Origin of the sequence: Micromonospora sp. NBC_00860, assembly GCF_045207375.1 — a bacterium.
Lineage (GTDB): Bacteria > Actinomycetota > Actinomycetes > Mycobacteriales > Micromonosporaceae > Micromonospora > Micromonospora vinacea.
On sequence record NZ_CP108825.1, the window covers coordinates 7,367,726 to 7,421,607 of the forward strand.

Here is a 53,882-nt window from a genome sequence, read left to right on the forward strand (position 1 = left end):
CGTGTCGTTGGCCGATGCAACTGAGAATCAGCGGAAGTTGCTCCGCACGGCGGTGCTTCCGCTCCTGGTCGGCCTGGGGCTGCTTGGCGGCTCGCTCGGCTATCGGTGGTGGGACTCCTCCGAGGCGGATCGGCTGCGCGTCGAGGGCGTGCAGGTTCCGGCCACCCTCACCGACCGAGAGGGAGGCAACGCCCGAGGCAGCGGCATCGACCGGATCGAGGTCTACTACATGTACGAGGGGGAGCAGCATCACGACTGGATCCCCTGCGCCAAACTCGCGGTCTGCAGCAGCCCGCCGCCCCAGGCGTTGACCATCTGGGTGGATCCGAGTGACCCGGAGCATTTTGTGGCGGAGAACGATCGTACCGATGGGTCGCTGTTCCCCCTGATGTCCTGGTCCCTCGTTCCGATCGGCGCAGTCGCCACCATCTTTGGTGTCCTGATACTCCTCTTGGCGAGGGCCGACAGGAAAAAGCTGACCTAGTGGTCCAGGGGTGACGCTGACCGGATGGCTAATCGCCCGCCGCAGGGCGTGAAGGTCGGCGCAACCAATCTTCACGCCCGCTCACGTCACCGTGGGAGCACGGGCTCCGGAGCCCGTTCCGCCTGCGGTGCGGCCACCCAGGCGCTGACCCGGCGCTCGGCGTAGAACGAGACGAACGGCACGGTGCCGGCCAGCATCACCAACAGCATCCGCTTCAGCGGCCAGTCGGCTCGGCGGCTCAGGTCGAACGCGGCCACCAGGTAGATCATGTAGAGGAAGCCGTGCGCCGGCCCGATCGTCTCCACGACGACCGGGTTGTCGAACGCGTACTTCAGCGGCATGCCGATCACGACCAGCAGGATCAGCACCACGCCCACGATCCAGGCGATCACGCGGTACCGGGTAAGGGCAGCGCCCACCGTCGTCCGTCCTTCCGAGCCCGGCTCAGCCGGGATAGTCACCGGGCCGGGCGCCCGGATTGGCGTTCAACCATGACAGGTAGTGGTTGTAGGCGGCCAGGTCGGTGTCCTCGACGACATCGCCGGTGGCCGGCACCCGGGACACCCGCACCGGTCGGCGTACCGCCGGTCGGGACCCGGTGGTGACCGCCGGCGCCGGCTCGACGGCCGGATCCGCAGGCGGCGCGTCGGCCTCCTCCGCCCTGCGACGGGCCAGCTTCACCTCACGCCACCACACGTAGACCACGAAGCCGGCGAAGATCGGCCACTCGACCGCGTACCCCCAGCTCAGGCTGTTGCCGGCGGTGGCCCGGCTGATCTGCCACCAGCCCAGCCCGAGGAAGCCCACGACCAGCACGACCATGGCCACGTGGCGCGCGATCCACGCCGGGGTCCAGAGCCGCCTCATGGCATCGAGGGTACCGGGGCCGCTGCCGCTCTCCGACACCGTGTCGTAGTTGTGGCCTCGCCGGTGTGGTTTGGCATCACGACGCCTGGGCAATCGTCTAGACGCCAGCCCAAACGAGATCAAGGGGGGCGATCATGACCGGATCGGTACGAGAAGACGGCTTTGCGTCCAGCGGCGACGCGGAAATGAGCCCGGAGCAGCGGGTGCCCGAGTGGGGTGGCGACCAGCTCGCCGACCCGGCCGGCGCTCCCGGTCTCGACGGCGATCTGCTCGGCATCGACCCGACGGAGCTGACCGACGAGGACCTGATCCGCGAGATGCACAGCCTGCACCGCACCCGCCTGGACACCCTGCGGCACGCGGCGGACTCCGCACTCGCCAACCACCTGCGGCGCACCGCGGAGCTGGAGACCGAGTACCTGGCTCGCCACCCGGGCCGCGAGGTCGATCCCAGCCGCCTGCGGGACGCCTGATGCCGGCGCGCGCCGTGCGCGGCATGTCCGCGCCACCCGAGGTGGTCTTCAACACCGCCACCGACCCCGACCGGGCCTCGGCCTGGCTGCCCGAGCCGCTGCGTGGCGACGGCAGCCCCGCCGCGGAGATCAGTGGTGAGGAGTTACGCGCCCGCTGGGGCGACGCCGACGACTGGTCCGCGGAGATCCGGGTCGAGCCGGCGGATTCGGGCGGCGCCCGGATCCAGCTCGACCTGGCCGACGGGTCGGACGGACCCGGTCCGGACCAGCTGGCCGACGAGGCGCTCACCAACCTGGTACGCGAGGTCGCCGACAACCTCCAGGCTGGCTGAGCCGGCCTCGCGGGACACCGGTCCCGCACCACCACGACATGTGAGGAGATCGGGTGAGCGACACTGGCCTGCGACAGAAGGCGGCCCGGCTACGCCGGGCGTACGCGCCGCACGAGCACCGGCCGCTCGGCGGCTACCTGGTGGCAATGGGCGCCTACGCGGGGGTGACCGGGGCTCTCGCCGGCCTGGTCAAGGCGACCGGTCGGCCGGTGCCGGAGCGTCCCGCCCCGTCCGACGTGGTGCTGCTCTCCATTGCCACCCACAAGCTGAGCCGGTTGCTGTCCAAGGACGCGGTGACGAGCCCGCTGCGGGCCCCGTTCACCCGCTACGACCGCCCGATCGGCAGCGGTGAGGTGATGGAGCAGGTCCGCGACTCGGGCAGCCCGACCCGGCACGCCATCGGCGAGTTGCTGAGCTGCCCGTTCTGTCTGGCGGTCTGGGTGGCCACCGGGCTGACCGGGGGCCTGGTGCTCGCACCCAGGCTCACCCGCCTCGTGGCCACCGCGCTGACAGCGGTCGCCGCGTCCGACTTCCTCCAGATGGCGTACGCGACGGCGCAGCAGGCCGCCGAGGGCGGGCACCACGACGAAGACTGACGAGCAGGACACGAAAAGGGGGGCCGGCAGACGCCGGCCCCCCTTTTCTCGTACCCCTCAGCGCTGCATGCCGGACCAACCGTGCGGCGACTCCGGCTCCCGTTCGTCCTCGTCCGCCCCGGTGATGATGTCCCGATCCACCGCCGTACGGTCGTGCTCGTTGGCGAAGTCCGGCTCGGGCGTGGTGTCCCTGCCCTTCGGCGGCTGACCCAGCGCCGGCACCTTCTCGTCGTGGTTCTCGTGGTGCGTCATGTCGGTGTCCCTCCTACGGTCATTCACGCGATGGAACCGCCCAGCAGGTCACTGGCCTCGTCCACCGCGTACTCACCCTCGGGAAGCGCGTCGATGCGGGCGAGCAGGTCCGGCGGTAGCTCGGCGGCCACCGCCCGGCGATAGATCTCCGCCTGGGTGACCCGCTCCTGCGCCCGGAAGATGTCGTCGAGCAGGTCGTCGAGGGCCTGGGTGTCTGGCTCGCCGGCCACGGATGCGTCGTCGGTCACGTCGATCAGCTACCCGGGGCGGAATCGGTCAAACGTCACGCCTGTCGGCCCACGTACCGACGATGCCGCCTGCTCACCAGGGCAGTTCCCCTGCCTCGTCCTGGAAGGTCCCCGTTGGTCCGCTCGGGCCCAGGGTCGCCAGGCGCACGACCTGGCGGGCGCTCTCCTCCACCGGCCGCCCGATGTTGAAGGCGGCGGTCATGTCGGTGGCGGTGGGGCCCGGTTCGAGGGCGTTGAACCTGATGCCCGGCTGGGACTTCGCGTACTGCACGGTCAGCATGGTGGCTGCGGACTTGGACGCCGAATACAGCGCGAGCGGCAAACCGAACTCCGGCCGCTCGGGATTGGTCACCGCCCAGAACGATCCGGCGCTGCTCGAAACGGTGACGACTGTGGGATTGGACGACCTGCGGAGCAGGGGCAGCGCCGCCTCCGTGACACGCACGATCCCTACCGCGTTCGTGTCGAAGGAGCGCAGGGCCGCAGGCCCGTCGAGGTCGGTCTCCAGAATGCCCGCGTTGTGCACCAGGACGTCGAGGCGGCCCTCGGCCGAGTCGATCGTCGCCAACGCGCTGCGCACAGAGGCGTCGTCGGTCACGTCGAGCTGGACGAACCGCGACCCGAGCGCGACCGCGGCTTTCTCACCCCGCTCGACATCCCGCGCGCCGATGTAGACCTCGTGCCCCAACGCCAGAAGCTGTCTGGCGGTCTCGAAGCCAATGCCCTTGTTGGCTCCGGTGATCAATGTGATGGTCATGTCCCGACGCTAACCACGGCAGGTCGGCGTACCCGGAGCCCTCTTCAGACCGGGGTCTGACAGGACCCCCTCTGATCGCCGGAACTGTCAGCGGCGCGTTTCAGGTCCGGGCGGGCTGGACCGCTCGTGGCTCGCGGCTGGCGGGTAGGTCGGCGGAGGCAAGGAGACTCAACTTCTCGGCGTCACTGGACCCGGTGTCGGCGTGATAGACGACGAGCATCAGGCCGTCCGCTCCGCCGATGCTCAGCCGTTCACGATTGAGGGTCAGCTCCCCGACCTGCGGGTGATCGAACCGGATCGGCGTACCCTGCTGTCCGCGTACCTCGTGGCGTGCCCAGAGCTGGCGGAACCGGGCACTCGCCAAGGAGAGCTCTCCGGTGAGTTCGATGAACCGGGGGTCGTCGATGTCGGTGCCCACTGCCTGTCGCAGGTTCGCCACGAAGCACTCCGTGATGTTTTCCCATTCCGGATGCAGCGCCTGCTCGGCGGGGTTCAGGAACAGGTCCCTGAGCTGGTTGCCCCCTTTGACAAGGCCTGGCGAGAGCGCCTGGGCGAGCCTGTTCGAGGCCAGGATGTCGAAGTACCGGCCCTCGATGAAGGCGGGCTGAACGAGGGAGCCCAGGAGCTTGAGCGCACCCGGCGGAACGGTTTCCCTGCGAGGTCGACGTCTGCGCTTTCGGGCGGAATCCGCGACCAGCATCAGCAGATAGGCCAGGTGCTCCTCGTCGAGCTGCAGGACGCGTGCGATGGACTCGAGCACCTGCACGGACGGGTTACGGTCACGACCCCGTTCCAAGCGCAGGTAGTAGTCCGCGCTCAGGCCGGCGAGCATGGCGACCTCCTCGCGCCGCAGGCCCGGCACGCGTCGCACGCCACCGTGCGGGATGCCGGCCTGCTGCGGTGTCACCAGCGCCCGGCGAGCACTCAGAAAAGCGCCAAGCTCGTTCGACATCTCACCCACAAATCGATCGTATGACCGGGCAGGACGGATAGCAGGGGTCCTGTCGCACCCCCGGCTCCCGCCGGTTGCCGCCTACAGACAGCGCCGCCCCCGACCTCGTGAGTCGGGGGCGGCGCTGGTGTCGGTGTGCAGGTCGCCTCTCGGCGAGTGGCACTACGCGGCTCCAGCCGGACGGTATTCCGCGAAGGCTATTTAGGTGAGGCCCGGGGACACTGGACACACCGACACCCCTGTCAACGAGTCGACCCCCGCTCGTGTTCCGTGCGGCGTGGTGTCGACTGTCACACCGTCGTCGGCACTGTGGCCCGGCGGGCCCGCACCGCCGAGGCGAGGTGGTCGAGCACCTCGGCGGTGTCGTCCCAGCCGAGGCAGGCGTCGGTGACCGACCGGCCGTACTCCAGCTCCCGGGTCGGGTCGAGCTCCTGCCGGCCGGGCAGCAGGAACGACTCCAGCATCACGCCGGTGATGCCCCGCTGGCCGGCGGCCAGTTGGGCGGCCACGTCCGCGGCGACCAGCGGCTGGTTGCGGTGGTCCTTGCCGCTGTTGGCGTGACTGGCGTCGATCACCAGCCGCTCCGGCAGGTCGGCCGCGCGGAGCAGGTCGAGCGCACCGGCGACCGACTCGGCGTCGTAGTTGGGCCGGCCGCCCCCGCCGCGCAGCACCAGGTGCCCGTCGGTGTTGCCCCGCGTGTGCATGATCGCCGGGGTGCCGGAGAAGTCGATGCCAGGGAAGACGTGCGGCACCCCGGCGGCGCGGATCGCGTCCACCGCAGTGCCGATGCTGCCGTCCGGGCGGTTCTTCATGCCGATCGGCATGGACAGGCCGGAGGCGAGCTGGCGATGGACCTGACTCTCCACGGTGCGGGCGCCGATCGCGCCCCAGGCCACCGTGTCCGCGATGTACTGCGGGGTGATCGGGTCGAGGAACTCGCAACCCACCGGCAGACCGAGGCGGAGCACGTCGAGCAGCAGCGCCCGAGCCAGCCGTAGACCGGTGTTGACGTCTCCGCTGCCGTCCAGCCCCGGGTCGTTGATCAGGCCCTTCCAGCCGACCGTGGAGCGTGGCTTCTCGAAGTAGACCCGCATGACGATCAGCAGATCGTCGGCGTGCCGGTCGGCAGCCTTCCGCAGACGCTGCGCGTAGTCGAGGGCGGCGGCCGGGTCATGCACCGAGCAGGGGCCGACCACCACCAGCAGGCGGTCGTCCTCGCGGTCCAGCACGCGACCGACCGCGCGGCGGCCGGTCAGTACGGCCGACGCCAGCGGGGCGTCCAGGGGTAACTCGTGGTGCAGCAGGGCGGGCGTGGTCAGCGGCACGACACGGTCGATCCGCTGATCGCTGACCCGATCGGTCTCCGGGGTCGTCACGGTGGGCATCCTTCCGCCGACCGTGCCCGGGGCCGGTGCCCGGGACGAGCCGGCTGCTCGTACGCAAAAGGGCAGGAACGACAGCTCCTGCCCAGCCGGCTCGGTCCGTGGTGACGTCAGTTCATGGTGAAGTCACCGGCGTGCGAGCCGGCTGCCTAAACCATCGATAGGAACGCGTCACCGGACCAGCGTACCCGACCGGACGCGGTCACCCGCCCTGTCGTCCCAAGATGCGGGGCGAAGATCGCGTGCCGGGGATGCGGTCGGGGTAACAGGGTGCCATGACAGACGAGCAGAGCGATCAGGAGCGGGTGGAGTCCCGCGCGCACCACCTCCTGCCCGAGGAGAAGGCGGTGGGCAGCGACGACCCGGAGGCGCAGGCTGAGGCCATCCTCGCCGACTCGGACATCCGCGAGGCGGACCAGAACGCCGCCCCGGACACGGTGCTGGAACGTCGTACCTCGGATCAGACAGTGGTCGCTGTCGAACCGCCGGACTGAGCGGTCGCCCCGCGCGCCCGGCGCGACCCCCGGTAGGTCTGGTCGCGCAGCCAGGCCAGCGGACCTGCCACCCGCAGTTCGGGTGGCAGGTTGCGCACCGGGTCGAAGGCGAGCGACGCGTCCTCCTCGGCGCCGAGCTGGACACCGAAGCTGACCTGCCCGACCAGTCGCCACGGCCCCACCGCCGACGCGACCGCGAGCACCAGACGCGGGGTGTCGGTCCGGGTCGCGGCGGCCGCCGTGGCCAGGCTGCGACCGAGGTCGGCCGAGTCGGGGTCGGCCAACGCCGCCAGCCAGAGGCGGCGCCGACCCGCGCGGTAGCACGTGATCGTGCTGTACGTGCCGGTGAAGCGGCGTCGGGGCAGCGGCAGGTTCCGCAGCACCGGGGCTGCGCCGCTGGAGCTGACCAGCAGGTCGAACGGCCGGCCGTGGTCGCTGTGCAGGCGCAGCGCGAGGCCCAGGACGTCGGGCCAACTGCCGGGTGTGGGCGTTCCCTTGGAGAGCCGGACGGTGGTTCGGTACCGGCCGGGGTGGTCGAGCAGACCGATCCCGGTGGGAGGTCCCGGCGTACCCCAGATCACCGTCTCGCCGACGAACGAGCGACCGGCCGGATGCAGCAACCGGCCACGGCGCAGCCGGCCGAGTGCGGTGCTGGCGCGTTCGACGGCGGTGGCGGCCCGGCCGGCGGACCGGGACGGAGACGGGGTGACGGTCATTCCTCCCCGGTACCCCGAGCGGCGGCCCCGATGCCCGCCCGGGTCGGCTCGCCGACCGACCGCACGTCACCTTTCCGCCCCCGAGATCGGATAGCGTCGGGGCATGCCCGACAGCGGTTACCCCTGGCCCATTCAGACGTCCCGACTGGACAACGGCCTGCGCGTGGTGGTGAGTGAGGATCGCACCGCCCCCGCCGTGGCCGTCAACCTCTGGTACGACGTCGGCTCCCGGCACGAGCCGGCCGGGCAGACCGGCTTCGCCCACCTCTTCGAGCACCTGATGTTCGAGGGCTCGGTGAACGTGGCGAAGACCGAGCACATGAAGCTCATCCAGGGCTCCGGCGGCTCGCTCAACGCCACCACCAACCCGGACCGGACCAACTACTTCGAGACGGTCCCGGCCGAGCACCTGGAGTTGGCGCTCTGGTTGGAGGCCGACCGGATGGGCGGCCTGGTCCCCGCCCTCACCCAGGAGACCCTGGACAACCAGCGGGACGTGGTCAAGAACGAGCGCCGGCAGCGCTACGAGAACGTGCCGTACGGCGACGCCTGGTTGCGGTTGCTGCCGCTGCTCTACCCGCCGGGGCACCCCTACCACCATGCGACGATCGGCTCGATGGCCGACCTGAACGCCGCCGACCTCGCCACCTTCCAGGCGTTCCACCAGACCTACTACGCGCCTAACAACGCGGTGCTGACAGTGGTCGGCGACGCCACCGCCTCCGACGTGTTCGCGCTCGCCGACAAGTACTTCGGCGCGCTACCCACCCGCGACGACATCCCGCCGGCACCGGACGGCCGCGATGTCCCCGCCACCGGGCAGACGGCCGTCGAGTCGGTGAGCGCCGACGTGCCCGCGCCGCGGGTGTACATCGCCCACCGCAGCTACCCGTTCGGCAGCCCGGGGTACAACGTGATCACCGTGCTCGCCACCGTCCTCGGCAGCGGCCGGGGCAGCCGGCTCTACCAGCGCCTCGCCGACGGCGAGAGGATCGCGCAGCCGGACCTGGTCGGGGCGTACGGGGTGGATCTCGCGCACGCCCCGGCACCGCTGATCGCCACCGCCACCGCCCGCCCCGGCGTGAGCGCCGAGCGGCTGGCCGAAGGGCTGGCCGAGGTCGTCGACGAGCTGGCCACCGTGCCGGTCACCGCCGCCGAGCTGGATCGGGCCAAGGCGTTGCTCAGCACCGGATGGTGGCGCCAGCTGTCCACCGTCGACGGCCGCGCGGACCTGCTCGGCCGGTACGCCACCCAGTTCGGTGACCCGGCCCGCATCGCCGACCAGTTGCCGGCCCTGCTCGCGGTCACCGCCGAGCAGGTCGCCGAGGCCGCCGCCGATGTGCTCGCCACCGACCGGGTGACCCTGACCTACCTGCCCGAGGAGACCTCATGACGCTGATCGCCGACCGTCCCGGCCCGGGTGCGGCCCGCCCGTACCGGTTCCCGCCGGTGGTCCGCCGCGCCGTGGCCGGTGGTCAGGTCGTCGCCGCGCACCTGCCGGGGCAGAACCTCGCCGTGGCCCTGCTACTGCTCGACGTGGGCGCGGGCCAGGAGCCGGTCGGCAAGGAGGGCCTGTCCGGTGTGCTGGCCAAGGCGTTGGAGGAGGGGACCGCGCAGCGGGACGCCGCCGCGTACGCGCTCGCCGTCGAAGGGCTCGGCACCGCGTTGTCGACCGGTCTGGACTGGGACTCGTTCCAGGCCAGCGTGGTGCTCCCGGTGGACCGGCTGAGCGCGGCAGTGGAGCTGCTCGCGGAGGCGGTCCGGACGCCCAGGCTCGACCCCGCCGACGTACGCCGGGTCCGCGACGACGAGGCGACCGCACTTCGGATGGACTGGGCCAACCCGGGCCCACGTGCCGACGCGGCGCTGCGTGCCGACCTGTTCGGCGCGCAGAACCGCTGGGGGCGCCCGATGCACGGCGACCCGGAGTCGGTCGCCGGGTTGGACGTGGAGGACGTGACGGTCTTCCACTCCGAGTGGTTCCTGCGCCCCGGCACCCTGATCGTCGCCGGTGACCTGGACCGGATCGACCTGGACGCGCTGGCCGCCGCGGCGTTCGCCGGCACTGGTGGTGGCCCCGCCGAGCGGGGCGGCCCCATCGAGGTGCCGCTGCACGGCGGTCGACGGATCATCCTGGTGGACCGGCCCGGCTCGGTGCAGTCCACGCTGCGGTTGGGCCACCCGTCACCGCACCGGGCGCACCCCGACTACGTGCCGATGACGCTCGCCGGCACGGTGCTCGGCGGGGCGTTCACGTCCCGACTCAACCACCTGCTGCGCGAGGTGCACGGCTACACCTACGGCATCCGGGGTGACTTCGCCGCGTCGCGGCGGTTCGGTCGGTTCGCGGTCAGCTCCGGCGTACAGACGGCGGTCACCGCGCCCGCCCTGGTCGAGGCGGTGGGCGAGATCACCCGTACCCAGGCCACCGGGGTGACCGAGGACGAGCTGGAGGTGGCCCGTTCCTGGCGGGCCGGGCAGCTGTCGGTCGAGTTGCAGAGCCCGCGGGCGATCGCCTCCGCGCTGACCACCCTGGTGGTGCACGACCTGCCGGACGACTACCACGCGCGGCTGCGCGAGTCGCTGCTCTCCGCCGACGTGGACCAGGTCTCCGCGGCGGCAGCCACCCACCTGCACCCGGAAGCCCTCACCCTGGTCGTCGAGGGCGACGCCGCGGTGATCCGCGCCGACCTGGAGGCCACCGCCCTGGGAGATCTCCTCCCCTGACCCGCCCCGGACGAACGCCGTTGATCAAGAGGTTTGCGTCATCCGGAGCACGGTTTCTGACGCGAACTTCTTGATCGACAGCTGTAGGGCGGGGTGTGAGGTGGGACCCGGGGGGTGGGAAAGGGGTCCCGGTTTCGGGGGTGGGGTCGGTAGCCTCGCGGGCATGAGGATCGGCATTGTGGGGGCCACCGGCCAGGTCGGTGGCGTGATGCGGCAGGTGCTGGCGGAGCGGGAGTTCCCGGCGGAGCAGGTGCGGTTGTTCGCCTCGGCGCGGTCCGCCGGGCGTACGCTGGCGTGGCGCGACGGTGAGGTGACAGTCGAGGACGCGGCGACCGCTGACTATTCCGAGCTGGACATCGTGCTCTTCTCGGCCGGTAAGGGCACGGCCCGGGAGTTGGCGCCACGGGTCGCCGAGGCCGGTGCCGTGGTGATCGACAACTCGTCGGCGTTCCGGATGGACCCGCAGGTGCCGCTGGTGGTCGCCGAGGTCAACCCGCACGCCGCCCTGGACCGCCCGAAGGGCATCATCGCCAACCCCAACTGCACCACGATGGCCGCGATGCCGGTGCTGCGTCCGCTGCACGCCGAGGCTGGCCTGGTGGGCCTGGTCGTCTCCACGTACCAGGCGGTCTCCGGCGCCGGGCTGGCCGGCGTCGCCGAGCTGGACGAGCAGGTCCGCAAGGTGGCCGAGCACGCCGCCGGGCTGGCCTTCGACGGGTCGGCCGTGGAGTTCCCCGCGCCGCGCTCGTTCACCCAGCCGATCGCCTTCAACGTCCTCCCGCTGGCCGGTTCGATCGTCGACGACGGCTCGTTCGAGACCGACGAGGAGCAGAAGCTCCGCAACGAGAGCCGCAAGATCCTGGAGATCCCCGACCTGTTGGTCTCCGGCACCTGCGTCCGGGTGCCGGTCTTCACCGGGCACTCGCTCCAGATCAACGCCCGGTTCGCCCGGCCGCTCACCCCGCAGCGAGCCCACGAACTGCTGGCCGACGCGCCCGGGGTGGCACTGACCGACGTCCCGACGCCGTTGCAGGCCGCCGGCCAGGACCCGACCTACGTGGGTCGGATCCGCGCCGACGAGACAGTGGAGTACGGGCTGGCCCTGTTCTGCTCCAACGACAACCTGCGCAAGGGCGCCGCGCTGAACGCTGTGCAACTCGCCGAGCTGGTCGCCGCAGAGCGCCGCTGACCGGCACTGTCGCCGACACACCGAGCACTCAGCGAGCCCTCGCCGTCCGTCGGCGGGGGCTCGGTGCCGTTCCGGGTGGTAGCGCTGCCGTTCCGGGCGCTCGCCCGCGACGGCCGGCAGGTCGTGCTTGGATGGGTCGGAGACGATCGTCCAACCTGGAGGACACCATGCCGGATGACCGCACCCAGCAGGCGTTGACCGATCTGGTGGCCGGCCGCTCGATGGGCGTGCTCGCCACCATCAAGCGGGACGGGCGTCCGCAGCTGTCCACGGTGCTCTACTCCTTCGACCGGGCCGCGGGCCTGATCCGGGTCTCGGTCACCGACGGCCGCGCCAAGACCGCCAACCTGCGCCGCGACCCGCGTGCCAGCTTCCACGTCAGCAGCGAGGACGGCTGGGCGTACGCGGTGGTCGAGGGTCGTGCCGAACTGAGCCCGCCGGCCACCCAGCTCGGCGACGACACGGTCGAGGAGTTGGTGGCGCTCTACCGGGGGTTGAGCGGCGAACACCCCGACTGGGACGAGTACCGCCAGGCCATGGTCGACGAGGGACGCATCGTGCTACGCCTGCACGTCGAGCGGCTCTACGGCATACCGCCCCGAGGCTGACACCGAAGCTGGTCGCTCAGCCGGGCTCGATCACTGTCACGCCGGGCCAACGCTCCGCCGGCCGGTGCCGGGCCAACCGCTGCCGGGACCGGGCCACGTCCACCCGGGCCGGGTTGTGCCGCCACACCCCACCCAGCAGATCCGTCAGACCGTACGGTGCGCAGACCTCCAGCCGGCCGGCCGGGTCCACGCGGACGGCCACCGCTGTCGCGTACTCCGGCCAGGTGGCGATCGCCTCGGCCACGCTGCGGTACGGCTCGATCGGGTCGCCGCCGAACTTGGCCGCGTACCAGGTGTGCACCGCCGCCTGGTTGCGCGCCTGCCACGGCGGCTGCGGCCACATCCCCGCCAGCCGGGCGGTGGCCCTGTCGTCGTCGGCTCGGGTCAGCCTCGCCGGGTCGAAGAAGACCACGTCCACATCGCGGACCCGCGCCGGGTCGAACCCGTCGCCGTACCGCTCGCCCCAGACCAGGTCACGCAGCGCCCCGGCGCCGATCCAGGCGTCCGGCAGCCCGGAGTCCCGCACCACTGTCAGCGCCCGGGTCAACCAGGCGCTGCCGGCGACCAGGTCCCGCAGTTTCTCCTCGCCCGTCATCATCCGCCCACCGTAGGCAGCGGACCGACGCGCGCCGCCCGTAGGCGGGTGTGCCGCCCTTCGACGGGTATACCGCACTGATTCGCCGTCGCGGGACGTCGGGGAGGGGGTGGGCGATGGGCGCCGGCACGAGCAGCAACGAGGCCCTTCCCGGGGGCCCGCCCCTGCGGAGGGAAACCTCCCGGCTGTTGTCGTTCAGCGACGGGGTCTTCGCCATCATCATCACGCTGCTGGTGCTCGACCTCCAGCCTCCCCGGGTCGGCCGCGGTCAGATGCTGCACGCGCTGGTCGAGCAGTGGCCCGCGTACCTCGCCTATGTCACGTCGTATCTCTGGGTGGCGGTGAACTGGCTGAACCACCGGGCCACCTTCAACCGCGTCGTGAACAGCGGAAAGGCCCTCCAGTGGTACAACCTCGCAGTGCTGTTCAGCACAGCGCTGCTGCCTTTCGCCACCTCGTTCGTCTCGCAGGCCATGCGGGAGGGCGACCAGGCGGACCAGCGAACCGGCGTGGTCCTCTACGGTCTGGTCGGCGTGCTGGTCTCGGTGAGCTGGCTGTGGCTGTACCACTACCTCGCCCGGCATCACGACCTGCTGGACCAGACGGTGCCGCGTCGGTTCTTCCCGACCGAACGGGCCCGGGCCGCGATCGGCCTCCTGGGGTACGCGCTGGCGATCCTGGTCGGATTCCTCACCAGCCCGCTGTTCGCGCTGGTGATCTTCCTGCTGCTGCCGGCGTTCTACAGCCTGACCAGCAGTGGCCTCTACGAACTTCGACGCCTGCGACACCCGCGCGGATAGGCCGGGGCCGTCGGCGTTACCCCCTCCCGCGCGGCGGGTAGACGGGCCGTGCCGACACCGAGAGGGGAGCACCATGACAACGGTCGGAGAGTTCATGACGACCCGGTTGGTGACGATGGACGGCAACGACACGCTCATCGCAGCCGCGCAGGAGATGCGTGACAGCGCAATAGGCGATGTGGTGGTGACCGACGGCGACAGTGTCGTCGGCATCGTCACGGATCGGGACATCACGGTCCGAGGTGTCGCCGAGAACATGGACCCGGGCTCGACCCGGTTGAGCCAGATCACCACTCGCGACGTGATCACGGTGAGTCAGTACGACGATGCCGTGGCCGCCGCGGACCTGATGCGGACGTACGCCGTACGCCGACTTCCGGTGATCGACGACGGGCGCCTGATAGGCCTGGTGTCGATGGGTGACCTCGCGGTCGAGCGCGAACCGCAGTCGGTTCTGGCTGACATCAGCGCCGACGACCCGAACAACTGACCCGTCCGCCGCGGCGCGCGCCGGCCCTCCCGTCCGGGAGGGCCGGCGCTGTGGCGTCCCGGCTCGGCGGCACCGTCGACCGTTCACCCGATCTGGGCGAGGTTGACCGGGGGAGCGGCGGGGACCCGTGCGGGGACGTGCAACGCCGGCCGTCCGCGCGACGCGAGCGCGGTGGGTGGGATCCCCGGCCCGGCAACTGGGAGGAGTGGACCCGATGGTGGACGCGACCACGAGGTTCTTCGAGGACCTGGACCGGCGGGGGTACGAACCGCTGCTGGCCAAGACCTCTGGGACACTGCGGATCGACCTGCACGAGGGGGCGCAGACCCGGCACTGGCTGCTGAGGATCGATCACGGCCGGCTGAACGTCAGTCAGGAGGACCGGGAGGCCGACACGGTGATCGGCGCGAGCCCAATCCTCTTCGACGACATCGCCTCGGGGCGCGAGCACGGCCTGGCCGCGCTGCTGCGTGGGGACATGACGGTGACGGGCGACGCTCGGCTCGTCGTGCAGGTGGAGCGGATCTTCCCGGGTTCCCCGGACGCCCGAGGGCCGCGCCGGCGTTTCGCCGGGGAGGTGCACTGATGGGGCAGAGCAACACGATCCGGATCCTGGACGGCAACACCTTCGTGGTCTGCGAGGACACCGGTGACATCGAGGCGACGCCGAGCGAGCCCACCGGGCTCTTCTCCCTCGACACCCGGTTCCTGTCGACCTGGGTGCTGACCGTCAACGGTGAGCGGCTCAACTCGCTCTCCTTCGACGACCTCCAGTACTTCGAGTCGCGGTTCTTCCTGGTTCCAGGGATGGCCACGCACTACGTGGACGCGAAGCTGTCGATCATCCGGGAGCGAACCGTGGGCGGCAGCTTCCGCGAGCAGCTGACCATCCTCAACCACGACGAGAAGCCGGTGGACCTGGAAGTCCGGATGGACGCGGCGTCGGACTTCGCCGACCTGTTCCAGGTCAAGGACGAGATCCTGAACAAGAAGGGCGAGATCTACACCGAGGTGGAGTCGGACCGGCTGCGGCTCGGGTACCGGCGGGGCAACTTCCGGCGGGAGACGGTGATCTCGTCGTCGATGTCGGCCCGGTACGACAGCAAGGGTTTCGCGTACACGGTGCACCTGGAGCCCAACGAGCAGTGGGATGCCTCGATCGACGTCCAGACCCACGCGGTCGGGCCAGGCGGCCGGGACCTGCGTTTCGGGCTGCGGACGCACGGCACCGAGCGGCTCGCCCTCCAGCACGACCTGGAGCGGTGGATCGCCGACGCACCCAAGGTCAACAGTGAGCACGGCCGGGTGGCCAGCACGTACCGGCGCAGCCTGATCGATCTGGCGGCGCTGCGCTTCTCGCCGCTGTCGCTGGGCGGCGCCACCCTGCCGGCCGCCGGTCTGCCCTGGTTCATGACCATGTTCGGTCGGGACAGCATCCTCACCTGCCTGCAGACACTGCCGTTCACCCCACAGTTGTCGAAGACGACGCTGCGCGTCCTGGCGTCCCTCCAGGGCAGCCGGTTCGACGACTTCCGGGACGAGGACCCGGGGCGCATCCTGCACGAGATGCGCTACGGCGAGACGGCGGCCTTCGAGGAGCAGCCACACTCGCCGTACTACGGCTCGGTGGACGCGACACCGCTGTTCATCGTGCTGCTCGACGAGTACGAGCGGTGGAGCGGGGACGTCGCGCTGGTCAAGGAGCTGGAGCAGGAGTCCCGGGCGGCACTGAGGTGGATCGACAACTACGCCGACCTGGTCGGAAACGGCTACATCTGGTACGAGCGACGCAACACCGACACCGGCCTGGAGAACCAGTGCTGGAAGGACTCCTGGGACTCGATCTCCTACTCCGACGGCACGCTGCCGCCGTTCCCACGGGCCACCTGCGAGGTGCAGGGGTACGCGTACGACGCGAAGGTCCGCGCGGCCCGGTTGGCGCGCGAGTTCTGGGGTGACCCGGAGTTCGCCGACCAGTTGGAGCGGGAGGCGGCGGACCTGAAGGAGCGGTTCAACCGGGACTGGTGGGTGGAGGAGGGCGAGTACTTCGCCCTGGCCCTCGACCCGGACGGCCGCCAGTGCGACATCCTCAGCTCCAACATCGGCCACCTGTTGTGGAGCGGGATCGTCGAACCCGAGCGGGCGGAGAAGCTCGCCGCGCACCTGGTCGGGCCGCGGCTCTTCTCCGGCTGGGGGGTGCGCACGCTGGCCGAGGGGGAGACGCGGTACAACCCCATCGGCTATCACAACGGCACGATCTGGCCGTTCGACAACTCGTTCATCGCCTGGGGTCTGCGCCGCTACGGCTTCGCCGAGGAGGCCGCGACCATCGCCAACGGCATCCTGGACGCGGCCACGTACTTCGACGGGCGGTTGCCGGAGGCGTTCGGCGGCTACCCACGGGAGCTGACCAAGTTCCCGGTGGAGTACCCGACGGCGTGCAGCCCGCAGGCCTGGTCGACGGGTACGCCGCTGTTGCTGCTGCGCACCATGCTCGGCCTGGAGCCGCACGAGGGTCACCTGGCGGTCGAGCCACGGCTTCCGGTGGGGATGGGTCGCATCGAGGTGCTGGACATCCCCGGTCGGTGGGGTCGGGTGGACGCGTTCGCCAGGGGTCGGCTGGATCTGGACAAGCTCGCCGACTGACCGATCCGACCGCCGAACCGGCGGTGGCGCGCCGCCCGCGTCGCCGCCGGTTCGCCACCCAGCCGATCCCCAGCCGGTCAGGGTAGATTCTGCGAATGCCGGAGCTCGTGTACCCGCCCGTTATCGCCGCCGCCAAGACGCTGTTCCGGGTCCTCGACCTGAAGATCACCATCGAGGGCGCCCACCACGTACCCCGCACGGGCGGGGCGGTGCTGGCCAGCAACCACGTCAGCTACCTCGACTTCATCTTCGCCGGTCTGGGCGCCAACGCGTCGGGTCGGCTGGTTCGCTTCATGGCGAAGGATTCGGTCTTCACGCACAAGATCTCCGGCCCGCTGATGCGCGGGATGCGGCACATTCCGGTGGACCGGCAGGCCGGAGCGGCCTCGTTCCGCGCCGCCGTGGGCGCGCTCAAGCAGGGCGAGGTCGTCGGCGTCTTCCCCGAGGCGACGATCAGCAGGTCGTTCACCGTCAAGGAGCTCAAGAGCGGCACGGTCCGGATGGCCCGTTCGGCGAAGGTGCCGGTGCTGCCGGTCGCGTTGTGGGGCACCCAGCGCCTCTGGACCAAGGGCCGCCCGCGCACGCTGACCCGCCGGCACACGCCGATCACCATCCTGATCGGCGAGCCGATCAACCCGGCTGACTTCCCGGACCCGAACGTGCTGGCCGCCGAGCTGACCGCCCGGCTCAGCGCCCTCGTCGACCGCGCGCAGCGGGATTATCCGGACACCCCGGCCGGCCCGGACGACACCTGGTGGCAGCCCGCGCACCTGGGCGGCAGCGCGCCCACCCCGGAGGAGGCCGCCGCCCTGGACGCCGCCGCCGAGCAGCGCGCCCCCAGCGCCTGACGCCTTGGTTGGCCAGATCGTTCCGCACCCGGGCAGGATGGTGTCTGCCGGCGCGAACGACGTCCGGCCAGGATCGACGTCATGAGCAGAGCAGCACTCGTCGTGATCGACGTACAAGAGTCCTTCCGTCAGCGCCCGATCTGGGCGCACGGCTCCAACCCCGACATGGTTCGCCAGGTCGACCGGCTGGTGGCTGCCGCCCGGCAGCGCGGCGACCTGGTGGTCTGGGTCCTGCACTCGGAGCCCCGCACGGGCGGGTTGTTCGACCCCGCCCTCGGGTACGTGCGGCTGATCGACGGGCTGGCCCCCGCCGAGGGTGAGCCGACGCTGGTCAAGACGGCGCACAACGCGTTCACCACCACCAACCTCCAGCAGTTGCTGACCCAGGCGGGCATCACCGACCTCACCGTCTGCGGCATTCGCACCGAGCAGTGCGTGGAGACCACCACCCGCATCGGCGCGGACCTCGGCTACCGGATGACCTTCGTCAGCGACGCCACGCTGACCTTTCCCATCCCACACCGGGACCTGCCGGAGACCGCCACGGTCGCGGAGATCCTCGCCGACCCGCGCACCCTGACCAACGAGGAGATCGTGACCCGCACCGAGTACGCGCTGGCCGGCCGCTTCGCGACCATCCGGACCGTGGACGAGGTCACCGGCGCGACCCTCGCCGGCAGCCGGGGCTGACCCCGTGACCCGGGTCGTCTTCCTGCTGGTCCCACAGCTGCACCTGCTGGACCTCGCCGGGCCGGCCCAGGTCTTCTCCAGCGCCGCCGACCTCGGGTACGACTATCAGCTGCACTACGTCGCCGAGCGCGAGCAGGTGCCCACAGTGCAGGGCGTACCGCTGGTCGCCGACACCCGGTGGCCCGAGCTGACCCCGGACGACCTGATGATCGTGCCCGGTTGGCGGCCGGCGGCGCACGGGCCGCAGGGGCCGGTGTCGCCAGGCGACCTGCGGCGGCTCGCCGAGCACCACGCGGCCGGCGGCACTGTGGCCAGCGTCTGCGCCGGGGCGTACGCGCTCGGGCGGGCCGGGCTGCTCGACGGCCGACGCTGCACCACCCACCACGAGGTGCAGGACGACCTGGCCCGCCGGCACCCGGCGGCCCAGGTCGTTCGCGACGTGCTGTACGTGGTGGACGACCGGGTGGTCACCTCGGCGGGCATCGCCAGTGGCATCGACGTGGCGCTGCATCTGGTGGCGACCAGGCACGGCCCGGCGACCGCCGCGAAGATCGCCCGCACGCTTGTCGTCTATGCCCGGCGCAACGGGCACGAGCCGCAGGCCAGCGCGCTGATGCGGCACCGCTCGCACCTGTCCGACTCGGTGCACCGGGTGCAGGATCTGATCGACAGCCGGTACGCCGAGCCCCTGCCCCTGGCCGAGCTGGCCGCCGCTGGCGGCGTGGCCGAACGAACCCTGACCCGGCTGTTCCGGGCGAGCACAGGCCTCACGCCGCTCGGCTACCAGCAGCTGCTCCGGGTCGAACGGGCCGAACATCTCATCGGGCACGGCGCCACAGTGGAAGCCGCCGCGCGAGCCGTCGGCTTCACCGATGCCCGGATGCTGCGCCGCCTGCGAGCCCGCCCCACGAGGTCGGCTCCGGTCTTGAGCGGTAGTAGTCGTCCCGGGAGTGGAACTCCACAGGCAACGAGCCGGGCAGCGTGATCCGGGTGTCGCCGGCGAGCAGGCCGGGGCCGGCCCGCAGCAGCAGTACGTCGCGCTCCTGGGCCGACAGGTCGACCAGTTGTGGACGGGAGAGCCGGAACATGGCCACCGCCCGGCGGACCTGCCGGGCCAGCGCCACGACCTCGGCGGCCGCTCCGCTGAGGGCCAGCGCCGGCTGCTGGATGGTGCGCAGCGCGTCACAGACGATCAGCAGCTGCGCGGGCGCGTCCGGTGCGCTCGCCGGCAGCTCCAAACGGGACGGCCACTGCCAGCGGATCTGACCGCTCATCAGGCCGTTCAGCCGGGCGGGCGGCCGAGCCCGGTGCGAGCCGTCGGCGACCAGCGACAGCTGTGAGCCACTGCCCACCCAGCAGATCCGCTGATCGGTGACGGTGACCGCGACCTGCTCGGGCAGCTGCCAACGGCAGCGCACCTCGCTCGGCCCGAGCAGGTAGCCCGCGACCAGCAGCCGGTGTCGCCCGAGCACCCGCTCACCGGGCCTCGGTCGCAGGTTGTATTGGCGGTCCAGGGTCGGGCCCACGTCGTCGTCGAGGGCGTCGAACCGGTGGGGACCGATGAAGAAGGGGGACGTGTCGGCGTGCATCGTCACGACCTTCCGGTCAGCTGGCTGTGTACTGAAGCCTGGCGGACCGGAGGCCCCCTGTCATGACGCCTGTTAGGGGGTCGGCCGGTCGTGCGTCGCCTGTGACCGGTAGATGCCGATCTCCTCCGGGCGGACGAGACCGTCCTCGATCGCACGGGCGAGTAGCGCCGCCTTTGTGGCAGCTGGTCGCCCCGCCCGGGTGTACTTGATCCGCGCCCGGTCCACGTACTGCTTCACTGTGTGCTCGCTGATCTGCATCCGTCGCGCCACCGAGGCCTTCGACATCGACTGGAACCAGAGCAGCAGCGCCTCACGCTCCTTGTCGGACAGCATCGGCCGGTCCGGTCGCGGGTCACCGACCATCGCACCGGCCAGCGCCGGCGGCACGTACGGGCGGTCGCTCGCGGCGGCCAGCACCGTTTCCACGCAGTGTTCCCTGCCCTCGTGCTTGGCCAGGAACGCCACCGCCCCAGCGTCCAGCGCGGCGAGCATCGTCTGCGGGTCGGTGTGCTCCGAATAGACCACCACCCGCCGCCCGACGGCGCTCAGCTCGGCCAACTTGTCCAACGCCATCCGCCCGTGCAGCCGCAGGTCGAGCAGGATCACATCGGCGTGCGGCGCCGCCCGCAGCACCGCGTCCGGGTCGTCGCCGGTGGCGAGCACCGTCAGGCGCGGCTCGGTGGCGAGCCAGGCGCGGACTCCCTCCACCACCACCGGGTGGTCGTCGACGATCGCGACCCCGACCGGCCGGTCGCCGGTCACCGCCGCCACCGGGTCTGCGCCCATCTGATGTTCCCGTCCCGTTCGTAGAGGTACTGCACCGGCTCGTCGTCGTCCTCCCCGGGGGGCGGGCCGGTCGACTCCGGGCCCTCCCGGTCGGGCGTGACGAGGCTGACCACCACCTCGTCCGGGCCGGAGACCACTGTCAGTCGCGCCCATTCCCGGGCGTCGGCGAGGGTGCCGGTGAGCGGGTCGGCCAGCCGGCGGCGGACCTCCACCGGCAGCGGCGGCGGGGTGCCGATGGTGACCAGGTCGATCGGGAGACCGTTGCGTTCCGCCAGGTCGGCGGCGGCTCGCAACTCGTGTAGCAGCGGGTCGGGCACGTCGTCGGACTCGGCGATCAGCCGGCGCAGCCGGGCGGCGGCCAGCATGCACCGGCGCTGCACCTCCGGGTCGTCCGGGTCGGCCTGGCCGGCGGCCAGGTCACCGAGGACCCGCCCGGCCGCCGAGCTGACCAGGGCGAGCCGGTTCCGACGTTCCTGGAGGCCCCGCTCGGCGGCGTCCCGCTCGGCGGCCATCGCGTGACCGGCGGCCGAGACGGCGGCCCGTTCCCGAGCCAGGCCGACGATGACAGTGCTGCCCACGAAGACCGCCACCGGCAGCGAGAACGTGCCGTAGACGTACATCACGTAGCGGGCCACGTCGGCCGGGTCGGGGCCGTGCCAGAGCACGGCGACCAGGGCGATCAACGCGTGCGTGCTGAGGAGCGCGATAAGCCCCACGACGCGTCGACCCCACACCGCCAGCACGAAGAACCAGCCCAGGGTGCCCCACACCCAGTTGGCGGCGGTGAACAACTGCCGCTCGCCGGCCGCGGCGAAGACGGCCGCGTCGACGACCAACAGCAGCCCGGCCAGCGGCCACGGCGGCAGCGGCGAGCCCCGCAGCAGCCGCACCCCGGCCACCGCGCCGGTCACGGCGACCAGTACCCAGGCGCCGAGCACTACCGCGGGCGCGGCGAACTCCGCGCGGGCGGACAGCACCGCCGGCAGCGCGATCGCGACGTGCCAGGCCAACGCGATGGCGACGGCGGCGATCCGGGCACCCCGGTCGGACGCGTGCGCGACGGCGGCCGGCGCCGCGAGCGTGGCGGGGGAGACCGGCTCCCGGGGCGTCGGAACGCTGGTCCGGGTCGGTGCCTCCGGAGCGGCGGTGGGGTGCGCCGGGACGTTCAGGTCAGCCGACACCGGGCCACTCCAGTCGAATCCGGGTGCCCGCGCCGACCGCCGAGTGCACGTCGGCCCGCCCACCGACAGTCACCATCCGGCCGCGGATCGACTCGCGCAACCCGTACCGGTGTGGTGGAACGGTGGCCAGGTCGAAGCCGGGGCCGTCGTCGGCGACCTCGACCACGACGCCGATCGCGTCCCGGGTCAGCCGCAGCGTGGTCGCGGCGCCCGGCGCGTGGCGGACCACGTTGGACAGGGCGGCGTAGGCGCTCTCGCTGATCGCGTCGGCCACCCCGACCGGGACGGCGCAGGACGCCAGGTCCAGCCGTACCGCCAGCTCGGGCAGCCGGTCGACCACCAACCGCAACCGTCCGTCGAGCGGCACCGGGCCGTCGCCGGCCACCGGGCCGCCGTCGGTGAGCGAGACGAGGGTACGCAGGTCGGCTGCGCACCGGTCCCGGAAGACGGTCGAGGGCCCGGCCACCGCGCCCAGCCCCACCATGGTCAGCGTGCCGAGCACTGTGTCGTGCAGATCGCGGTTCTGTTGGCGTTCGGCCTCCCGGGCGGCACGGCCGACCAACGCCTCCCGGGTCAGCCGCTGGTGTTCGACGAAGGCGCGGTCCGCCCGGCCGATGCGTCGGCGCATGACCGCCGCCATCATCGCCGTGCAGGCGGTCTGCGCCAGCAGCGTGGCCGCGTGCGCCCGAGCTTCGGTGGGGTTGCCAGCCGCCTGCGCCCCGGTCACATAGGTGGCGATCACGAGTAGACCGGCTGGGATCGACCAGCGCGCCGGGGCGGTGGCCTGTGCGTTGATCACCGTGGTGCTGGCCAGCACGGCGATCCAACTGCCCTCGCCGGGCAGCACCTCGGGCGCCACCAGAACGGGAATGAGCAGGCAGGCCAGCGCGGTGACCGCCACGTCACCGACGACGAGGGCGGGGTTGATGCCGTGGCGCAACGCGCGGTGCGCGTACCAGAGGGACCAGCCGGTCAGCAGGCCCACGGCGGGCAGCAACACCGCCTGCTGCACCGGCGGGGTCTGCACCGAAACGGCCACCGCCGCGCCGAACAGCCCACAGCTCAGCCGCAGCAGCGCCGGCAACGTGGTGAAGATGAGGCCCAGGGCCCCGCCGGCCGGATTGTCCAGCGTGGGCGGCACGGTTGGGGTGGCAACGGCCGGCATCGGGAAGTGTCCTTCCGACAACGACCCGGTCCGGGTCCACGGGGCGTAGATCGACATCGGACAATAGCATGGCCGACAGTGACCGGGTGACTCCTATGTGCGGAGTGTCGCTAACGTGTCACTCTGCGCTGCGGGGCTGGAGGAGGTCCCACCGGTTGCCGTAGAGATCGACGAACACCGCTACCGAACCGTACGCCTCATGTCGCGGTTCCTCCAGAAAACGCACCCCGGCCGCCACCATCCGGGCGTGGTCCCGGGCGAAGTCCTCCGTGTGCAGGAACAGCCCGACCCGGCCGCCGGTCTGGTCGCCCACCCGAGCCCGCTGTTCGGCGCTGCTCGGCCGCGCCAGCAGCAGCGCCGTCTCCCGGGCTCCCGCCGGCCGGACCACCACCCAGCGTGAACCGTCCGGTCGGGCGGTGTCCTCCACCAGCTCGAAACCGAGGTCGCCGACGTAGAAGTCGATCGCCTCGTCGTACTCCCTGACCAGCAGTGCGACAAGTCCCAGATGTGCCATTCGGCCATTCTGCCGGCGGGTGGCCCGGGCCCACCCGGCGGCGTCCGCGCTGGTCGTCCGCGTCACGCCGCCCGGTCGTTCAGGCGAACGCGATAGGGGTGGACTGGATGAACCAGTCGACGGACCGATCACGGCCGTCGCTGTTGACGTAGCCGATCGCCGCGTACTGGCGTCCGCCCCCGGGCATTGTGAAGGTCTCCTGGACGTCGACGCCCGTGCCCGAGACGACGCGCACGACGTGGCGACCCGGCGGGACCCGCACCGGGAACAGGACGAAGTTGTGCTGGCCCTCGACCGCGAATCCCTGATCGACGATCTCCGCGCCGTCGATGCTGATCGAGAGGACCACCGGGTCGTCCGTGAACGACTGGTTGCTCACCCAGAGGTGCAGGTCGGCCTGGTGCTCCTCGACCAGGCGGACGGCTGGCGCAGCCGAGCTCGGCACCGGCGGGTTCGACGCCGCACCTGTCGACGGTGGTGCCGACGCGGCGTTCGGCCCGGCGCAGCCCACCACGGCAAGGAGCGCTGTCACGCTGAGGGCGGCGGCACGCGGGAAGGCGTTTCTGTCCATCCCGCTGGGACGCCGAACGGCGGGTGCCGGTTCCGCCATCCCTGGCGGAACCGGACGCGTTCGTCGTCCGTCTCATCCTCGGGTGGAAGGGTGGTGAGCCGGATGCGCTCGTCGCGGACGGTACTGGCGGTGGCACTGCTCGGCATGGCGCTGGGTGGTTGCGGTGGCACGGAGATCGGGCCGGACAGGGCCGACGATGCCGCTCCGGCTCAGATCGTCGATGGGTGGACCTCGTGCGCCAAGCAGGCCCCACAGGCCGGCGAGGTGCTCTCGGCGCCGAAGGCCGAGACGTCACCACCAGCCACGAAAGAGCCGACGATCGGTCGCATCGACCCCACGTTCACCCCGGTCGCGGCCGTGATCTGCGGGCGGGAGATTCGGCCGGGACCCAACGGCGGCCAGGAGCAGATCGCCACCGAGCGACGCGCCGAGGAGATCGCACCGCTGCTCACCGCGCTGCGCCTGCCCAGCGAGCAGGCCGACGAGGAGGTCGCCTGCACCCTCGAGATGGTCGTCCCGCCGTGGCTGGCCCTGGTGGACGACCGGGGGCGCTGGCTGCGGCCCCACATCCCGACGGACTCCTGCGACAAGCCGCGCACCGAGGTGATCAACGCGTTGACCGGACCGCGGTGGACCACCGTGGACATCCGTACCATCCGGCAGATCGAATCTCCGGCGGCCGAGGCCGCCGGCTGTGCGCAGCAGTGGACGGACATGGTGTGGGTGGAGACCCGGAACGGTACCCCCGGGCCGGCCGGGCCAGGGACCGCGCCGTTCGCCGGGCCGCTACGCCTCTGCGTCTACCAGGTGCCCGCGTCGCTTCAGGAAGGCGAAAAGCCGCCGGGCGACTTCGTGTACGGCGGACCGCTGCCAGCCGAGCGTCAGGCGGGCGTACTCCGGGCGCTGTCCAACCGCCGGGCGGTGGTCGACTGCGACACCCCGGCGACCCGGTTCGCGGTGCTACGCCCGCTCGACGAGGGAGGCCCCGACCGGTACGTGGAACTCGACGGCTGCCGACGGTTCCTGATCGTGCCAGCGACGGGCGGGGCGCAACTCGGCCAGGGCGACGACGCGCTGGCCGCCCTGCTGGGTCCGGTCTGAGCCGGTTCGGCCGATCCGCGACACCCGCCCCGTCGGGCCGAGAAACCCCTGGTCGCTACTTCGACAATGCCCGCTCCAGCTCGCTCTTCGACATCGACGAGCGGCCCTTGATGCCGCGCTGCTTCGCCTCGTTGTACAACTGCTCCTTGGTACGTCCCTGGGCGCCGCTGTGGGAGCGCTTACCGCCGCGGTGCGCGGACGACACGTCGTTCCGGGAGGACCGGCTCGCCGTTCGGGACTCACCCGAGCGGGCCCGTTCCTTGTTGACAGTGCGGGCGGCGATCTCCTTCGCCCGGCCGGAGGAGGCGCCCCGCTGCTGCGCGCTCTCCTTGATGTGCTCGTACTGTCGTTCCCTCTTCGGGCTTGATCCTGCTGGCATCGGTGCCTCCCACCTCCGCTGTCGGGTGCGGTCCAGACCCGGTTGGCGTGCTTTCGCGCTGTCATCGGCACATTCCGGGCCGGGGCGTGGTGTTCACGCTGTCTGAGCACGATGCCCCGCCGTCCCGGCGGCCAAACGAGTGCGCCCGAGCCGATCCGGCTGCACCTTCGGGGAGGTTCCACTCGGCGTCGTATAGTTGTCGCCGCAGCCGACGCCTGGGGCGTCGGTCAGTCAGCGTCCAGCAGCGGGCGCCCGGGCTCGGTTGGCGAGTCCGTGCGGCGCCCCGTGCTCGCGGTGCGCCATCACCACGCGCGCTGCCGTCGCCTTCTGCAACCGGTACGCGCCCCGGGCACGAGGACCTTGAAGTCATGGCACAGCAGCCCATTGACCCCAATGCGGCGATCTTCGAACTCGGCCAGATCAAGCTCGGCGAAACCGACCTGTCTGGAGTGTTGACCCAGGTCTCCGAGTTGGCACGACGCACGATCCCCGGTGCCGAGGAGGTGTCGGTGACGTTGATGAAGCAGGAGAGTGCGCACACCGCCGCGTTCAGCGGTGAGATGGCGCTGCGACTCGACGAACTGCAGTACGAGTTTGGCCAGGGTCCATGTCTGGAGGCGGCCAGAGACTCCGCCGTCGTGTCCGTCCCGATCATGTCCGAAGAGGCCCGCTGGCCACAGTGGGCGACCCAAGCGGTGCAGGGCGGAGCTCACAGCTCATTGTCGATCGGGTTCACGATCCAGGAGTCCGTGCTCGGTGCGCTGAACATCTACGGGGTCAAACCGAGCGCCTTCGACGACGAGGCGGTCACCCTCGCACAGACATTCGCGGGGTACGCCGCCGTCGCCCTCGCCAACGCCCACCTCTACGACGCCACCGCCAGCCTGGCCGCGCAGATGCAACTGGCCATGCAGAGCCGGGCCGTCATCGAGCAGGCCAAGGGCATCATCATGGGCGAACGCCGCTGCACCCCCGACGAGGCGTTCGCCGTTCTCGCGAAGGTCTCTCAGGACTCGAACCGCAAACTTCGGGAGGTCGCCGCCGCTCTCGTGGAGAGGGCCACCCGACCGCCGAGTCTCAAGCGTGACCGCGGTGGGGCAGGCAACCTGCCGTAGGCGTTCGGCAATGGGCTGTGGTGTTGCGGTAAGTGGTGGCCCGCCGGCTGAGCTCGGCCAGGGACGGACGCCCTGACTGGCGGCCGCCCGCCCAGCCCGTTATCTTCGAGATTGGTCAAGCCATGCGCCAATCCTGTTACGGATTTCAACAGGAGGCGTGTGCTCCTATGCCTGAGCGTTCCTGGTTCTTCCAGACCCACCTCGACAGTTTCCCGACGGCGATCAGCCTCGGGCAGGTCACGCCAGCGGCGCTCGCCGGCGGTCAGCGGGACGGCATTCTTGACCCGGACTCCTCCAGGCCGTCGTTCCAGGTGACCCGCTCCACTGAGCCCACGAACCTGTCCGCGACCATCTCGGCTGAGCGGATGGTCGTCGCCCCGGTGGGGTACGTCGACATGGACACCGCGCCACGCCTGGCCACGGCCCTGATGAACGCGATCGACAGCCACCCCGAAGTCTGTTGCGACCTGACCGGCGTCGGCTTCTTCAGTGCCGCGGGCGTGCGCGTACTTCTACTGGCGCGGCAGCGGGCGGAGCGGGTCGGCTCCCGCTTCTCGGTCCGAGGCGCCGCGGGAATCACCCAGCGGGTGCTGCGGATCACCGGGGTGGAGCGCCTGCTCCTGGGCCCCGAACAAGACACCGGACGGGGAACGCGTCTCGGCTGATCCGTAGCGCGTGACCCACACCCCCGCCACGCGGTGGTGTCACCAGGTGTCGGGGCGGTCGATGTCACGGGCCGGCTGGTAACCGCCGAGGATCGCCAAGCCCTCGCCCTCGGTGTAGCCGTTCCCCCAACCCTTCAGGAACGCCTCGACGTGGCAGGACTTGACCACCATCTTCAGCACGTCACTGCCTTGCCGGTGGACCCGATAGGGGCCGGCGACAAGATCCCCGGGCCGAGCGTCATCGCCGGCCGGGGAGAATTGCGCCCGAACCGTCAGCCAACGGCCGGATGCGTCACCGACCACCAGAGACCCGTCGACGAAAGAGTCCCGCGCCGACCGGCCGAGCGTGACCGAACACTCCAGCAACCGTCCGCCGGGCGGCAGCGACTCCAGGCGGAACGGCACGACGCAGCGGTGGGCACCGTCGAACCGGACCCGGCTCGCCGTGCCGGCCGCCTTGTCCCGGGTGGTCGCGTAGATGTCCAACTGGGCCCAGAGCCCGTCGGCGGGTTGCCAGCGGACGAACCACAGCTTCCGGTCGCCGGACGGATCGAACCAGGCGACCCCCGCACGGTCGCCGACCCGTACCTCCGTCCGTGCCTGCGGTCGCCCGGCCGAGGACAACGTCTGCTGGAGCCCATTCAGCAACGCTTCGGTGCGGGCCAGCGCGAAACGGGCCTGACCGCTCGGGCCCCGGAACTCGACGCTCTCGATGCCGCGCCCGGTGCGCCACGTGGCGAAATCGGCACCGCTCAGCAGGGCGTCGGTCGTGAAGTGCACAGTCGCGGGATCGGCACCGACCTCCTCGGGGCGTACGGTCCCGTTGCTCTGTGCCTCCGGCAACATCAGCGCCGCAGCCGGCATGATCGGGTCATCAGTGCTCCGAACGCCCGGGATTGCCAGCACCACCGAGGTGAGAGCGACACACACCGCTGCCACGCCGCCGGCGATCAGCCCCCGCCGCCGCAGTCGCAACCGCCGGCCGCGATGCCGAGCCTGTTGCACGATCGGCGTCGGATCGATGTCGCCGCCCGCCCGATGCCTGAGCGTGGCGGCGAGCTGCTCATCGAGGTCACTGAACATCAGAGCTCTCCCGCCCATGCGTGGGTTGCCGCAACCTGTCGTTGACGCAGCGCCGCCAGAGCACGCTTCGCGTGGGTGCGTACCGTCCCGGCCGAACAGTCGAGGATCTCGGCTATCGACGTGTCATCAAGATCCTCGTAGTAGCGCAGAACTATCACGGTTCGCTGACGCGCCGGCAGCTCACAGACCAGCCGCCACAGCGCGTCGCGCTCGGCGACCCCGGCGGCCTCATCCACATCGCCAGCCCGATCGAGCACTGCTGCCACGGAGATCTCCCGGCTGCTGCGCCGACGCCACCACGAGTTGTGGGTGTTGACGAGCATGCGCCGGACATAGGCATCGGGACGGTCCGTCCGCGAGATGCGGCCCCACCGGGCGTACGCCCGCGCGAGGACATCCTGAACCAGGTCCTCGGCCCGGTGCTCGTCACCGGTCAGCAGCCGGGCGAGCCGCACCAGGGCCGAAGTGCGAGCGAACGCGTACTCCTCGAACGTCACGCCCTATTAACGCCGTCGGCCGGCCAACCCGTAGACACCCGCCGGGCACTTTCTGCCGAGCAGGGCCGTCGTGGCGCGCCTACTTGTCGCTGACGTAGGTGCCCCGCTGCGGCACGGTCATCACCAGTCCACGCTCTCGTAGCAGTCGCACCGCCGCGCGGACCGTGCCGCGAGCGACGCCGTACTCCTGCTGAAGCGTGGATTCACTCGGGATCGGTCGATTAGGTGGCAGCTCCCCGGTCTCAATCCGCTTGGCGATCACGTCGGCGAGCTGAACGTAGATCGGCGTTGGAGACAGGGGATCGAGCATGGACGCAACCTAGGGGACGTCCATAGACGTTCAAACCTCTGGTACGTCTATAGACGTACAGGGACGTACAGCGCTACGGTTGTCATCGAGAGGGTGACGCACCGTAGGAGGCCGGATGCGAAAGGTTGGTTTCGACGATTACCTGCTGTCGGTGGCGCTGACCCTGGCTCGGCGCCACCGCCCGGGATGGAGCTGGAAGCGTTGGCGCTACGTGTGTCGCTGCGGTGCGGATCTTCCCTGCCGGTTCCGGCACCGCATCCCGATCAACCGGCGGCACTGGCCCGGTGAAGACCAATGACGAAGCACGGACCTGTCCTGCCGCTCTGGCTGTGCGAGATATGCGATCGGCCTTGGCCCTGCACTCCACGCCGCGATGAGCTGCTGGGCGAGCACGCCGCGACGTCAATCTCGCTGGCCCTCTACATGGGCGCGTGCCTGCTGTCCGCCAGGAAAGACATGAGCTGGGCCCCGCCGGACGCCCTCCGGCGCCGCTTCCTCGGCTGGATGCCGTGAGCGCGCTCAGCTCCGGCGATGTGGTGCTGATCGAGTCGGCGTGCTCGGTGCAGTTCAGCGGCGAACGGGCGCTCCGGCTCCGGCTCACCGCAGTCGGCAGCGTCGACCCGTACGACGGCTGGGTGTGGTTGACGGGCTACGTCCTCAACGCAAAGGGGATGGCCACCGACAAGCGGGAGGTGTACGTCCAGCGCGCAGGCATCGCGATCGAGCAGAGGCAGCCCGGCCCGCCGCCGTCCGGCCGGACCGTCGCCCAGGCTCGCACGAGCCCGCCACGGCTACGAAAGTCGCCGCAGTCCGCCCTTCCATGAGGTCAGAGTTGTTGGACGATCTGGATCGGGTTGCCGTCCGGGTCGGCCGTCCAGGCGATGAGCAGGCGATCGAGCCACCGGTGCGGCGCGGCCAGGGCGGGGGCGCCGTTCGCCGTGAGTTCGGCGTACGCGGCGGCGGTGTCGTCGGTCCAGAGGATCACCGCGGCCCGCTGGCCCTGGGGTACGGGGTCGAGCCCGTGGTCGTCGCGGGTGGAGGTCACCGAGGCGACGCCGATCTTGTAGCCGTCGAGCGCGAGGTCGATGTGGATCGGCTCGCCCTCGGCCGGCACCCGGAAGGTCTCGGTGAAGCCGAGGCCGGCGTAGAACTCGGCGGCGCGGGAGACGTCCTCGCTGAAGAGGATCACCTGAGGAGTGCGGAACATCGTCACCGCCCGACGCTACGACTTTCCGCTACATGCGCCGCTGTCGGCCCCGACTAGAGACAGATCCAGCAGTAGATGCTGTCCCCGCTCGTTCGTGCTCTGCGGGCCAGCCCGACGAACTCCCGCAAGCGCGACAGCATGACCTCCGGCTGAGTGTCGCTGTAGTGGGACAGCTCCTCAATGTGTGACCATCGGTTGGCCAGGTCCGGCAAGCGGTCATCCGGAATTTCGGCAAGCGCATCCCGGGCGCCTTCGCTCAGTACGACGACCCAGGGGCCTTCGTACTCACGGTCCTCACGAACACCCTCCGGCCAGATGAGTCGTTCCCCGATCAGGTCGGCGTCCCATGGCACGTCGAGGGCGAACGAGACGACTTGGCCGAGGACGACGGGCGGATCGATCCCCTTGCCATCCACGGCGTCCTCGACCGGGGAGTCCCCCTCTCGCACCACCGGGCCGCCATCGATGGCGGCCATCAGCTCCGCGACAGCCTTGTCGTCAGAAGCACGGAAGTAGTCGTACAGAACACCCACAGCGCCTCCGATCTGCTGCCATGCCGCGACCTGTGGGGCGACCGAGAGAACATACAGCCCCGCCGCGAGGGGAACCCGGTAACCATCATGGTCCGGGGCGAGACACCCACTTCGAGGCTGACTTCGTGGTCGGCGTTGTGGGCGCCGGCCAGTCTCGGCAGCTGCCCCTTGCAGCTACCCCGTCGCCGTAGCAGGAAGCGGTTGGCACCTACAGGGCTGAGCGGCCATGCGTCCGGGCCGGCTGACGCCGCTCGCCGAGTCGAGGCACGGGCTGCCGGCTGCGCCACGACTCGGCGTCGCCTCGCAGCCGGTTCCAGTTTCGTCGCAGCCACCATGCGTACGCCAGTGCCAGCACCGTGCTACCAGCGAGGAGAAGGGTTGGGTAGAGCACGCCCGGTTCGTCGTCCGACAGGTAGGCACTTCCCACTGGGTCCACTCGGTCGTAGATCACGTCGACCTCTTCCCCGACGCTTGGTTCGTCCCACGGCGAGTGACTGATCCAGGTGATGACCTCCTCACCGCTTCGCGTGGTGAAGCTGACTGACACCCACCACTGCCGGCCGTGCACCTCGCGCACCGTGCCGACCGCCCGCTCGTCCCGTTCCACCAGGTCGTTGCGGTGGCTCAGGTTGCCGAGGCCGCAGTACACGACGACAAAGACCATCAGCCCGCCGAAGGCGACGCCAAGAGCCGGGTGCCGGAGCCAGTAGCCGGGGCGCCATCGGCTCCGGGGTTTCGGGTCAACCAGCTCAGTCGACTGCCCGGTGGTCCATGCTCCCGTCGCTCGCGAGCGCCGTCGGTACCGCTTGACCACCGCGCCTCCCGTATACGTCGCCCTCGGGATGTTCCCGCCCACGGTAGTTGGCTGCGCATAGCCCTACTGATCTCGCGTACGACGCCACCCGCGACGGTCCGAGTTCCACGGATGGCTGCACTGGCGGGGCTATCTCCGTCCTCGGAGAAAATCTATGTCCGAAGCGCTAGACATCCTTGATGGCGCCGACTAACGTTCCTGAGGTCGAAGACGGAGTAAACAAAGACGCTGACGTTGCCGCCCAGCGCGAGGGCGAAGGAGTGGGGCCAGGGAAAGTGCAAGTCCTGCTCAGCTCGGCGGCAGGCATCTGCCGTAGTTAGGTAGTACGCGTGTGACAGCGGGTGAGGCCAACGCTTGTTCAGGGCTTCACCCGAGGTAAGGAAAGTCCGTCGCACGTGTTGGGGCCATGAAGTTGCGTGGGGCTTCGACACCGACGGACAGCACGGAGTACAGCAGAGGAAATCAGAGGCAAGGGAGGGCATTACACCGTTGGATCGCCCGCTGCCAGTCGCGTTCGTGGGCTGGGCGCGGACACCGCAGTTTCCCTCGAACGAGAGGTGGTCTCCGGTCACGCTTATGCGATCCTCGCACCCGAAGCCGTCCCTGACGGTCGGTGCGGACAAGACAAGCCGACGTTCTGTCGGTAGATGGTGTTCCTGACCCACAACCCTTGGGCCCCGGTGCTTCCGAGCACCGGGGCCCTCGTGATGGAGGTTCCATGGCTCAACCAGACGACATGCTCGACGATGAGGACTACCCCGCCTACACGATGGGCCGCGCCGCCGAGATCCTCGGCTGCTCGCAGGATTTTCTACGCCGACTCGGCGATGCGAAATTGATCGACCCGCAGCGCTCCAGCGGAGGGCACCGCCGCTACTCCCGCTACCAGCTGCGCCTTGCCGCGCGAGCTCGGGAGATGTGTGACCAGGGCACCGACATCGCCTCGGCCTGCCGGATCATCATTCTTGAGGACCAACTCGAAGAGGCCCTTCGGCGCAATGAGCGCCACCAGCAGGGCTGAGCACACCTCCGCGCGGGTCTGCCCGCAACGTGAAGCCGAGCGCCATACGGTCCCTCCCGTCAGGGCAGGGGCCGTCGGTCGTCTGCGGAAAAGGGTTTCGGTCGTGTGGATCGGCGGGCCTGCCGGCAGCGCTCGATTGTGGTCCCTGCCCGAGCTGCTCGGGATGGGCCGACTATCCGACGCCTCTGGCAAACAGCGCCACCACAGTCGGATTGTCCGTGCTGAGGCCGATCTGCTGCGCCCAACGCCCGAGGCCGACCAGTCCGATCTCGTGGGCCTCTTGTTCGGTGACGGCCGCGACGACCGCGCTGAGGGTGGTAGCACGATCGCCAAGTATCGACACGGCGATCGGGTTCACACGTGAGTCATCCGTGGTGCCGTCGCCCTCACACCAAGCAGGCGACACGCCGACATACTCCACCGTCATGACCCACGTCGGGGTGGCAGCTGACTCCATGGATGTCCCTTCCACTCTGGCCCAGCAGGAATCTGTGTCGCGGATGTGCGTCTGGTCAGAACTGGGGCTGAACCGGTGCGAGCTGCATGTCGGACCACGTGCGTCGCTACCGCTCCCCGTCCCGGCACCTGCAGCGACAGATACCGCCGGGGTAAGCGTCCACTCGCCCATCGAGCCGCTGGACCTGGAGGTGGTCGTCTTCGTGCCAGATCGTCTCGCCAGGATGCACGAGGACCGGTCGGTTCAGTACGAAGTGGTGCCAGCGATCGATCAGTGTGAGGCGGTCGGCCTGCTCGCGCAACGCTGCCCCTCCTCCTAGCCGTGCTCGTGCTCAACATCATCGGCCAGCCGATAGGCGAGCCGCAACGGGTGACCTGGCTGGGCAGCGCCCCGGGTCGTTCATGCCTGACGCTAGGTTCTGGTCCTCAGACCAGAGCGGGTGATGACGTGGGCGACGTGCAGGCTACCTATCGTGCGATGCTGCGCGACGATATTGCTCCTGCTCTACGCGTCCTCGGCCTCAACGGATCGGGCTCCCGGTACAGCCTGCCGGACCCGGAGTCCTGGGCGTTGCTGGGGTTCCAGTCCTCGCGGTTCAACACGAGCGAGGCCCTGACGTTCACCGTCAACCTCTGCGCCATGTCACGGCTCGTCTGGGAGTCGCTCAGGCGTGAGCAGAGCCACCTACCGGAGAAGCCTTCGCCGGGCACCTTCTACGGTCGTTTCGTCTGGTCCTGCCGCCGGGGCCATCTGATGCCTGAGAACAGGGACGTCTGGTGGGATCTGGACGAGGATGCAGATGCCAAGGCTGTTGCGAGCGAGGTCGTCGCCGCTATCAGCGCGTACGGCCTTCCTGCTCTCCGCGAACGGCTTTGATCTAACAGTCTTCGCCATGGCCGGCCGGCCCGGCCGATGCCGGCCGGGGCCGGGCGTGCCAAGCCGCTGACCTGCGGCGGTGGGGGTGCGCCCGGCAGGATTCGACTGCGGCCTTGGGATTAGAAGAAGATCGCGGATGGCTGGTCAGGTGATGGCACTGCTGTTCAGCCGTCCGTCGTTGTCGGGCAGCGTCGGCGTAAGCGGGCGGGCTTGGCTGTACGGATGGCTGTACGACGGGCCGGCGCTGACCATCTGATCCGTAGCCTCGGCGAGGCCGTCCGGGACGGTCCGTCCGCAGCTTCCGTCGCTGGCCCCTACGCCAGTGTCCGCGCTTGTGCACCACGGTCCGGTGCCGTTGCTGTCAATCGTTGCTGTCATCATCGGGAGCCGTGAACGTTCACATTCTCGACGTGGTCGAGGCTGCATTGCCAAAGGTGACCTTTGCCTGTGCTGCTGGCGTCGCTACCGGCGTCTGGCGAGACGCCGACCTACCTGTAGCCGGCCAGGACTTCAACGTCGAGCTGGACATCCCCGATGCGCTGCACTGGGGCGAATCCGCGGCGTGCGCTACTGAGGCGACCGATTTCGCTGGTGTCCTCGATGATGCCGTGCTCATGCGCGGACGAATCGAACAGCCGGCGGAAGGGGGCGAGGTCGCAACGATGAGAGTCAGCGGCGGCCTGGTCCTGGTGGAGATCGTCGGATTGCCGCCCGATGTCGCGGGATGTTGGGTTGAGCTTCGCGGCGTGAAGTTGGAGCTGTATCCGACCCGCACCTGATCCCTGGCGCTCTCCGGGCGCGTCCTGGGGTGATGGCAGGGGCGACGCCCTCGGCAAACGGCCTCAGAGCCATCTCCGCCGTGAGTCCCACACACCGTGGAGCTGGCCCCTGGTCTGCTCGGCTCTGCCTGGGACTCATGGTGGAGATGGCAACCCGCGCAACTACCAACTACCGCACCGTCCGGACGGGCTTCCCCCATGCGGCTGCACGACCTGCGGCACGCCTGCGCGACGTTCCTGCTCGTCTCCGGTGCCTCGCCCCGGACCGTGATGAAGGTGCTCGGGCACAGCCAGATCGGGCTCACGATGAACACCTACGCCCACGTCCTGCCGGAGATCGAGCGGGCCGCCGTGGACGAGGCCGCGAAGCACCTCTTCGGGTGACTTGGCTGTACGAATGGCTGTATGGGGGTCGTGATGATCGACCGGACCGGGCAAGGCAAACCGCTGACCTGCGGTGCGGTGGGTGCGCCCGGCAGGATTCGAACCTGCGGCCTTGGGATTAGAAGTCCCCTGCTCTATCCGCTGAGCTACGGGCGCGTGTGGCGTGGATGTCGCGCCCAGAGGGTACCGCCGTCCCACTGCCCGACGGCGAAAAGGGTGCCCGCGTACACGTTGCCGAGCAGGGTCTCACGTTCGCCTCGTGGCGGGCATCCGGGTTACCGCGGACCGGCCTGGCCGTGGACCGTACCTTTGGCTGGTGTTGCTGGATTCCGATGCCGAGAGCGACGTCGCCTACGAGCTGTGCCAGGTCGTCGGTCGCGCCATCCTGCCGTACCGGTCCTCGGGCGACTTCGGTACCGCGTTCTTCTTCCAAGGCGGCGACGACCCGGTGGGGGAGTCGTTGTTGACGGCGGCCGACCTGGTGGTCGGTTCGGGGGGTGAGCTGGGCCTGCGGTCGAGTGTCACCGAGCCGGCGGGGGTGGCCCCGGCCGTCATTGCCGAGGCCGAGATCGTGCCCGGCTGGGCCCGCTTCCCGGGCGACGGGGTAGCGGTGTTGCCGACCGCTGGCCTGCACCGGTATGCCGGCGACGGCGGCTGGCGGTGGCGCGTCCAGCCGGTGCCGGCGGAGGTCGCCGCCGGGCCCGAGGTGGTCGCCCGCCTCGGCGCCGACGCCAGTTCCGCTTTCGTGCTGGCCCTTGGGGTACGCGAGGACGGGTCGCGGCCGCTGGAGGTCGCGATCGAGCGGGTGGTCCGCGACGGGGACGCCGTGGTGGTCACCACGGAGCTGCCGCCGGGGTACGTCGGCGCGCCGGTCTTCATCGTTCAGGCAGCCGCCACCGGTGCGATCTCCCCGTACTGCCTGGGCCTGGTCCTGCCCGGCGTCGGCGAGCACCCGGTGGCGACCTTCGACCGGATCCGTGCCGTCCTGCCGGCGACGCCCGGCGACGTCTGAGCCCTGCTGTCCGGCCTGGTCAGTGGCCGGGCGTCGCCCCTGCCGCGTCGGCCGTCTGCGCGGTGGTCGGCGCGGCGTCAGCTAGGCCCGCGTCGGTCAGTGCGGCATCCACTGGGGGCGCGTCTGAGCGTGCGGCGTCGGTCGGTGTGGCATCGGCCGGGGCGGTGGGGCCGGCGGCGAGGAACGCCTCGGCCCAGCGGCCGACCTCGTCGAAGACCTTCTTCCGTACGGCGGGGCCGGAGAGGGTGAGGTCGTGCATTCCGCCGTCGAAGCGGGCCAGTGTGACGTGGCGGCCGAGGCGGGGCGCGTAGCGGACCATGTGCTCCACGTCCAGCACGGCGTCGGCCAGTGTCGCGTTGTCGTGCCACTTGGTGCCCCGGAAGGAGCGGGTCGAGCAGGCCAGCAGCACCGGCACCTGGATGTCCAGGCCGGCGCGGAGCCGGCGTTGCCCGGTGCGGATCGCGTTCAGCCAGCCGGCCCGGACCGGGAACCCGGCCAGCGGCTTCCACGCCAGGTCGTAGGTCCACTCGCCGCGGTGGTCGGAGTGGATGCTCTCGCCGTACACAGTGCCCAGCCCGAACGGGAGGATGCGGTGCGGCGCCCTGCGGCCCAGCCGGGACGCGGCGGCCGCGAGGGGTCGGCGGACCGCCCAGGGGGCGTTCAGGTCGAAGAAGGGGCTGTTGAGCACCAGGCCGTCGACGGTGCCGGTGTCGCGGCGGGCGTCCGCCCAGAGCGAGATGATCAGGCCGCCGGTGGAGTGGCCCATCGTCAGCAGGGTCTCGTGCCCGTCGTCCTTGCGGATGATCTCGGCGGCGGCGTCCAGCTCGGGGAAGTAGTCGCTGATGTCGTGGCAGAAGTTCGGGGTCTGGCCCGGGAGCAGACTGCGACCGTATTTGCGCAGGTCGAGTGCGTAGAAGTCCCAACCTCGCTCGGCGAAGAAGTCGGCCAGGTGGGTCTGGAAGAAGTAGTCGACGAAGCCGTGCACGTAGAGCACGGCCCGCCCGGTCGGGCGCTCGGCCCGCCGCCGGACCAGAGTCGCGACAACGCGGCCTTCGTCGTCGGTGCCCAGGTCGATCGTCTGCCGCTCGTACGGCGGCCCCAACACGTCCGGTTCCACGAACGCGACGCTACGCCGCCGCCCTACCGAGCGGTAGCCCAAGCCTCGCTGGTTCAGTTGACGCCACTCGCCCCGCGATCTTGCACTTTCTGTCCCGACAAAAAGGGGCGATAGCCGCTGTTCGGGAGCCGAAAGTGCAAGATCGCGGGGGTGGGGCGTGGGTCAGGCCGTTTCCGCGTCGGCGCGGAGGGCCGGGTCCTCGGACTCGTCGGCCTCGGTCTGCGGCTGGGGGAGGTCGCGCAGGTGCTTGTTGTGCCGGGGCTCCTGGCGGGTCTTGGCGTCGTTGAGCCGGCGCCGCAGGTCGTCACGGACGTCGTTGAGGGCGGCGTGCAGGTCCTCCTCGGCGGAGGTGGTGACGATCTTCTGCCGGCCGGCGATCCAGCACTCCAGGGTGACCTTCTGCCCACGCGCCTCCCGGTCCTTCACCGACACCTCCAGCTCGGTGGCGTCGGCGTGGAAGCTGGCCAGCCGGGCGTCGAGGGTGCCGAACTGCTCGGCGATCCAGTTGCGGTCGCCCTGCGAGAACCCGGCACCCACCCGCAGGCACTCGGCCACGGTCGCCGGGTTGGCCACGGCGCTCATCGCTGCGCCTCGGAAGCGTTCGCGGAGCCGATGGTAGTGATCATCATGGCGCTGACCTCTCGTCGACGTGGAGCTGTCGGTGGTGCGTTGATCAAGTCCTTACCCAGTTCGGGCGGCCCGGGAAACCGTGGACGGCGGGTCGGCCGGGTCGGGCGTACCACATCCGGGCGTGATCAGGGCGTTGTCCACAGGTGGGTCCGTCATCCACAGGCGGGGAATGGGCGCTCGCAACGGGTGCCCTCAGTGTCGATGCTCGGTGTCGAGTCGACTCGCGCTGGCAGGCCCCGATCCCCCTGGAGGGACGATGTTCGACACTTACGTGACAATCGTCGGCAATGTGCTGACTACGCCCGAGTGGCGGCGTACGACCCAGAGCAACACCCTGGTGGCCAACTTCAAGGTCGCCTCCACCGCCCGCCGACTCGACCGGGACAGCGGCCGGTGGGTCGACGGCAATTCGCTCCGCGTCCGCGTCAACTGCTGGCGCAAGCTCGCCGAGGGGGTCGCGGCCTCCGTCATGGTCGGCGATCCGGTGGTGGTCTGCGGGCGGCTCTACACCCGCGACTGGACCGACGACGCCGGCAACCACCGCACGCTCTACGAGTTGGAGGCGGTCGCCGTCGGCCACGACCTGTCCCGGGGCCGGGCCCGGTTCCTGCGCAACCGGCCGAGCATGACGACAAGCACCGTGGAGGACACGGAGGCCGAGAGCCGGGTGCACGGCGAGCCCACCGAGCCGGTGCCGGCCGGGCAGGCACCCGTGCTGCCCGACGACCGTCCGCTGGACGACGACTTCGAGCTGCCCGACTACGCGGAGCTGGTAACCAGCCCGTTCGCCACCGTCGGAGAGGACGACGACAGCACCCCGAGTGGCGGACAGGTCGGGCAGGGCAACCTCCCGTCGGGCCTCGACGACGAGTTGGCATCTCCGCCCGAGGCGGACGACGACCACGCCGACGGTGAGCTGGACATCGAGTTGGGGCCGGTGCCCGACGAGGGGCAACCGGAGCCGGCGCAGCCCGGTCGAGGGCGGCGTGGTCGGGGCCGGATCCCGCAGCCAGCCTGACTGGTCGGCTCGGCCGTCGCGGGTTGGGCGGCGGCCGAGCTGGCTGAGGTTCGGCCACATGGCACCACGCGGCACCACACGGCGCGGTGCGGCACAGCATGGTGCGGAGCGGTGCGGCACATGCGGCACGACGGGGGCGGGGTGGCGGCGTGATCAGCGCTGTCACCCCGCGTGACGGGCGTCAGCGGGGCTGGCCTGCCTCTTCGCTCCAGGGGTTCTCGTCGCCGGTGCGGGACCGTGGGTCGGGTTGGTTCACGGGGTGCTCGTCTAGGCTGGCCGGCCGGAGGTGGTGCGGGTGCGACGGACAGCGCCGATGGCGAACGCGGTGGGGCTGCTCGCCGGGTTCGCGCTGGACAGGGTGCTCGGCGACCCCAGCCGGTGGCACCCGGTGGCCGGCTTCGGGCAGGCCGCGGGCGCGCTGGAGCGCCGCCTCTACCGCCCGGACCGAACGGCGGGTACGGCGTTCACCGCCCTGGCCGTCGGCGGGCCGGTGTTGCTCGGTGCGGTCGCCGCAGCCGCCACCCGGCACCGGCCGGTGACCCGGGCGGTGCTCGTCGCGGCCGGCACGTGGACCGTGCTGGGCGGCCGCACGCTACGACACGAGGCGACAGTGATGGGTCGGACGCTGCGCGACGGTGACCTGCCCGCCGCCCGGCGACGCCTCGGTCACCTCTGCGGACGGGACCCGTCGACGCTGGGCGAGTCGGAACTGGCCCGTGCCACAGTCGAGTCGGTCGCGGAGAACACCTCCGACGCTGTGGTCGCTCCGCTGCTCTGGGGTGCGGTCGCCGGGCTGCCAGGGCTGCTTGGCTACCGTGCGGCGAACACCCTCGACGCGATGGTCGGCCACCGGTCGACGCGCTACGCGCGGTTCGGCACCCCTGCCGCTCGGCTGGACGACGCGCTCAACCTCGTGCCGTCCCGACTGACCGGGCTGCTCACCATCGCCGTCGCGCCGGTCGCGCACGGGGACCGCCAGCGCGCCTTGCAGGTGTGGCGGCGGGACCGCAACGACCACCCGAGCCCCAACGCCGGGCAGTGCGAGGCGGCGATGGCTGGTGCGCTCGGGGTCCGCCTCGGTGGCCGCAACGTCTATTTCGGGCGCTCCGAGGTGCGGCCGTTCCTCGGTGACGGTCCCCGCCCCGAGGCGCGGCACCTGAAGCGGGCCGCCCGGATCTCCGGCGCGGTGGGGTTGGCCGCCGTCGGGCTGGCCGCCGCGTACCCGGTGACCCTCGGCCGGCTGGTAGGCGCCGTGAGCAGGCGTGCACTGATCGGCGCCGTGGGCCGGCGAGGGCTGGTCGCTGCGGCCGGAGGGCGCGGGCTGGCCGGCCTCGCCCGGGGCGTTGGGGCGTGGCGGGGGAGCGGGCGGTGAGCGGCGGGCTGCTGGTGGCCGGCACGACGTCCGACGCCGGCAAGAGCGTGCTCACCGCCGGCATCTGCCGCTGGCTGCACCGGCAGGGCGTGAAGGTGGCGCCGTACAAGGCGCAGAACATGTCGAACAACTCGGCGGTGGTCGTCGGGCCGGACGGCCGCGGCGGCGAGATCGGGCGCGCCCAGGCCATGCAGGCCGCGGCGTGCGGGCTGGCACCCGACCTGCGGTTCAATCCGGTGCTGCTCAAGCCGGGCAGCGACCTGGCCAGTCAGGTGGTGCTGCTGGGTGAGGCGGTCGACACGATCACCGCAGGCACCTTCCGGCAGCTACGTCCCCGGCTCGCCGAGACCGCGTACGCCGCCCTGGCGGAGCTGCGCGAGACGTACGACGTGGTGATCTGCGAGGGCGCCGGCAGCCCCGCGGAGATCAACCTCCGGGCCGGTGACTACGTCAACATGGGGCTGGCCCGGCACGCCAACCTGCCCGCCATCGTCGTCGGCGACATCGACCGGGGTGGTGTCTTCGCCTCGATGTTCGGCACTGTGGCCCTGCTCGACCCGGCCGACCAGGCCCTGATCGCCGGCTTCGTGATCAACAAGTTCCGGGGCGACCTCGGGCTGCTCCAGCCGGGTCTGGACATGCTGCGTCAGGTCACCGGCCGCCCCACGTACGGGGTGCTGCCCTGGGCACTCGACCTGTGGCTCGACGCGGAGGACTCACTCGCCTACGGCCGGGTGCTCGGCCGGCCCGCCGCCCCGCACGGCAGCGAATGGCTGGACGTGGCCGTCGTCCGCCTGCCCCGGATCAGCAACGCCACCGACGTGGAGGCGCTCGCCACCGAGCCGGGCGTCCGGGTACGCCTCACCATCGAACCGGCCGAGCTCGCCGCCGCCGACCTGGTCGTCCTGCCCGGCTCCAAGTCCACCGTCGCCGACCTCGCGTGGCTACGCGAAACCGGGCTCGCCGACGCCGTGGCCACCCATGCGGCGGCCGGCAAGCCCCTGCTCGGCCTCTGCGGCGGTTTCCAGATGCTCGGCCGCGCCATCCACGACCCGGTGGAGAGCCGGCAGGGCAGCGTGCCGGGGCTCGGCCTGCTGCCCATCGACATCACCTTCGACCCGCGCAAGACCGTCCGGCAGTCGGCGGGCACCGGCCAGGGTGGCCTCCCGGTGCGTGGCTACGAGATCCACCACGGGTACGTCTCACAGGCCGACCCCGACCTGACCCCGCTGCTGACCGGCGACGACGGTGTCGGAGAGGGCGCCGTGCTCGGCGCGGTGCACGGCACACACTGGCACGGGGCGTTCGAGTCCGACGGGTTCCGCCGGTGGTTCCTCACCGAGGCGGCTCGCCTGGCCGGGCGCAGCGGCTTCCGGGTCGCACCGGCCACCAGCTTCGCCACCGCCCGGGAACGCTCACTCGACCTGCTCGGTGACCTGGTCGAGGAACACCTGGACACCGATGCCCTCTGGCGGCTCATCGAAGCCGGCCCGCCCGCCGGCCTCCCCTTCATCCCACCCGGCGCCCCGTCCTGACCGCCGCACCGTCCCCTGAGGAGGGTGCAGGCGGCACGGCGCACGGCAAGGCCGGGGGATATCAGGGGCGGACGTCGGCGGGGCGGTCGGTGGTGGGCAGGCCGGCGGCGAGCCAGGCGTCCACGCCGCCGATCATGTCGGTGGCCCGGCGCAACCCGAGGGTCTGCAGGCTGGCGGCGGCCAGGCTGGAGCTGTAGCCCTGCCGGCACACCAGCACGATCTCCCGGTCGTACCCGGTGGCCTCGGGGATCCGCCAGGCGCTGGCCGGATCGAGGCGCCACTCCAGTACGGTCCGGTCGATGACGACCGCGCCCGGCAGGTCGCCCTGTTCGCGGCGCTGAAGTTCGCTACGGGTGTCGACCAGCAACGCACCGCCGCGGACCGCCTCGACGGTCTGCTGCGGAGTCAGTCGGTTCAGCCCGGCGCGGGCCTGTTCGAGTAGGGCGTCTATACCGGGGCTCATTACGTCTCGGAGCACCACCCGATCATGCCGATTCGGTGGCACCCCGGGCGGCGAACGGGCTGCCCGTCACCCGTCGCCGCACCAATTCCCCCGGACGTGACGGTGGCGGGCCAGGGCGGTCAGCCCTACGTGTCACAGTGCCCCACTTCGGCCCCGCAAACGGCATGATCGACACGGGCCAGCAGGGATACCGCGACGTCGATGAACCGAAGCCGATCACCCTGCCCAGCAGCGGTGGCGGCATACTTCGGGCATGCACCACGGGAGGCTGTGCTGAACCCGGAGACTGGCGGGCCGACAGTGGCGGTCGTCGAGGCGTACGCCGGATTGGCTCGTCGGGTGCTCGCGGCCCCGGCGCGGTTGGGGCGGACCCGGCTGGTCGCTGTCGACGGGCCGAGCGGCGCGGGTAAGAGCCGGTTCGCCGCGCGGCTCGCGGATGCCCTGGCGGGGCCGCTCGACGGCCGGCCGCCGGTGGTGCACACCGACGACCTGCTCGACGGATGGGACGACCAGGTCACCTTCTGGCCCCGACTCGACGAGGGAGTGCTCGCCCCGCTGCGCAAGGGGGAACCGGGCGCCTACCGGCGGTACAGCTGGGTCCGGCGATGTTTTCTGCCCCGGCCGGTTCCGGTTCCGGTGGCTCCGGTGCTGGTGGTCGAGGGGGTCAGCGCCGCCCGGGCGGTCGTCCGGCCGGAGCTGACGCTGGCGGTGTTCGTCACCGCGCCCGCGCCGCTGCGACTGGCTCGCGCGGTCGACCGGGACGGGCCGGCGATCCTGCCCGAGCTGCGCCGCTGGCATGACGGGGAACGGGCGCACTTCGCCGTCGACGAGACCGCGACCCACGCCGACCTGTTGGTGGATGGCGCGCCGACCCTGCCGCACGACGCGGACCGGTACTACGTGCGGCTTCGCTAGGCGGGCATGGACGTCGGCCACCGACTGCGGCACGATGCGGGGAGCTACGGCGAACGGGGAGCCACCATGACGGCAGCGGACGCGCCAGCGCGGCGTCGGATCACCCTCACCGGAATCAGCTCGCGGGCCTGGGAGCATCCGGCCGACCGGGGTGCCCTGGTCGCGCTGCGGGAGCTGCGTGGTTTCGACGACGTGGTGCGGGCGTTCTTCGGGATGTGGAACGAGCGGGGTTTCCGGCTGTCCGTGCTGGCATCCGGCATCCGGGTCGACCATCGGCAGTACCCGGCGGTGTGGCAGCGCTACACCGAGGCCGCGGCGGCGCTCGACGTGGCCGAGCTGCCCGAGCTGTACGTGACCCAGTCGCCCTGGCTGGGCGCCGAGGCGGTGGGGCTGGAGCGGCCGTTCATCGTGCTCAACTCCGCGTGCGTGCAGCAACTCGACGAGGACGAGCTGCGCTGCCTGCTCGGCCACGAGTTGGGGCACGTGGGCAGCGGGCACGCGGTCTACAAGACCATGCTGATGATCCTCACCCGGTGGGCGGCCAACCTGAGCTGGTTGCCGGTCGGCGCGATCGCGCTGCGGGCCATCATCGCGGCGATGCTGGAGTGGTGGCGTAAGGCGGAACTCTCCGCCGACCGGGCCGGCCTGCTCGCCGGGCAGGACCCGGCCGCCGCGCTGCGGCTGCTGATGAAGCTGGCCGGCGGCGGCGACCTGTCCCAGGTCGACACCACAGCCTTCCTGGAGCAGGCCGCCGAGTACGCCGGCGGCGGCGACCTGCGCGACAGCCTGCACAAGATCCGGATGACCGCGTGGAGCACCCACCCGACGCCGGTGGCACGGGCGGCGCAGCTGCGCCAGTGGATCGACTCCGGGGCGTACGGGCAGGTGCTGGCCGGGGACTATCCGCGCCGCGAGGACGACAGCTCGACAAGCGTCTCCGAGGAGATCAAGGCGGCTGCCGAGTCGTACCGGGAGGAGTTCAGCCGGTCCACCGACCCACTGGTGGGGTTGCTGCGCCGGCTCGGCGACGGCGCGAGCGACGTCGGCGAGTGGGTGGGTGGCACCGCCGGTCGGGCCCGTTCCTGGATGGATGCCGCCACCGAGGCGGCCGGCCGCGCCCACCGTGCCGGCCGGGCCGCCCCCGGCGCGCGGGCCGGCGCCGGCCCCGCCGACAGCGGTGACGGTACGGGCTCCGCCGGCACGCCCCGGTAAGGCCGGCATACGATGCCGGTCATGACCTCACCGATCATGTCCGAGTCCGAGGTGCGGGCCGCCGTCGAGCGGGAGATGCCCGGCGTCCGGGCCGACCTGGAGCGCCTCGTCCGCATTCCCGGCATCGCCTTCGAGGGCTTCGACCACTCGCACGTGGAACGCTCCGCCGAGGCGGTCGCCGAGCTGCTGCGCGGCTGTGGCCTGGACGTCGACATCGTGCGATCCGGCGGCCAGCCGGCGGTGATCGGCCGTCGGGCCGCGCCGCCCGGCGCACCCACCGTCCTGCTCTACGCCCACCACGACGTCCAGCCGGTCGGCGACCGCTCGCTGTGGGAGTCCGACCCGTTCGAGCCGGTGGAGCGGGACGGCCGGCTCTACGCCCGGGGCGCGGCCGACGACAAGGCCGGCATCATGGCGCACGTCGCGGCGCTGCGCGCGTACGGGGACGCACTGCCGGTCGGCGTGGTCCTCTTCATCGAGGGCGAGGAGGAGTACGGCTCCGACTCGCTGGAGCAACTGCTGGCCGAGCACCGCGACGAGCTCACCTCCGACGTCATCGTGATCGCCGACTCCGGCAACTGGGACATCGGCGTACCGGCGTTGACCACCTCGCTGCGGGGCATCGTCAACTGCTTCGTCGAGGTGCGCACACTGGACCACGCGGTGCACAGCGGCATGTTCGGCGGCGCCGTGCCGGACGCGCTGACCGCGCTGGTCCGGCTGTTGGCGACGCTGCACGACGACGCCGGCGACGTGGCAGTGGACGGCCTCGTCGGCCGGGAGGGCGCCACCGTCGACTACCCGGAGGACCGGGTCCGGGCCGAGGCGGGGCTCGCCGACGGCGTGCAGTTCATCGGCACCGGCCGGATCACCGACCGGCTCTGGACCAAGCCGGCGCTGGCCATCCTCGGTGTGGACGCGCCGTCCACCGGTGAGGCGCCGAACGCCCTGGTCCCGGCCGCGAAGGCGAAGCTCAGCATCCGCCTCGCCCCGGGCGACGACCCCAAGCGGGCGTACGCGGCGGTGCGCGCGCACCTGGAGCAGCACGCGCCGTGGGGTGCGCAGGTGACTGTCACGTTCGAACACGACGGCGACCCGTGCGTGATCGACGCGTCCGGGCCGATGTTCGACGCCGCCCGTTCGGCCTTCCGGACCGCCTGGGACGGCACCGCCCCGGTGGACATCGGCGTCGGCGGCTCGATTCCGTTCATCGCGACCTTCCAGGAGATGTTCCCGAAGGCGGCGATCCTGGTGACCGGTGTGGAGGACCCGCACGCCCGCGCGCACGGCCCGAACGAGAGTCTGCACCTGGGGGAGTTCGCCCGGGTCTGCCTCGCCGAGGCGCTGCTTCTGCGTAACGTGGCGGCGGTCGGCGGTTAGGTGTCAGAACGGCAACTTTGGGCCTGATCTGGGAGTTTACGGCGTGTCGGATGGTCGGCTGTTATAGCCTTTCGTACATGAGTACGAACGAGGTGATGGCCCGGTTGGGGGCCGCTGTCAGCGCGCTGGGAGATGTCGATGTCTCCGCGTGGTCCGAGGACACGCTCAACGAACAGCTCGGTGAGCTCTCCGCCGCACTGGTCGCCCTCGACTCGGTGCTCTCCCGGGTCGCCGGCGAGGTCCGCGCCCGAGGTTTGCGCATCGAGGAGCCCGTCTCCGCCTAAGGGCCTGTCGTCCGCGTGAGTGGGCGGCACCCTGCCGACACCGCCCGGGCACGGCAATGCCCGGGCGGTGTCGGAGGTGACTGGCAGGATGAGCTGCGTGCGGTTCCTCGATCTGGCAGCCACGTCCGCCGCCGTCGGCGCCACCAGCGGCCGACGCGCCAAGGTGGAGCTGCTCGCTGACGCGCTGCGCCGGCTCGACCCCGACGAGGTCGAGCCCGGCGCCGGCTATCTCGCCGGTGAGCTGCGCCAACGGCAGACCGGGGTCGGCTACGCGAGCCTGCGTGACCTGCCGCCACCGGCCGCCGAGCCGACGTTGACGGTGGGCGCCGTGGACGCGGCCATCGCGCAGATCGCCGCTGTGCACGGCTCCGGCTCGCAGGCCCGGCGTCGGGCGCTGCTCGGTGCCCTCTACGCGGCGGCGACGGCCGACGAGCAGCGCCTGCTCACCGGCCTGTTCAGTGGCGAGCTACGGCAGGGCGCCCAGGCCGGGCTCCTCGCGGACGCGGTGGCCCGGGCCGCCGAGGTGCCGGTGGCGGCCGTCCGCCGAGCGCTGCTGCTCGCCGGTGATCTCCGGGCGGTTGCGGTGGCCGCGCTGGCCGGCGGGGCCGCCGAGCTGGCCGGGTTCAGTCTCCAGGTCGGCCGGCCACTGGCGCCGATGCTCGCGCAGAGCGCCCCCTCGGTCGACGAGGCGCTCGCCGCGACCGGCACGCCGGCGGTGGTCGACGTGAAGCTCGACGGCATCCGCATCCAGGTGCACCGCTCCGGCGCCGACATCGCCGTGTTCACCCGCAGCCTCGACGACATCACCACCCGGGTGCCCGAGGTGGTCGCTGCGGTCCGGGCCCTGCCCGGCCGGGAGTTGGTCCTCGACGGCGAGGCGATCGGCCTGGACGAGACCGGCCGCCCGCTGCCCTTCCAGCAGACGTCGAGCCGAGCCGCCCGGCGCACCACCCCCAGCACCACCGGGCGCACACCGGTCGCCCCAGCGGTGCTCGCGGCGGCCGCCAGCACGGGCGCGGCGGTGCTCACCCCGTACTTCTTCGACCTGCTCCACCTCGACGGCGAGGATCTGATCGACAGTCCCGGCCGGGAGCGGTGGGCTGCCCTCGCCGGTTCGGTGGATTCGTCGCTGCTGGTCGGGCGGATGGAGGTCGACGATCCGGAGCAGGCCGCCGCCGCGTTCGCCGCCGCGCTCGACGCCGGGCAGGAGGGCGTGGTGGTCAAGGCGCCGGACGCCCCCTACGACGCCGGTCGGCGCGGTGCCGCCTGGGTCAAGGTCAAACCGCGGCACACCCTCGACCTGGTGGTGCTCGCCGTCGAGTGGGGCAGCGGCCGACGCAAGGGCTGGCTGTCCAACCTGCATCTGGGTGCCCGTGATGCCCGCACCGGCGACTTCGTCATGCTCGGCAAGACGTTCAAGGGGCTCACCGACGAGCTGCTGCGGTGGCAGACCGAGCGGTTCCTCGGCCTCGCCGTGGAACGCGGCGACTGGGTGGTCCGGGTCCGGCCCGAGCAGGTGGTCGAGATCGCCTTCGACGGGGTGCAGACGAGTTCGCGCTATCCCGGTGGGATGGCGCTGCGGTTCGCCCGGGTGGTGCGCTATCGCGACGACAAGTCCGCCGCCGAGGCGGACACCATCGACGCGGTCCGCGCCATCCACGCCGGCCGTGTGAGTGGCTGACGGAGCGAGGTCAGGCGGACGCGGTCGGCGTCGGTTCGGCGGCCCGGTCCAGCGGAGCCGGGGCGGTGCCGATGCCGGCGGCCCGGCGGGCCTCCCGACGGGCCACCCAGCCGTAGCCGAAGATGGCCATCACCGCGAAGAGCCACCACTGCACGACGTAGCCGAAGTTCTGCCAGTTGTTGGTGTGCCCGACCGGCACCGCCTTGAACACTGGATCGGCGGCCGGGGTCTGCTCGTCGAGCAGCAGGTAGGCACCGTAGACCGGGTAGGGAAGCTCGCCGGCCAGCCGTGGCACCCCGATCCGCCGGATCTCCAGCAGCCCGTCGCGTCGGGCCACCGCGCCGGCGCCGCTCTCGGTCTCGTGCACCCGACCGACCACAGTCACGTCGCCGGTCGGCGCGGCCGGCACCGACGGCTGGGCGGTCGCCCCACCGGGCGCCGGCGGAATCCAGCCCCGGTCCACCAGCAGCGCCGTGCCGTCGGCGAGCACCAGCGGGGTGAGCACCTCGAAGCCGACCCGGCTGTCCACCGTCCGGCCACGGACCAGCACGGTGTTCGTGGGGTCGTACCGGCCGGTGACGGTGACCCGGGTCCAGACCTTGTCCTCGGCGGGGGCCGGACCGGCCGTTCCCGCGCCGCCGGTGGGAGCGCGCAGCGCATCGGCGAGCGGCGCGGGGGCCATCCGCTGGCCCGCGTCGATCCGCTCGTTGACCTCGGTGCGCCCCCGGTAGCGGTCCAGCTGCCAGTTGCCGAGGAACACCATGACGGCGGCCGCGACCAGGGTCAGCGCGAGAGCGCCCAGCCAGCGTGGGCTCAGCAGGAACCGGTACACGGCACCGAGGCTACTCGTATGACCGGCGCCACTGACCTGGACCGGGCCGGACGGGCCGGGACCGGCGCCCCGGGGCTCCGGCCAGGGCCGGGCCGGGCACCCGGTTGGCGGTGCTCGCGCCTCCAGCCGGGCGGGTATCGTCACGCCGACGGATCGGCCTCGGTCGTCCCGTCGCGTACCCGCCGCCGCTCGCGAGGAGTCGATGATGACCGTCGTGCCGCGCCTGGTGCTCAGCGCGCCGTCCTCCGGGCATGGTAAGAACGCGCTGGCGATCGGGCTGCTCGCCGCCCTGGCCGAGCGAGGGGTCGACGTCGCCGGGTTCAAGCTCGGCCCGGACCACGTCGACGCCGCCTACCTCGGTCTCGCCTCCGGTCGGCCCGGTCGGGTGATCGACCCCCGACTGGTCGGCCTCGACCGGCTCGCCCCGTTGGTGGCGCACGGTGCCGCCGGTGCCGGGCTGGCCGTGGTGCAGGGCAGCATGGGCCTGTACGACTCGGTCGGGGGCCGTCCCGAGCAGGAGTCCACTGCCGCCGCGGCCGCCGCGCTGCGCAGCCCGGTGGTGCTCGTCGTCGACGTGGCCGCGATGGGGCAGTCGGTGGCGGCCCTGGTGCACGGTTTCCGTTCGTACGACGAGCAGTTGTGGCTCGGCGGGGTGATCCTCAACCGGGTGGCGTCGTCGCGGCACGAGGGGATGCTGCGCGAGGCGTTGGACGACGTGGGGGTGCCGGTCTACGGCGCGCTGCGTCGCCAGGACCTGCCGGCGGTGCTGCCGTCGCGGCGGCACGGGGTGGCACCGGTCGTCGACGGCTCGGCCGACGCTGTCCGTGCGATCCGCCGGCTGGGCGAGGCCGTCGCCGCCACTGTCGACCTGGAACGGCTGCTCGGGCTGGCCCGCTCCGCCCCGCCGCTGCCGGCACCGGCCTGGTCTCCCGAGGAGGCCCTCGGCACGTTCACACCCCCGGCGAACCGGCCACTGGTGGCGGTGGCCGGTGGGCCGGGCGGCAGCTTCAGCCACCCGGAGACCACCGAACTGCTGCGGGCCGCCGGCGCCGAGGTCGTCGTGGTCGACCCGCTGCGCGACGAGGCGCTGCCGGTCGGCACCCGCGCGCTGGTCGTCGGCGGCGCGCTGCCCGAGGCGTACGCCGAGCAGTTGTCTGCCAACCGGCGGCTCTGCATCGCGGTGGCCGAGTTGGCGCGGACCGGGCGTCCGGTGATCGCCGAGGGCGCCGGCCTGCTCTGGCTGGCCCGGGAACTGGACGGGCTGCCGATGTGCGGTGTCCTGGACGCGGTCGGTGTCAGCCGGGACGGGGTGGTGGCCGGTTACCGGGAGGCGACCGCCCAGACCGACAGCGTGGTGGCCGCCACCGGTACTGTGCTGGTCGGGCACAAGGCGCACCGTGCGGTGCTCACCCCCCGCGCTGGTCAGCGCCCGGCCTGGAGCTGGGACGGCGGCGCACCGGAGGGCTTCGTCTGGCGCAACGTGCACGCCTCGCAGCTCACAGTGCACTGGGCCAGCCATCCGGCGACCGCCGCCCGGTTGGTCGCCGCGGCTGCGGCCGACCCGACGAGCGAGGTGGTGCCCGCGCAGTCGGGTGAGGTGTCGGTGTGATCGGTCAGGTGGCGGTGCGCCGGTTCCCGGCGTTGACCGTCTCCACCCCGCGTACGGAGGTGCGTCAGCTCACGGCGGCCGACGCGGCGGCGGCCGGGGAGATCTTCGCCGACAAGCTGACCCGGCGTTGGCTGCCGCTGCCCGACGACTCCGGCCCGATCGACGGGCTGGCCTGGTGCACCGATCTGGCCCGGCAGCGACGCGACAGCGGGGAGGGCGACCACTACGCGGTGCTCCGGCGCGAGGACGACCAGGTGGTGGGCTCGCTGTGGACCCGGCGTACCGACTGGGGCGCCCGCCTCACCGAGATCTCCTACGCGATGGCGGCGCACGCGCGGGGCTTCGGCTTCGCCGCCGAGGCGGTCGACGCGGTGGCCATCGCGCTGATCCTGGAGCACGGCTTCCAGCGGGTCGAGCTGCGGGTGGCACCCGGTAACCTGGCCTCGCGCCGGGTCGCCGAGAAGGCCGGGTTCAGCTACGAGGGCCTGCTGCGCAACGCCGGCTTCGTCAGCGGCGGCCGGGTGGATCTGGAACTCTGGTCGTTCGTCGCCGCCGACCTGCGCTGAGCCGCGCGCTCCGACCCGCGACCCGTCAGCCGACGATGGCGTCCGATGGTGGGGTGAACTGGCGGGTCGGTGTGCCCTTCAGGCCGTCGCGCAGGGTCTCCGAAACCGCCTTGATCGGGATCTGGGACTGCCCGTCACCGACGGCGTTGAACGGATTGTCCGGGTCGGAGATGAAGCTCGCCGCGGCCAACTCCGGGGTGTAGCCAACGAACCAGGCGGACCGGGTGCTGTCGGTCGTACCGGTCTTGCCGGCCACCGGACGTCCGACGGTGCCCCGCACGCTGTCGGCGGTGGACCAGCCGCCGCAGCTGCCGCGCGCCGGGGTGTCTCCGGTCGGGCAGCGGGCCGCGTCGGTGGCCGCCCGCGCGGCGTCCGCGCTCACGACCTGCCGGCAGCGCGGCTTGGCCACTTCGCGGTGGAGGCCGCCCGGGGTGGCGTACGTGGCGGGTGTGCCGTCCCGGTTCATGATCGCTTGCACGGGGATGGCCTCGCAGTAGCGGCCGTCGGCAGCGATGGCGGCGTACGCGTTCGCCATCTCCAGCGGGGTGGCGTCGGAGACGCCCAGGGTGAACGCACCCCACTTCTTAGCCTTGTCCGGGGACGCGTGATCCCGGTCGACGTCGGTGCGCCACCGCAGCCCGAGCTGCTCGGCCAACCGGACGGCCCGGTCCGCGCCGACCTTCTCCTCCAGCCACACGAAGTACGTGTTCACCGACTTGCCGAAGCCGGACCACATGGTCTGCTGACCGGACATCGCGCCGCTGGCGTTGGAGGGCGACCAGCCGTCGTAGACCTCGGAGCGGTAGCGGTGTGGGGCGTTGAACGAGGTGGAGAGGGGCATCCCCGCGTCGAGCGCGGCCAGCATCGGGAACATCTTGAACGTCGAGCCGGCCTGGTAGCCGGCCAGGTCACCGCCGCCGAGCAGCGGTGCCACGGTGTTCGGGTAGTTGGCCTTCACCTTCGGCCCGGCCTCGGGGTTGGAGCTCTGCGGGTTGTCGGCCAGGTCCAGCGAGTACGTCCGGTTCACCGCCATGGCCTTCACCCGCCCGGTGCCCGGCTCGGAGACCACGATGCCGTTGGCGAACGGACTGCCGGTGGCCTCCTTGGCGCCGACGTTCTTCTCCGCCGCTGCCTGGACCTTCGGGTCGAGGCTGAGCACGATCCGGTAGCCGCCCCGGCGCAGGTTGTCCATCCGTTCCAGCCGGTTCGCGCCGAACGCGGGCTGCGCGCTCCACCAGTTCTTCAGGTAGTCGCAGGCGAAGCCCCAGCTGTTGTACTTCTCCGCCACGGCGGCGCAGTCGTGCGGTGGGGTGGTCAGCTTGAGTCGGATCGGCTCGGACTTGGCGGCGGCGGCCGAGTCGGGGGAGAGGTAGCCGAGCTGGCTCATCCGGTCCAGCACGTAGTTGCGCCGCCCGGTGGCCTCCTTCTGGTCGGAGTCGGCCGGGTCGTACTCGGAGGGGGACTTGACCAGGCCGGCGAGGGTGGCGGCCTCGACCGGGGTGAGGTCCTTCGGGGTCTTGGAGAAGAAGATCTCGCTGGCGGCGTAGATGCCGTACGCCCGGTGTCCGAAGTACGCCGAGTTCAGGTAGCGCTCCATGATCTGTTCCTTGCTCAGCTCCTTCTCCAGGTCCAGCGCCATCCGCATCTCCTTGACCTTGCGAATGCTGGTCTGCTGGGTGGCCTCCTGGACCTCCTTGGGCGTGGTCGCGCTGTCCCGCAGGGCCATCCGGACGTACTGCATGGTCAGCGTCGACGCGCCCTGGGAGCCGCCGGAGCGGGCGTTGGACACGAAGGCGCGGGCCACGCCCTTCGGGTCGACGCCGTGGTGCTGGTAGAAGCGGGAGTCCTCGGCGGCCACGATCGCCTGCTGGATGTTCGGCGACATGTCCGACAGCTTGGTGTACTGCCGGTACTCCTCGTAGAACATGGTCAGCACGGTCTTGCCGTCCGGGCCGTAGACGTACGAGGTCTCGGCGGGCAGGGCGGTCTTCAGCACCCGGGTCTTCTGTTCGACGGCGTGCGCGGTGGCCTTCGCGCCGAGCCCGGTGAGGGCGACCAGTGGGTACGCGGCGGCGGCGATCACGATTCCGGCGATCAGTCCGGCGCGGAGGAGAGGGACGAGACGACCAGCGGCAGCAAGGGGTCGGTTGCTCACCTGGTTAAGTTATGACATTTCCGATTCATACATGAGAAGAACTCTTAAACCGGCGAGTGGTGACGCGGCTTACGCCGACATCGACTGTCCCACCGGCCACCTTCCCGGCAGGATCGCGGACATGTCTGATCAGCCGAGCGCTGTCGCCCCTCCCACCGGGGTCGAGCCGGACCTCGCCCACCACGGCGACGCGGAGGCCACCGCCGGCCTGATCGACCTCGCCGTCAACGTACGGCGGGCGCGGCCCCCCTCCTGGCTGGCCGACCCGATCGCCGCCACCCTGACCGACCTGGCCCGCTATCCGGACCCGGCGCCGGCCCGGGCGGCCGTCGCCGCCCGACACCGCCGTCACCCGAACGAGGTGCTGCTCACCGCCGGCGCCGCCGAGGGCTTCGTCCTCATCGCCCAGGCGCTGCGCGGCGTTCGCCGCCCCGTGGTGGTGCACCCCCAGTTCACCGAGCCGGAGGCGGCGCTTCGGGCCGCCGGACATCCGGTCGAGCGGGTGCTGCTCGACGCCTCCGACGACTTCCGGCTCGACCCGTCCCGGGTGCCCGCCGACTCCGACCTCGTGATGATCGGCAACCCGACGAACCCGACCTCGGTGCTGCACCCCGCCCAGACGGTGGCCGCGTTGGCCCGCCCCGGCCGGGTGCTGGTGGTCGACGAGGCGTTCGCCGACACCACCATGGCCGTCGGGCACCCCGGCGAGCCGGAGTCGCTGGCCGAACGCCGCGACCTGCCCGGGCTGCTCGTGGTGCGCAGCCTCACCAAGACGTGGGGCCTGGCCGGGCTGCGGATCGGCTACCTGCTCGGTGCCGCGGAGCTGCTGTCCCAGCTGGCCGCCGTCCAACCGCTCTGGGCCGTCTCCACGCCCGCGCTGGCAGCCGCGTCGGCCTGCGCCAGCAGCGTCGCGGTCCAGGCCGAACGC

General features: G+C 71.3%; 64 protein-coding genes and 1 tRNA gene (2 of these 65 running past the window's edge). 36 read left to right on the forward strand and 29 right to left on the reverse strand.

What is annotated here, in order from left to right; translation table 11 throughout:
• Positions 1-484, forward strand: the 3' portion of a protein-coding gene (locus OH804_RS34175; RefSeq protein WP_196919425.1) for a DUF3592 domain-containing protein. It extends 11 nt beyond the left edge of the window; the window shows 484 of its 495 coding nt (coding positions 12-495); its start codon lies off the left edge, out of view; it ends in the stop codon at positions 482-484.
• An 86-nt stretch (positions 485-570) separates the two neighbouring features.
• Here OH804_RS34175 and OH804_RS34180 read toward each other — a convergent pair whose 3' ends face one another.
• Positions 571-903 carry a DUF3817 domain-containing protein gene (locus OH804_RS34180; RefSeq protein WP_196919424.1) on the reverse strand — a complete coding sequence of 111 codons (333 nt, stop codon included), beginning with the start codon at positions 901-903 and terminating at the stop codon, positions 571-573.
• 25 nt (positions 904-928) lie between these two features.
• A complete protein-coding gene (locus tag OH804_RS34185; protein WP_196919423.1) occupies positions 929-1,351 on the reverse strand; it encodes a hypothetical protein in 423 nt (140 codons plus the stop codon).
• 131 nt (positions 1,352-1,482) lie between these two features.
• Between OH804_RS34185 and OH804_RS34190 the strand changes: the two genes are divergently transcribed.
• From OH804_RS34190 to OH804_RS34200, 3 genes are read left to right on the forward strand one after another with little or no spacing between them, the layout of a single operon-like run.
• Positions 1,483-1,824, forward strand: a complete 342-nt coding sequence (locus OH804_RS34190; RefSeq protein ID WP_372433025.1) for a DUF6158 family protein — start codon at positions 1,483-1,485, stop codon at positions 1,822-1,824.
• The gene (locus tag OH804_RS34195) at positions 1,824-2,156 is read left to right on the forward strand and encodes an SRPBCC family protein (RefSeq protein ID WP_196919421.1); all 333 of its coding nucleotides are present in this window, start codon (positions 1,824-1,826) and stop codon (positions 2,154-2,156) included. The genes OH804_RS34190 and OH804_RS34195 overlap by 1 nt, the downstream gene beginning before the upstream one ends.
• A gap of 53 nt (positions 2,157-2,209) precedes the next feature.
• Positions 2,210-2,752 (forward strand): DUF1360 domain-containing protein, encoded by a 543-nt coding sequence (locus OH804_RS34200; protein ID WP_406061786.1) that lies wholly within the window; start codon positions 2,210-2,212, stop codon positions 2,750-2,752.
• Positions 2,753-2,809: 57 nt separating this feature from the next.
• Here OH804_RS34200 and OH804_RS34205 read toward each other — a convergent pair whose 3' ends face one another.
• The 5 genes from OH804_RS34205 to OH804_RS34225 form a co-directional block, all read right to left on the reverse strand.
• On the reverse strand, positions 2,810-3,004 hold the full coding sequence (locus tag OH804_RS34205) for a hypothetical protein (protein WP_196919419.1): 195 nt from the start codon (positions 3,002-3,004) through the stop codon (positions 2,810-2,812).
• Between the two features lie 23 nt (positions 3,005-3,027).
• The gene (locus OH804_RS34210; RefSeq protein ID WP_231392940.1) at positions 3,028-3,261 is read right to left on the reverse strand and encodes a hypothetical protein; all 234 of its coding nucleotides are present in this window, start codon (positions 3,259-3,261) and stop codon (positions 3,028-3,030) included.
• 64 nt (positions 3,262-3,325) lie between these two features.
• Entirely contained in the window at positions 3,326-3,997 is a 672-nt protein-coding gene (locus OH804_RS34215; protein ID WP_406061788.1) for an SDR family NAD(P)-dependent oxidoreductase, read from the reverse strand.
• Between the two features lie 112 nt (positions 3,998-4,109).
• Positions 4,110-4,961: a helix-turn-helix domain-containing protein gene (locus OH804_RS34220; RefSeq protein WP_406066773.1), complete on the reverse strand. Its 852-nt coding sequence runs from the start codon at positions 4,959-4,961 to the stop codon at positions 4,110-4,112.
• A gap of 290 nt (positions 4,962-5,251) precedes the next feature.
• Positions 5,252-6,346: a 3-deoxy-7-phosphoheptulonate synthase gene (locus OH804_RS34225; RefSeq protein ID WP_406061790.1), complete on the reverse strand. Its 1,095-nt coding sequence runs from the start codon at positions 6,344-6,346 to the stop codon at positions 5,252-5,254.
• Positions 6,347-6,618: 272 nt separating this feature from the next.
• Here OH804_RS34225 and OH804_RS34230 point away from each other — a divergent pair, with 272 nt between their 5' ends.
• A complete protein-coding gene (locus tag OH804_RS34230; protein WP_196919415.1) occupies positions 6,619-6,837 on the forward strand; it encodes a hypothetical protein in 219 nt (72 codons plus the stop codon).
• On the opposite strand, the gene OH804_RS34235 is transcribed toward OH804_RS34230, so the two are convergent.
• Positions 6,804-7,553 carry a phosphodiesterase gene (locus tag OH804_RS34235; RefSeq protein ID WP_406061792.1) on the reverse strand — a complete coding sequence of 250 codons (750 nt, stop codon included), beginning with the start codon at positions 7,551-7,553 and terminating at the stop codon, positions 6,804-6,806. The two genes, OH804_RS34230 and OH804_RS34235, sit on opposite strands and share 34 nt — an antisense overlap.
• A gap of 103 nt (positions 7,554-7,656) precedes the next feature.
• Between OH804_RS34235 and OH804_RS34240 the strand changes: the two genes are divergently transcribed.
• From OH804_RS34240 to OH804_RS34255, 4 genes are all read left to right on the forward strand, one after another.
• The gene (locus tag OH804_RS34240) at positions 7,657-8,946 is read left to right on the forward strand and encodes a M16 family metallopeptidase (protein ID WP_406061794.1); all 1,290 of its coding nucleotides are present in this window, start codon (positions 7,657-7,659) and stop codon (positions 8,944-8,946) included.
• Positions 8,943-10,280 (forward strand): pitrilysin family protein, encoded by a 1,338-nt coding sequence (locus OH804_RS34245; RefSeq protein ID WP_196919412.1) that lies wholly within the window; start codon positions 8,943-8,945, stop codon positions 10,278-10,280. Before OH804_RS34240 ends, OH804_RS34245 begins: the two co-directional genes overlap by 4 nt.
• A 163-nt stretch (positions 10,281-10,443) precedes the next feature.
• Positions 10,444-11,469: an aspartate-semialdehyde dehydrogenase gene (locus OH804_RS34250; RefSeq protein WP_406061797.1), complete on the forward strand. Its 1,026-nt coding sequence runs from the start codon at positions 10,444-10,446 to the stop codon at positions 11,467-11,469.
• A gap of 167 nt (positions 11,470-11,636) precedes the next feature.
• The gene (locus OH804_RS34255; RefSeq protein WP_196924608.1) at positions 11,637-12,077 is read left to right on the forward strand and encodes a PPOX class F420-dependent oxidoreductase; all 441 of its coding nucleotides are present in this window, start codon (positions 11,637-11,639) and stop codon (positions 12,075-12,077) included.
• Between the two features lie 16 nt (positions 12,078-12,093).
• On the opposite strand, the gene OH804_RS34260 is transcribed toward OH804_RS34255, so the two are convergent.
• Complete coding sequence (locus OH804_RS34260) at positions 12,094-12,675, reverse strand: nucleotidyltransferase family protein (RefSeq protein ID WP_406061799.1); 582 nt, start codon at positions 12,673-12,675, stop codon at positions 12,094-12,096.
• 113 nt (positions 12,676-12,788) lie between these two features.
• Between OH804_RS34260 and OH804_RS34265 the strand changes: the two genes are divergently transcribed.
• From OH804_RS34265 to OH804_RS34295, 7 genes are all read left to right on the forward strand, one after another.
• Positions 12,789-13,472, forward strand: a complete 684-nt coding sequence (locus OH804_RS34265) for a TMEM175 family protein (protein ID WP_196919409.1) — start codon at positions 12,789-12,791, stop codon at positions 13,470-13,472.
• Positions 13,473-13,545: 73 nt separating this feature from the next.
• Complete coding sequence (locus OH804_RS34270; RefSeq protein ID WP_091405600.1) at positions 13,546-13,962, forward strand: CBS domain-containing protein; 417 nt, start codon at positions 13,546-13,548, stop codon at positions 13,960-13,962.
• Between the two features lie 214 nt (positions 13,963-14,176).
• On the forward strand, positions 14,177-14,548 hold the full coding sequence (locus tag OH804_RS34275) for an SCP2 sterol-binding domain-containing protein (protein ID WP_196919408.1): 372 nt from the start codon (positions 14,177-14,179) through the stop codon (positions 14,546-14,548).
• A complete protein-coding gene (locus tag OH804_RS34280) occupies positions 14,548-16,608 on the forward strand; it encodes a glycogen debranching N-terminal domain-containing protein (protein WP_406061802.1) in 2,061 nt (686 codons plus the stop codon). The genes OH804_RS34275 and OH804_RS34280 overlap by 1 nt, the downstream gene beginning before the upstream one ends.
• Before the next feature lie 95 nt (positions 16,609-16,703).
• Positions 16,704-17,456, forward strand: coding sequence for a lysophospholipid acyltransferase family protein (locus OH804_RS34285; RefSeq protein ID WP_406061804.1), 753 nt, complete (start codon positions 16,704-16,706; stop codon positions 17,454-17,456).
• 81 nt (positions 17,457-17,537) lie between these two features.
• Entirely contained in the window at positions 17,538-18,146 is a 609-nt protein-coding gene (locus OH804_RS34290) for an isochorismatase family protein (RefSeq protein ID WP_406061806.1), read from the forward strand.
• A 4-nt stretch (positions 18,147-18,150) separates the two neighbouring features.
• On the forward strand, positions 18,151-19,131 hold the full coding sequence (locus OH804_RS34295; protein ID WP_196919404.1) for a GlxA family transcriptional regulator: 981 nt from the start codon (positions 18,151-18,153) through the stop codon (positions 19,129-19,131).
• On the opposite strand, the gene OH804_RS34300 is transcribed toward OH804_RS34295, so the two are convergent.
• The 6 genes from OH804_RS34300 to OH804_RS34325 all read right to left on the reverse strand — a co-directional run bounded on the left by OH804_RS34300 (position 19,013) and on the right by OH804_RS34325 (position 23,952).
• A complete protein-coding gene (locus tag OH804_RS34300; protein WP_406061809.1) occupies positions 19,013-19,735 on the reverse strand; it encodes a hypothetical protein in 723 nt (240 codons plus the stop codon). The genes OH804_RS34295 and OH804_RS34300 overlap by 119 nt on opposite strands.
• Before the next feature lie 72 nt (positions 19,736-19,807).
• The gene (locus OH804_RS34305) at positions 19,808-20,521 is read right to left on the reverse strand and encodes a response regulator transcription factor (protein WP_196919402.1); all 714 of its coding nucleotides are present in this window, start codon (positions 20,519-20,521) and stop codon (positions 19,808-19,810) included.
• Positions 20,494-21,702: a hypothetical protein gene (locus OH804_RS34310; RefSeq protein ID WP_406061811.1), complete on the reverse strand. Its 1,209-nt coding sequence runs from the start codon at positions 21,700-21,702 to the stop codon at positions 20,494-20,496. The genes OH804_RS34305 and OH804_RS34310 overlap by 28 nt, the downstream gene beginning before the upstream one ends.
• Positions 21,692-22,867, reverse strand: a complete 1,176-nt coding sequence (locus tag OH804_RS34315) for a sensor histidine kinase (RefSeq protein ID WP_406066775.1) — start codon at positions 22,865-22,867, stop codon at positions 21,692-21,694. Before OH804_RS34315 ends, OH804_RS34310 begins: the two co-directional genes overlap by 11 nt.
• 118 nt (positions 22,868-22,985) lie before the next feature.
• Complete coding sequence (locus tag OH804_RS34320; protein ID WP_196919400.1) at positions 22,986-23,381, reverse strand: VOC family protein; 396 nt, start codon at positions 23,379-23,381, stop codon at positions 22,986-22,988.
• A gap of 79 nt (positions 23,382-23,460) precedes the next feature.
• Positions 23,461-23,952 carry a hypothetical protein gene (locus tag OH804_RS34325; protein WP_406061814.1) on the reverse strand — a complete coding sequence of 164 codons (492 nt, stop codon included), beginning with the start codon at positions 23,950-23,952 and terminating at the stop codon, positions 23,461-23,463.
• A 102-nt stretch (positions 23,953-24,054) separates the two neighbouring features.
• On the opposite strand from OH804_RS34325, the gene OH804_RS34330 reads away from it, so the two are divergent.
• Positions 24,055-25,053 carry a hypothetical protein gene (locus OH804_RS34330; protein WP_406061816.1) on the forward strand — a complete coding sequence of 333 codons (999 nt, stop codon included), beginning with the start codon at positions 24,055-24,057 and terminating at the stop codon, positions 25,051-25,053.
• 55 nt (positions 25,054-25,108) lie between these two features.
• Here the strand turns inward: OH804_RS34330 and OH804_RS34335 are convergent, their stop codons facing one another.
• Positions 25,109-25,432: a plasmid stabilization protein gene (locus OH804_RS34335; RefSeq protein WP_196919397.1), complete on the reverse strand. Its 324-nt coding sequence runs from the start codon at positions 25,430-25,432 to the stop codon at positions 25,109-25,111.
• 368 nt (positions 25,433-25,800) lie between these two features.
• Here OH804_RS34335 and OH804_RS34340 point away from each other — a divergent pair, with 368 nt between their 5' ends.
• Together OH804_RS34340 and OH804_RS34345 are read left to right on the forward strand one after the other, a co-directional pair.
• The gene (locus OH804_RS34340; RefSeq protein WP_196919396.1) at positions 25,801-26,547 is read left to right on the forward strand and encodes a GAF and ANTAR domain-containing protein; all 747 of its coding nucleotides are present in this window, start codon (positions 25,801-25,803) and stop codon (positions 26,545-26,547) included.
• 167 nt (positions 26,548-26,714) lie between these two features.
• Entirely contained in the window at positions 26,715-27,212 is a 498-nt protein-coding gene (locus OH804_RS34345; RefSeq protein ID WP_406061818.1) for an STAS domain-containing protein, read from the forward strand.
• A 39-nt stretch (positions 27,213-27,251) separates the two neighbouring features.
• On the opposite strand, the gene OH804_RS34350 is transcribed toward OH804_RS34345, so the two are convergent.
• The 3 genes from OH804_RS34350 to OH804_RS34360 all read right to left on the reverse strand — a co-directional run bounded on the left by OH804_RS34350 (position 27,252) and on the right by OH804_RS34360 (position 29,102).
• On the reverse strand, positions 27,252-28,295 hold the full coding sequence (locus OH804_RS34350) for a hypothetical protein (RefSeq protein WP_406061820.1): 1,044 nt from the start codon (positions 28,293-28,295) through the stop codon (positions 27,252-27,254).
• On the reverse strand, positions 28,295-28,792 hold the full coding sequence (locus OH804_RS34355) for a SigE family RNA polymerase sigma factor (protein ID WP_196919393.1): 498 nt from the start codon (positions 28,790-28,792) through the stop codon (positions 28,295-28,297). The genes OH804_RS34350 and OH804_RS34355 overlap by 1 nt, the downstream gene beginning before the upstream one ends.
• Positions 28,793-28,871: 79 nt before the next feature.
• Positions 28,872-29,102, reverse strand: coding sequence for a winged helix-turn-helix domain-containing protein (locus OH804_RS34360; protein ID WP_196919392.1), 231 nt, complete (start codon positions 29,100-29,102; stop codon positions 28,872-28,874).
• 509 nt (positions 29,103-29,611) lie between these two features.
• Between OH804_RS34360 and OH804_RS34365 the strand changes: the two genes are divergently transcribed.
• The gene (locus tag OH804_RS34365; RefSeq protein ID WP_406061822.1) at positions 29,612-29,926 is read left to right on the forward strand and encodes a hypothetical protein; all 315 of its coding nucleotides are present in this window, start codon (positions 29,612-29,614) and stop codon (positions 29,924-29,926) included.
• Positions 29,927-29,928: 2 nt separating this feature from the next.
• Here OH804_RS34365 and OH804_RS34370 read toward each other — a convergent pair whose 3' ends face one another.
• From OH804_RS34370 to OH804_RS34380, 3 genes are all read right to left on the reverse strand, one after another.
• Positions 29,929-30,309: a glyoxalase/bleomycin resistance/extradiol dioxygenase family protein gene (locus tag OH804_RS34370; protein ID WP_231392934.1), complete on the reverse strand. Its 381-nt coding sequence runs from the start codon at positions 30,307-30,309 to the stop codon at positions 29,929-29,931.
• A 53-nt stretch (positions 30,310-30,362) separates the two neighbouring features.
• On the reverse strand, positions 30,363-30,842 hold the full coding sequence (locus tag OH804_RS34375) for a hypothetical protein (protein WP_196919389.1): 480 nt from the start codon (positions 30,840-30,842) through the stop codon (positions 30,363-30,365).
• Positions 30,843-31,050: 208 nt separating this feature from the next.
• Positions 31,051-31,506: a DUF3592 domain-containing protein gene (locus tag OH804_RS34380; protein WP_406061824.1), complete on the reverse strand. Its 456-nt coding sequence runs from the start codon at positions 31,504-31,506 to the stop codon at positions 31,051-31,053.
• Positions 31,507-32,374: 868 nt separating this feature from the next.
• Here OH804_RS34380 and OH804_RS34385 point away from each other — a divergent pair.
• A complete protein-coding gene (locus OH804_RS34385) occupies positions 32,375-32,677 on the forward strand; it encodes a MerR family transcriptional regulator (RefSeq protein WP_196919387.1) in 303 nt (100 codons plus the stop codon).
• A gap of 172 nt (positions 32,678-32,849) precedes the next feature.
• Here the strand turns inward: OH804_RS34385 and OH804_RS34390 are convergent, their stop codons facing one another.
• On the reverse strand, positions 32,850-33,104 hold the full coding sequence (locus tag OH804_RS34390; protein ID WP_406061827.1) for a hypothetical protein: 255 nt from the start codon (positions 33,102-33,104) through the stop codon (positions 32,850-32,852).
• Between the two features lie 477 nt (positions 33,105-33,581).
• Between OH804_RS34390 and OH804_RS34395 the strand changes: the two genes are divergently transcribed.
• From OH804_RS34395 to OH804_RS34405, 3 genes are all read left to right on the forward strand, one after another.
• Positions 33,582-34,010, forward strand: coding sequence for a DUF4304 domain-containing protein (locus tag OH804_RS34395; protein WP_196919385.1), 429 nt, complete (start codon positions 33,582-33,584; stop codon positions 34,008-34,010).
• 389 nt (positions 34,011-34,399) lie between these two features.
• Positions 34,400-34,789 carry a hypothetical protein gene (locus OH804_RS34400; protein ID WP_406061829.1) on the forward strand — a complete coding sequence of 130 codons (390 nt, stop codon included), beginning with the start codon at positions 34,400-34,402 and terminating at the stop codon, positions 34,787-34,789.
• A 96-nt stretch (positions 34,790-34,885) separates the two neighbouring features.
• On the forward strand, positions 34,886-35,173 hold the full coding sequence (locus OH804_RS34405) for a tyrosine-type recombinase/integrase (RefSeq protein WP_406061831.1): 288 nt from the start codon (positions 34,886-34,888) through the stop codon (positions 35,171-35,173).
• Between the two features lie 83 nt (positions 35,174-35,256).
• Here OH804_RS34405 and OH804_RS34410 read toward each other — a convergent pair.
• Positions 35,257-35,329: transfer RNA gene (locus OH804_RS34410), tRNA-Arg, on the reverse strand.
• Between the two features lie 160 nt (positions 35,330-35,489).
• On the opposite strand from OH804_RS34410, the gene OH804_RS34415 reads away from it, so the two are divergent.
• A complete protein-coding gene (locus tag OH804_RS34415) occupies positions 35,490-36,185 on the forward strand; it encodes a hypothetical protein (RefSeq protein WP_196919379.1) in 696 nt (231 codons plus the stop codon).
• Between the two features lie 19 nt (positions 36,186-36,204).
• On the opposite strand, the gene OH804_RS34420 is transcribed toward OH804_RS34415, so the two are convergent.
• Together OH804_RS34420 and OH804_RS34425 are read right to left on the reverse strand one after the other, a co-directional pair.
• Positions 36,205-37,302, reverse strand: coding sequence for an alpha/beta hydrolase (locus tag OH804_RS34420; protein ID WP_406061834.1), 1,098 nt, complete (start codon positions 37,300-37,302; stop codon positions 36,205-36,207).
• Positions 37,303-37,464: 162 nt separating this feature from the next.
• Positions 37,465-37,884, reverse strand: a complete 420-nt coding sequence (locus OH804_RS34425; protein ID WP_196919377.1) for an HPF/RaiA family ribosome-associated protein — start codon at positions 37,882-37,884, stop codon at positions 37,465-37,467.
• A gap of 304 nt (positions 37,885-38,188) precedes the next feature.
• On the opposite strand from OH804_RS34425, the gene OH804_RS34430 reads away from it, so the two are divergent.
• The 3 genes from OH804_RS34430 to OH804_RS34440 all read left to right on the forward strand — a co-directional run bounded on the left by OH804_RS34430 (position 38,189) and on the right by OH804_RS34440 (position 41,857).
• Complete coding sequence (locus OH804_RS34430; protein ID WP_196919376.1) at positions 38,189-38,950, forward strand: single-stranded DNA-binding protein; 762 nt, start codon at positions 38,189-38,191, stop codon at positions 38,948-38,950.
• 313 nt (positions 38,951-39,263) lie between these two features.
• Positions 39,264-40,322, forward strand: a complete 1,059-nt coding sequence (locus tag OH804_RS34435) for a cobalamin biosynthesis protein (protein WP_406066778.1) — start codon at positions 39,264-39,266, stop codon at positions 40,320-40,322.
• On the forward strand, positions 40,319-41,857 hold the full coding sequence (locus OH804_RS34440) for a cobyric acid synthase (RefSeq protein WP_406061837.1): 1,539 nt from the start codon (positions 40,319-40,321) through the stop codon (positions 41,855-41,857). The genes OH804_RS34435 and OH804_RS34440 overlap by 4 nt, the downstream gene beginning before the upstream one ends.
• Positions 41,858-41,918: 61 nt before the next feature.
• Here the strand turns inward: OH804_RS34440 and OH804_RS34445 are convergent, their stop codons facing one another.
• On the reverse strand, positions 41,919-42,320 hold the full coding sequence (locus OH804_RS34445) for a rhodanese-like domain-containing protein (protein ID WP_196924605.1): 402 nt from the start codon (positions 42,318-42,320) through the stop codon (positions 41,919-41,921).
• 201 nt (positions 42,321-42,521) lie between these two features.
• On the opposite strand from OH804_RS34445, the gene OH804_RS34450 reads away from it, so the two are divergent.
• The 5 genes from OH804_RS34450 (at position 42,522) to OH804_RS34470 (ending at position 47,792) form a co-directional block, all read left to right on the forward strand.
• Positions 42,522-43,235 carry a uridine kinase gene (locus tag OH804_RS34450; RefSeq protein WP_406061839.1) on the forward strand — a complete coding sequence of 238 codons (714 nt, stop codon included), beginning with the start codon at positions 42,522-42,524 and terminating at the stop codon, positions 43,233-43,235.
• A gap of 66 nt (positions 43,236-43,301) precedes the next feature.
• Entirely contained in the window at positions 43,302-44,447 is a 1,146-nt protein-coding gene (locus tag OH804_RS34455) for a M48 family metallopeptidase (RefSeq protein ID WP_196919375.1), read from the forward strand.
• 36 nt (positions 44,448-44,483) lie between these two features.
• Positions 44,484-45,827 (forward strand): dipeptidase, encoded by a 1,344-nt coding sequence (locus OH804_RS34460; RefSeq protein WP_196924602.1) that lies wholly within the window; start codon positions 44,484-44,486, stop codon positions 45,825-45,827.
• Positions 45,828-45,904: 77 nt separating this feature from the next.
• On the forward strand, positions 45,905-46,111 hold the full coding sequence (locus tag OH804_RS34465; protein WP_030333429.1) for a hypothetical protein: 207 nt from the start codon (positions 45,905-45,907) through the stop codon (positions 46,109-46,111).
• A gap of 88 nt (positions 46,112-46,199) precedes the next feature.
• Entirely contained in the window at positions 46,200-47,792 is a 1,593-nt protein-coding gene (locus OH804_RS34470) for an ATP-dependent DNA ligase (RefSeq protein ID WP_406061842.1), read from the forward strand.
• Positions 47,793-47,802: 10 nt separating this feature from the next.
• Here the strand turns inward: OH804_RS34470 and OH804_RS34475 are convergent, their stop codons facing one another.
• On the reverse strand, positions 47,803-48,624 hold the full coding sequence (locus tag OH804_RS34475) for an SURF1 family protein (protein WP_406061844.1): 822 nt from the start codon (positions 48,622-48,624) through the stop codon (positions 47,803-47,805).
• Positions 48,625-48,829: 205 nt separating this feature from the next.
• Here OH804_RS34475 and OH804_RS34480 point away from each other — a divergent pair, with 205 nt between their 5' ends.
• Both OH804_RS34480 and OH804_RS34485 read left to right on the forward strand, forming a co-directional pair.
• The gene (locus tag OH804_RS34480; RefSeq protein WP_406061846.1) at positions 48,830-50,233 is read left to right on the forward strand and encodes a cobyrinate a,c-diamide synthase; all 1,404 of its coding nucleotides are present in this window, start codon (positions 48,830-48,832) and stop codon (positions 50,231-50,233) included.
• Entirely contained in the window at positions 50,230-50,799 is a 570-nt protein-coding gene (locus OH804_RS34485) for a GNAT family N-acetyltransferase (protein WP_091405515.1), read from the forward strand. Before OH804_RS34480 ends, OH804_RS34485 begins: the two co-directional genes overlap by 4 nt.
• A 25-nt stretch (positions 50,800-50,824) precedes the next feature.
• Here the strand turns inward: OH804_RS34485 and OH804_RS34490 are convergent, their stop codons facing one another.
• Positions 50,825-52,954, reverse strand: a complete 2,130-nt coding sequence (locus OH804_RS34490) for a transglycosylase domain-containing protein (RefSeq protein WP_196919371.1) — start codon at positions 52,952-52,954, stop codon at positions 50,825-50,827.
• Positions 52,955-53,075: 121 nt separating this feature from the next.
• Here OH804_RS34490 and cobC point away from each other — a divergent pair, with 121 nt between their 5' ends.
• Positions 53,076-53,882, forward strand: partial view of an Rv2231c family pyridoxal phosphate-dependent protein CobC gene (gene cobC, locus OH804_RS34495; RefSeq protein WP_196919370.1) — the 5' portion only. It continues 279 nt past the right edge of the window; 807 of the gene's 1,086 nt are visible here — the first part of the coding sequence; the start codon lies at positions 53,076-53,078; the stop codon falls past the right edge of the window.

Coding starts and splice junctions, on each gene's coding strand:
- OH804_RS34185 (WP_196919423.1), bottom strand. CDS start 1,351: ATGAGGCGGCTCTGGACCCCGGCGTGGATCGCGCGCCACGTGGCCATG.
- OH804_RS34195 (WP_196919421.1), top strand. CDS start 1,824: ATGCCGGCGCGCGCCGTGCGCGGCATGTCCGCGCCACCCGAGGTGGTC.
- OH804_RS34205 (WP_196919419.1), bottom strand. CDS start 3,004: ATGACGCACCACGAGAACCACGACGAGAAGGTGCCGGCGCTGGGTCAG.
- OH804_RS34220 (WP_406066773.1), bottom strand. CDS start 4,961: ATGTCGAACGAGCTTGGCGCTTTTCTGAGTGCTCGCCGGGCGCTGGTG.
- OH804_RS34225 (WP_406061790.1), bottom strand. CDS start 6,346: ATGCCCACCGTGACGACCCCGGAGACCGATCGGGTCAGCGATCAGCGG.
- OH804_RS34230 (WP_196919415.1), top strand. CDS start 6,619: ATGACAGACGAGCAGAGCGATCAGGAGCGGGTGGAGTCCCGCGCGCAC.
- OH804_RS34235 (WP_406061792.1), bottom strand. CDS start 7,553: ATGACCGTCACCCCGTCTCCGTCCCGGTCCGCCGGCCGGGCCGCCACC.
- OH804_RS34240 (WP_406061794.1), top strand. CDS start 7,657: ATGCCCGACAGCGGTTACCCCTGGCCCATTCAGACGTCCCGACTGGAC.
- OH804_RS34245 (WP_196919412.1), top strand. CDS start 8,943: ATGACGCTGATCGCCGACCGTCCCGGCCCGGGTGCGGCCCGCCCGTAC.
- OH804_RS34250 (WP_406061797.1), top strand. CDS start 10,444: ATGAGGATCGGCATTGTGGGGGCCACCGGCCAGGTCGGTGGCGTGATG.
- OH804_RS34255 (WP_196924608.1), top strand. CDS start 11,637: ATGCCGGATGACCGCACCCAGCAGGCGTTGACCGATCTGGTGGCCGGC.
- OH804_RS34260 (WP_406061799.1), bottom strand. CDS start 12,675: ATGATGACGGGCGAGGAGAAACTGCGGGACCTGGTCGCCGGCAGCGCC.
- OH804_RS34265 (WP_196919409.1), top strand. CDS start 12,789: ATGGGCGCCGGCACGAGCAGCAACGAGGCCCTTCCCGGGGGCCCGCCC.
- OH804_RS34270 (WP_091405600.1), top strand. CDS start 13,546: ATGACAACGGTCGGAGAGTTCATGACGACCCGGTTGGTGACGATGGAC.
- OH804_RS34275 (WP_196919408.1), top strand. CDS start 14,177: ATGGTGGACGCGACCACGAGGTTCTTCGAGGACCTGGACCGGCGGGGG.
- OH804_RS34280 (WP_406061802.1), top strand. CDS start 14,548: ATGGGGCAGAGCAACACGATCCGGATCCTGGACGGCAACACCTTCGTG.
- OH804_RS34285 (WP_406061804.1), top strand. CDS start 16,704: ATGCCGGAGCTCGTGTACCCGCCCGTTATCGCCGCCGCCAAGACGCTG.
- OH804_RS34290 (WP_406061806.1), top strand. CDS start 17,538: ATGAGCAGAGCAGCACTCGTCGTGATCGACGTACAAGAGTCCTTCCGT.
- OH804_RS34300 (WP_406061809.1), bottom strand. CDS start 19,735: ATGCACGCCGACACGTCCCCCTTCTTCATCGGTCCCCACCGGTTCGAC.
- OH804_RS34305 (WP_196919402.1), bottom strand. CDS start 20,521: ATGGGCGCAGACCCGGTGGCGGCGGTGACCGGCGACCGGCCGGTCGGG.
- OH804_RS34315 (WP_406066775.1), bottom strand. CDS start 22,867: ATGCCGGCCGTTGCCACCCCAACCGTGCCGCCCACGCTGGACAATCCG.
- OH804_RS34320 (WP_196919400.1), bottom strand. CDS start 23,381: ATGGCACATCTGGGACTTGTCGCACTGCTGGTCAGGGAGTACGACGAG.
- OH804_RS34325 (WP_406061814.1), bottom strand. CDS start 23,952: ATGGACAGAAACGCCTTCCCGCGTGCCGCCGCCCTCAGCGTGACAGCG.
- OH804_RS34330 (WP_406061816.1), top strand. CDS start 24,055: ATGCGCTCGTCGCGGACGGTACTGGCGGTGGCACTGCTCGGCATGGCG.
- OH804_RS34335 (WP_196919397.1), bottom strand. CDS start 25,432: ATGCCAGCAGGATCAAGCCCGAAGAGGGAACGACAGTACGAGCACATC.
- OH804_RS34340 (WP_196919396.1), top strand. CDS start 25,801: ATGGCACAGCAGCCCATTGACCCCAATGCGGCGATCTTCGAACTCGGC.
- OH804_RS34345 (WP_406061818.1), top strand. CDS start 26,715: ATGCCTGAGCGTTCCTGGTTCTTCCAGACCCACCTCGACAGTTTCCCG.
- OH804_RS34350 (WP_406061820.1), bottom strand. CDS start 28,295: ATGTTCAGTGACCTCGATGAGCAGCTCGCCGCCACGCTCAGGCATCGG.
- OH804_RS34360 (WP_196919392.1), bottom strand. CDS start 29,102: ATGCTCGATCCCCTGTCTCCAACGCCGATCTACGTTCAGCTCGCCGAC.
- OH804_RS34370 (WP_231392934.1), bottom strand. CDS start 30,309: ATGTTCCGCACTCCTCAGGTGATCCTCTTCAGCGAGGACGTCTCCCGC.
- OH804_RS34380 (WP_406061824.1), bottom strand. CDS start 31,506: ATGGTCTTTGTCGTCGTGTACTGCGGCCTCGGCAACCTGAGCCACCGC.
- OH804_RS34385 (WP_196919387.1), top strand. CDS start 32,375: ATGGCTCAACCAGACGACATGCTCGACGATGAGGACTACCCCGCCTAC.
- OH804_RS34390 (WP_406061827.1), bottom strand. CDS start 33,104: ATGACGGTGGAGTATGTCGGCGTGTCGCCTGCTTGGTGTGAGGGCGAC.
- OH804_RS34425 (WP_196919377.1), bottom strand. CDS start 37,884: ATGAGCGCCGTGGCCAACCCGGCGACCGTGGCCGAGTGCCTGCGGGTG.
- OH804_RS34430 (WP_196919376.1), top strand. CDS start 38,189: ATGTTCGACACTTACGTGACAATCGTCGGCAATGTGCTGACTACGCCC.
- OH804_RS34435 (WP_406066778.1), top strand. CDS start 39,264: ATGGCGAACGCGGTGGGGCTGCTCGCCGGGTTCGCGCTGGACAGGGTG.
- OH804_RS34445 (WP_196924605.1), bottom strand. CDS start 42,320: ATGAGCCCCGGTATAGACGCCCTACTCGAACAGGCCCGCGCCGGGCTG.
- OH804_RS34450 (WP_406061839.1), top strand. CDS start 42,522: ATGAACCGAAGCCGATCACCCTGCCCAGCAGCGGTGGCGGCATACTTC.
- OH804_RS34455 (WP_196919375.1), top strand. CDS start 43,302: ATGACGGCAGCGGACGCGCCAGCGCGGCGTCGGATCACCCTCACCGGA.
- OH804_RS34460 (WP_196924602.1), top strand. CDS start 44,484: ATGTCCGAGTCCGAGGTGCGGGCCGCCGTCGAGCGGGAGATGCCCGGC.
- OH804_RS34465 (WP_030333429.1), top strand. CDS start 45,905: ATGAGTACGAACGAGGTGATGGCCCGGTTGGGGGCCGCTGTCAGCGCG.
- OH804_RS34470 (WP_406061842.1), top strand. CDS start 46,200: ATGAGCTGCGTGCGGTTCCTCGATCTGGCAGCCACGTCCGCCGCCGTC.
- OH804_RS34480 (WP_406061846.1), top strand. CDS start 48,830: ATGACCGTCGTGCCGCGCCTGGTGCTCAGCGCGCCGTCCTCCGGGCAT.